Here is a 57,671-nt window from a genome sequence, read left to right as displayed (position 1 = left end):
GAAGCAAGGATCGTCGTTGCCGGTGGTCGTGGCGTGGACGGCGACTTCGGCCCGCTCGAAGAACTTGCCGACGCCCTGGGCGCGGCAGTTGGTGCGTCCCGCGCCGCTACCGATGCCGGGTGGATCGGCCACGACGCACAAGTTGGCCAGACCGGCGTCACGGTGTCACCGCAGCTGTACATTTCTGCCGGCATCTCAGGAGCCATTCAGCAAAAGGCCGGGATGCAGACTTCCAAGGTCATTGTGGCCATCAATAAGGACGCAGAGTCGCCGGTGTTCGAGATTGCCGACTACGGCATCATCGGTGACCTCTTCAAGGTTCTCCCGCAGGCAACTGCGGAGATCAAGAAGCGGAAAGGCTGATCCCTTTGTCCACTGACGACACGTCAGCAAAGAGCCCGTTCGATGCCTCCACGGAGCGCGTTGAGCGGGTGCTTTGTTTTACTGCCCATCCTGACGACATCGACTTTGGCGCTGCCGGGACCATCGCTGCCTGGACTGCGGCCGGCGTCGAGGTCAGCTATTGCATCATGACCGACGGCGACGCCGGCGGTTTTGATCCGGTGGATAGGGAACGGATCACCGAACTCCGAGCAGAGGAGCAACAGCGGGCAGCGGCCCTGGTGGGAGTCACCGACATCCACTATCTGCACGAGCGTGATGGCTACCTGGAGCCGACACATGGCGTCATCAAGCAGGTAGTGAAGCTGATTCGCGAAATCCGCCCCGACATCGTGCTCACTATGCACCCGGAAAGGAACTGGGACCGGCTCCAGAAGAGCCATCCCGACCACCTCGCGGCAGGCGAAGCCGTGACCCGGGCGGTCTACCCCGCCGTGGAAAATCCCTTTGCCTACCCGGAGCTGGCTGCGGAAGGACTTACTGCCTACAAGCTCCCGTGGTTGTGGTTTATCTCCAGCCCGGACGCCCGGGAGAACCACTTTGTGGACGTTTCGGACCAAGTGGACGCAAAGCTTGACGCCATCCGCGTTCATGCAAGCCAGCACCCGGACATTGAAGGTATGGAGCGGGTAGTCCGGAGCATGATGTTGTCCAACGGGGAGCGTGCCGGCCTGCCTGCCGGGACCAGCGCGGAAGCCTTCCATGTGGTGTCCATCAACGGATCAAGCACCATCGCCGGCTTCTGACGTTGCTGAGGTGTAACCCGTGTCATATGCTTGATCTCGGTTAAATCATATTTATTCGAGGAAGGCAGACTTTGATGGCGAAGACTGCGCAGCAACCTGTACTGGTGATTATGGGAGTCTCCGGTTCGGGCAAATCGACCGTAGCCGGCGTATTGGCAGGGAAACTCGGGTGGGATCTTGCCGAAGGCGATGATCTCCATCCTGAAGCTAACGTGGCAAAGATGCACTCGGGACAGGCCCTCAGCGATGAGGACCGCTGGCCTTGGCTGGGCATCATCTCGGATTGGATCCGGGAGCACGTGGATGCCGGAACCCCGGCGATCATCACCTGTTCGGCACTGAAAAAGAAATATCGCGATGTCCTCCGGGGTGAAGGGGTTGTCTTCGTCTTCCTGCAGGGGAGCAAGGACAAGATCTCGGATCGCCTTGCCTCCAGGCATGGTCACTTCATGCCGCCGTCGCTCCTGGAGTCACAGTTCGACGCCCTTGAGGAACCCACGGAAGACGAAGACCACATCTCATTGTGCGTTTCCGCGTCGCCGGCCGAAGAAGCCGACGAAGTCATTGAACGGCTGGGTCTGCGGCCCTTGGGCGCCGGTACAGAAGTGACCGCCTCGTGAGGGTCCTGGAAACAGCGACCCAGGTGCAGGAATGGACAGCGCACGACACCCAACTTCTTGTGGTGGCAGCACTTGGCATTGCCCTGATTGTGGTGCTGATTGCCAAACTCAAACTGCATCCGTTCTTGGCGCTGGTCTTGGGCTCGGCCTTCGTGGGACTGGCGTCAGGCGTGGAACTGGGCAAGGTCATCACCAACTTCGAGGACGGCGTTGGGGGTGTCCTGAAGGAAGTCGGCCTGCTCATTGCCCTTGGAGCCATGCTCGGGAAGCTGCTGGCTGATTCCGGCGGAGCCAACCGTGTGGTGGACACCCTGTTGGCCAAAGCCAGCGGCAACAAGCTCGTGTGGATGATCACGCTCGTGGCAGTGATCATCGGCTTGCCAATGTTCTTCGAAATCGGACTCGTTCTGTTGCTTCCGGTGATTGTCCTGGTAACTCAGCGGTCCAAGATGAAGCTGATGCGCATCGCGATCCCGGCGTTGGCTGGCCTGTCCGTGCTTCACGGACTGGTGCCGCCGCACCCGGGCCCGTTGATTGCGATCAGCGCAGTCAAAGCGGAGCTGGGAACAACGCTCGGCCTGGGTATCCTCGTTGCTATTCCTACGGTAATTATTTGTGGCCCGCTCTTCTCGCGGTTGGCTGCCCGATGGGTACCTGTTGACGCGCCGGCGGTAGCCGGAGGCATCGACACCCAGCACGCAGCCGATCTGAGCGAAGTGAAGCGCCAGCCGTCGTTCCTTGTGACACTGCTGACCATCATCTTCCCCGTGGTCCTCATGCTGTTGAAAGCCCTGGGCGGCATCATCTGGCCAAACCCTGAAACGGCACCGGGCATCAGGATCTTCTTTGACTTCGTGGGCCAGCCTCTGGTGGCCATGACGCTGGCGGTTCTCCTGGCTATCGTGACGTTCGGATACGCCGTAGGTTTCACGGGCAGCAGGATCACAGCCAAAGTGGGTGAAAGCCTGGGACCCATCGCGGCCATCCTCCTCATTGTGGGCGCCGGCGGTGGTTTCAAGCAGACGTTGATCGGCGCGGGCGTGGGCGATGCCGTCAAGAAATGGGCAGAAGGCGCCAACATGTCGGTCCTGGTGCTCGGTTTCATCGTGGCGGTGGCCCTCCGCCTGGCTACGGGCTCGGCCACAGTGGCGACAGTGACGGCGGCGGGCATTGTGGCGCCCCTCGCCAGCAGCCTTAGTCCGACGCATGCGGCTTTGCTGGCTTTGGCTATCGGCGCAGGTTCCCTCTTCCTGTCACACGTCAACGACGCCGGATTCTGGCTTGTGAAGGAGTTGTTCGGTCTTACCGTTGGGCAGACATTCAAAACCTGGTCGGTGATGGAGACGCTGATCTCCGTGGTGGGCTTCGGCTTCGTGATGCTTCTGTCGCTGGTGTTGTAGCTTCGACAACAGTGGTCCAGCTGCGATGGCAGCCGACAAAAACTGACGACGGCGGCCGTCCCACCCAAGGGGCGGCCGCCGTCGTGCGCTACATCGCCAGGGGTCAGGCGCTGAGTCCGACCACCAGGACCGGGTCCGTGGTGGGGGCGCTTGATCCGCCCGTGGGTTCCACGGTGATGGCTACGGACGAAGCTGAGGACAGGCCCTTGACAACAGCAGGTTTGGAGAGTGTCTCCGCATCCATGGTTCCCTGCGGTACAGGGGCGGAGCCATCCTTGGGCAGGGTCCACAACTGGTAGACCTTGCCCTCCGGGGCCGGTGCGACACCATCCATCAGAACGACGAATGAATCTTTGGCCGTTGATGCAGAGATGGTGGCCGTACCGCCGCCGGGGACAGGCGCGGATTTCTTCTGGACATCCTGTGCCTGCAGCACCTGGTTGACCGGGTCATTCTGCGCAGAAACGTAAGCGCCCACTCCGATGCCGCCCAGTGCAATCACTGCTGCTGCGGCGGCTCCCACGATCCATCTGCGGGGGCCACCGGCGCGTGTGCGTTCTTCGCGCTTGGCCCTGGCCGCTGCGAGGTCGTCGACGGCGGGATTCGCCACAGGCGAAGCCGCCGGCTCAGCAGTGGGTCGGCTAGCGGCATCCGTGGTGATGCGTTCCATGATGTTGTCGAAGAGTCTGGCCGGGGGTGTCTCTTCCGGCGCGAAACTGACTGACAGTGCCTCGCGGGCTTCGCGGACCCGATCCAGGAATTCAGGACGTTCCGGAGCGTCCTTGAGATAGTCGTCGATCATTACCCGTTCGTCGTCACTCAGGGCGTCCAGGGCATAGATTTCGGCCAGTTCGAGAACGCGCCCCTCAGCGAGGTCGGTGGCGATGTCGTTGGCAAACATTCTGCGGATAAAGCCTCCACTGGTGTTTTCACTCATATCAACCCACCCCCAGGCAGGTCTTCAGGCGTAGTAGTCCATCGCGGATGCGGGATTTGATGGTCGGGACAGCGGCACCGAGATGTTCGGCGACTTCCCGATAGGTCAGTCCGCCGTAATATGCGAGCCGGACTGATTCGCGCTGCGTGTCCGTGAGCGTACCGAGGCAGCGGCTGACAGCTTCGGCCTCCAGGTTGGTGTCGGCTTCCTCCGCCACCAGGTCGCGGTCCGGGTCCTGGCTGGCTGCGCCGTATCTGGCCTCCCGGTCAGTTGCTGCCTGCACGGCGCGGACACGGTCTATGGCCCTCCGGTGGGCAATCGTCATGAGCCAAGCCAGCGGGCTGCCTGCGGCACGGTCGAATTTGGCAGCACCCTGCCAGACCTGGATGTAGACCTCTTGGGTGGCGTCCTCGCTGAGGTCGGGGTCTATCAGGACGCGCCTGGCCATACCGAACACACGCCGCGAGGTGAGGCTATAGAACTCGGCGAAAGCCTGCTGGTCGCCTGCTGCCACGAGTTCGAGCAGGCCAGCCAGCTGCGCGTTCAGATCAGTCGAAGAGCCGGTGGCTTCGGAGACCGGGGGGCTGGGATTGTTGGGGATGTCCATCACCGTCCAGCATATGTCGTCCCGTTTGAAACCGGCAGCATAACGGGATTGCGTCGAAGGCGCGGCGGTGCAGCGGTTTGCCGTCATCACCCTGGTCTGCAGCGCGCTCACGTAGGCTCCCTCAACGAATGTCCAAAGCAGGAAAAGTCCTGCATAAGGTATTCGGTGCTGTAGCCCCGTTGGATGGGCTAGACCTTGGCGCCGGCGAATCCGTTCTGCCGCCACGCTTCAAACACGGCGATCGAAGCGGCATTGGCCAGGTTGAGCGATCGAAGCGAAGGCTTCATGGGAAGGCGAACACGCGCCGTAACGTGCGGATCCTGTTTGAGCCAATCCGGCAGGCCCACGGATTCCGGACCGAACATCAGGACGTCGCCCTCGCGGTAGCTGATGTCCGTATAGGACGTCTCACCGTCCGAGGTGTAGGCGAAAACCCGTTCCGGTTTGAGCGCGGACCAGGCGGCTTCGATGTCCTTGTGGACCGTAACTACGGCGAGGTCGTGGTAATCAAGGCCGGCGCGACGCAGCTTGGCATCGGAAAAATCGAAGCCGAGGGGCTCCACCAAGTGGAGCTCGGCCCCCGTGATGGCGGCCAAGCGGATGGCGTTGCCCGTATTGCCCGGGATTTCTGGAGTATGGAAGAGGATGCGGAACACTGTCCCATCTTAGTCAGCCGCGTAGAAGTCGGCTGGGCCTAGTGCATCCCGCGAAGCAACCGTGCCAGCACAGGTATCACCACGGTGTTCGGCGCTGGCCCTGAACTGAGGAATTGCTTGAGCCCCCTTACCAACCCTGCGGCATTGACCACTTCCACTGGGTTGTGGCTCGATATGCCCTTGCCGTATTGGTCGATCACCGGTTCGTGGAGGTTGCCGTCAGGACTGTGCAGAACCACCCAGCCTGTGACATTGAGTTCGGGAAAAAGGTCCTGCATGTGGCGGACGATGTGCGCGAGCTGAGGAGGAGCTACCGAACGCCCGCCGTGCCGCAGGGAATGGCCGTCCCACGCGTAGGCACCTTTGGGCAGCAGCATGGAACCAATCAATGCCAGGCGGTAGCCGGATAGAACGGCGTGGTCGATGTGATTGTTGTCCGACGGCGAGCGCAGGCCGTTGATCAGCCGGGCCGCGGGTATGGCAGTCAGGACCTGTCGGCTGATGAGCTGCACAGTGCGCATCTCGCGTTGAATGCGGGCCTCGGCTCCAAAAATGCCCCGTTTGCGGGGGAGTCCGTGGACCTGCTGAGCCGCTTCCGCCGCTGAAATGAGCGGAACTTCGGTGGGATCGTCAAACGCAGGGACATAGACAGGGGGGTCGCCCGCAGTATTGCGCTGGGCCTGGGGTCGCTTGACATTGGTAGTGGCGGAGGAATCCGGCGCTGCAGGGCCGGTGTAGTCCCCGGGACGGGGCTGACTGACGTTTGAGGCTCCTCGGGCGTACCTTCGGTCGTACTCGGCCCGCCGTTTGGGATCAATGAGGGTCTCGTACGCGAGTGTCACGCGCCGGAACATCTCTGCTTCTCCACCGTGGTCAGGGTGGGCCTTCCGGGCAGCCTTGCGGTAGGCCACTTTGATCTCCTTGTCCGTAGCTGTGACGGAAACGCGGAGAACCTGATAGTGCGAGCTGTTGCCCTCGGCCAAGCACGGGCCCTTCTCTATGATGACGGTGCGCTTCTGAAGAGGCGCGGTACTGGCAAGTTTATCCAGCCACTATGTGAACGTCGGTAACGGCGCCCGTGGTTCCCGCTGGCATAATTCACGCTGTGAACCCTTCGGCAACCCATAACCCCTGAGCATGCCGAACAAAGTCGCTGTCGCCATTAACCCTGCCGCCTCATTTGGCCGAGGACGCAATGCCGGGCACCAAGCCGTGGGTCTCCTCCGCGCCGCCGGCCTCGACGTCGTCGTACTTGAAGCCGACAAGTACGACACCCTGCGGAGGGCGGTGGATGTGTCCTTGGCGGCCGGCGTGGAGGCCTTGGTAGTGGTGGGTGGCGACGGCATGGTCCATTTGGGTGTCAATGCGCTCGCCGGGCTGGACATTCCCCTTGGAATTGTTCCCGCCGGAACAGGCAACGATGTGGCGAGGCTGTTGGCTTTGCCGCTGAACGACACTGGTGCCGCGTGCCGCAGGCTGCTGGCTGCGCTGGAGGCGGGCGGACGCAGGATCGACGTCGGGCGGGTCGCCGCCGGTGGTGGGATCACATACTTCGCGGGCGTCCTGTCCGCCGGCTTTGACGCGGCCGTCAATGAACGGGCCAATTCCTGGCGGTGGCCCCGCGGGAAGAGCCGGTACAACCTTGCGATGCTCAGGGAACTGCTTTCCTTCCGGCGCATTACCTACACCGTGACCGCCGACAACGTGACCTGGCGTCAACCTGCCTTGCTCATTTCAGTGGCCAACGGGCGGTTCATAGGTGGGGGTATGAACATTACTCCCGACGCATTGCCAGACGACGGGTGGCTGGACATGTTTCTGGTGAAGCCGTTGTCGCGGCTCAGCTTCCTTGCCGTGTTCCCCAAAGTTTTCGCCGGGAAGCACACCAGCCATCCGGCTGTGGAGATCAAGCGCGTCCGGAAAGTGGAGTTGGACGCCGTGGGGGTGGTTGCCTACGCCGACGGCGAGCGCATCGCCGAGTTGCCCGTCGTCGTTGACCTTGTTCCCGCAGGCCTATGGGTGCTTGCCTAGTGCGTGCGCGGTGCTGGCGGAGGCTCGTTGCCGCAGGCGGCTAGACTCGATCGCGGCGACGAGGCGCGGTAGCCGGAAATCGGGCGGCATAGCTCAGACAGCAGACAGGGAGAAGTAGTGGCGAACAACGTTCGACGACGACTGGCTGGCTTGGTTGCCGCCGGAGCCGCAGGTGTCATGCTGGCCGGCTGCACCGTCAACGTTCCTGATCCGGCAGCTCCGAAGCCTTCGCCATCGGTATCCACGCTGGCGACTCCCACTATCACACCTGGGCACGACGCGGCCGCGGTGGCCGCGAAGGATTTGCCTTTGGCAGCAGGGGAAACCCTGGCACCCGGGGAGCCGGTGACCGTCTCCACCCGGTTGGAGGAAGTGCCTGGCTGGTCGGTGGTTCACTCGGCCTTGCAGGGTGAGACCAGATACAAGAAGACGGACGGATGCATTCTAGCGGTCCGGGTTAGTGTGAATCAGGGGCCGTTGGTGGTGGCTGGCGACGACGTTGCTTCAACCAAGGAATTGTTCAATTACGTGAATTCCGGTGTTGCGGTGGACGGCTTGAAACCGGCGTCGTTGCGTTGGGGGGAAGACTCGGACAAACCGCAACACAACGTTGAGTTCCTCAGTTTGGAATCCTCTTCGGCATCAGGCGGCCAGTCAGCCGTTGTCTTGGCCAGGTTGTTCAGCGCTCCTGCATCCTCGGTGTATGTCTCACTGGCATGCCCGGATGACAAGACGTTGGCCTCGGCGCGCGCTGAGATCATGGCCCGGCTCGTCGTGGTGCCGCCGTCCTGATCCTGGGCCTTGGCGCGGTCAGCCAATAAAGCAGTGGTTCTTGTTTTTAGAGTTAACGTTGATGCATGGGCACTTTCGACCTCCCGTGGATCCGGAAAATCACAGCCGTCGCGTCCTTGGGCGATGAGAACCGCCGCAAGCTGTATGAATACGTTCTGAATGCCGGTGGCGCGGTGGGGCGAAATGAGGCGGCTTCGACTCTGGACTTGCCCCGCAGTTCGGTGTCTTTCCATTTGGACCGACTGGTCCGTGAGGGACTCCTGCAAGTCGAGTTCAGGAAGTCGCCCGACAGGACGGGTCCAGGGTCCGGGCGGCCGTCAAAGCTCTACAGGCCCATGGTGGATGAGATTGGCGTCTCCATCCCTGAGCGGCACTACGACCTCGCCGGCCACCTCCTGGCAGCAGCCATCCAGCGAGCTGAGGCCAGTGGCGCTCCCGTTGCGGCTGCCCTGCGTGAGGTCGCTTCAGCCAGGGGAAGCGAGTTCGGAAGGCCGGGCGATTTCATCGGAGCGATCTCCGAGCTTGGGTACGGACCCACCCCCGATGCATTCGGGGGATACCGCCTGCTCAACTGTCCGTTCCATCGCCTGTCGCGGGACCATAGGGACGTGGTGTGCCCCATGAACGGCGCCTTCCTCAACGGCGCCGCGACGGCCTCCGGGCTCACTACCCACGTCGTCGTACCGGATCCGGACCATGGCCCGGGACACTGCTGTGCGCGTATCACCGCCCTTGAGGGGGAATCCTGAGCGGTCAGCTCCCAAGCGCTCGCCGTCGGTAGAATTACAGGGTGCCTGTATACCTTGACCATGCCGCAACCACGCCCCTGTCGGCCCCAGCGCTGGCTGTCATGACGCGCGAGCTCGCGCGGACGGGGAATCCTTCGTCGCTGCACGGCGCGGGGCGCCGCGCGAGGCGGGCGGTAGAGGATGCACGGGAGGCGCTCGCCGCGGCTGCCGGGGCGCATCCATCGGAGGTTATTTTCACCTCAGGCGGGACGGAAGCTGACAACCTGGCAGTCAAGGGGCTGTATTGGGCCAGGCGGGACGAAAACCCGGCCCGCACACGGATCCTTTGCTCCGCCGTCGAGCATCATGCGGTCATGGACACCGTGGAATGGCTTGAAAAGCACGAAGGCGCGCACGTTGTATGGCTTCCCGTGGACGCTGACGGGAAGGTCCGGATGGACGTCATCAAGCACGAAATCGAGCGGGAGCCCGAATCGGTAGCCCTGATAACCGTGATGTGGGCCAACAATGAAGTAGGCACCATCCAGCCGGTTACGGAGGTCGTCGAGCTGGCGAAGCCGCATGGCATCCCGGTCCACTCCGACGCTGTCCAGGCTTTTGGTTCTGTCCCCGTGGATTTTCGTGGTTCAGGGCTCTCCGCAATGTCCGTCTCAGGGCACAAGCTTGGTGGTCCCGTGGGGGTCGGCGCCCTTTTTCTGGGGAGGGCTGTGAAGCTGACGCCGGTGCAGCACGGTGGAGGCCAGGAGCGCGATGTGCGGTCCGGGACGTTGGACACTCCCGCAATTGCTGCCTTTGCCGCAGCCGCCGAGGCTGTGACGGCAAACCTGGACAGTGAACGTGAACGCCTCAGCTCGTTGCGCGACCGCCTCATCGGCGGGGTACTCGAGTCGGTTCCGGACGCGGTGCTGAGGGGCGCTCCCGGGGACGGTCGGTTGCCGGGAAACGCCCACTTCACCTTCCCCGGTTGTGAAGGCGACTCACTGCTGTTTCTCCTGGACCTGGCAGGCGTTGAATCCTCAACGGGTTCGGCATGTACCGCTGGGGTGCCCCGGCCGTCTCACGTCCTCCTGGCCATGGGCTTGGATGAGGATACCGCCCGCGGAGCCCAGCGATTTACCCTGGGCCACAGTTCATCCGAAGCGGATGTGGCAGCGCTCCTGAAGGCACTTCCCGAGGCGTGCCTCAGGGCCCGGCAGGCGGGAATGGCTGGTCATGAATCCAGCATTCAAACAGCTGCGACGGAAGCGCGGCACGCCTCGGCGGAAACTTTGTAGCAACTTCTGCTATCCGGGCACCAGCTCGTTCAGTGGTACTCCGGGATCCGTGAGTTTTGCTACGTCTACCGGGGTGCGGTTCGAAATCAAGGCCTTGATGGGTTTCTGAACCCGGCTCTGGTTGACGCTCATTCCGGCCACCACGTTGCCGTCCCTCAACCAGAAAGCTATGAAGCTGCCCTCTTCCAGCGTCCCGCGAATCAGCGGTGGGACTCCGGAAGTCAGCGAAGGAAAGCCCGAGTACTCCATGCTCAGGCTGAACTGGTCCGTATAGAAGTAGGGCACCACATCCAGGCGGGCCTCCAAGTCCAGCATGGACTTTGCCGCCACCTTGCCGCCGTTGAGCGCGTTGGCCCAATGCTCGCTGCGATGGTGCTCGCCGGTAAAGGGGTGCAGCGCGTTGGCGACGTCCCCTGCGGCCAGCACATCCGGTGCGCTGGACCTCAACCCGGCATCCACCAATATTCCATTGCGTATTTCAAGCCCCGCCGCTTCGGCGAGTCCTGTATCCGGTATGACGCCAACGGCAACAACTACGACGTCGGCAGGCAGCGTTTCTCCCATATCGGTGTGGACTGCCGTCGCCTTGCCCTTCTGTCCATCAATCCCGACGGCGCTGGCCGGGAGACGGAAACTGACACCTTGGTCTTCATGGAGACGCTGGAAGTATGTGCCGAGTTCAGGGCCGATGGCTGCACTCAAAGGTATGTCTTCCAGCCCCAGCAGTGTGACGTCATTGCCGTACGTCCGGGCCGCCGCGGCCAGTTCCATGCCGATCCATCCGGACCCGATCATGACCACCCTCTGTCCTCCGCCTTTAAGGAGGGACTGAAGTCGCAGGCTGTCATCGAGTGTGCGGAACGTCATGACTCCGTCAAGGTCTGCGCCCGGGAGCGGGATGGTACGAGGCCGGGCACCTGTAGCCAGAAGCAGTTTGGAGTAGCCAAGGCGTCTGCCGTCGGCCAGGGTTACCTGATGTCCAGCCGGTTCGATGCGGCTGACGGGGCTGCCAAGGAGAAGCTCGACGTCATTCTCCCCGTACCAGTCCTCGGGTACCACCAGGGCAGAATCTGCGTCAGCTTTACCCAAGAGGAATTCCTTGGACAGGGGCGGGCGTATATAGGGTGTCCGCTGCTCGGCCGCCACCAGGGTGACGATGCCTCCGTAGCCCTCCGCCCGGAGGGTTTTGGCCGCAGTAGCGCCAGCCAGCCCGCCGCCCGCAATAACGATATGTTCGTTTGCCATGTCAGCTCGATTCTAAAACCAATAGTCTTGACTTTAGAAGGGTGGGCTGGGCCAGTCAAGAGGTTTTAGGGCGGGCGTGGCACCACGGGCTAGAATGGATGGGCACGCCGACTCTTCCCAGCCGGATCAGTTGCTCCACATCCACAGACACAGAAAGCCAGCATGCGAGTACTTGCAGCAATGAGCGGCGGAGTAGACTCCGCCGTGGCCGCAGCCCGGGCCGTGGAGGCCGGACACGACGTCGTCGGAGTCCACCTTGCGTTGTCGCGCATGCCCGGTACCCTGCGCACAGGAAGCCGGGGCTGCTGCACCATCGAAGACTCGCGCGATGCTTGGCGTGCCTGCGACGTCCTGGGCATTCCCTACTACGTGTGGGACTTCTCGGAGCGTTTCAAGGAAGATGTGGTCCAGGACTTCATCGATGAGTACGCTGCGGGCAGGACGCCCAACCCCTGCATGCGGTGCAACGAGCGGATCAAGTTCGCCGCTCTTTTGGAAAAAGCCATTGCGCTGGGCTTCGACGCCGTGTGCACCGGTCACTACGCCAAAGTCATCGAAGACGCCGACGGTAACCGGGAACTCCACCGCGCCGCCGATTGGGCCAAGGACCAGAGTTACGTCCTCGGTGTACTGACCCACGAGCAACTCAAGCACTCCATGTTCCCGCTGGCGGACACCCCTTCCAAGGCTGAGGTGCGTGCCGAGGCCGAGCGCCGCGGACTGTCCGTGGCCAACAAGCCGGACAGCCACGACATTTGCTTTATTTCCGACGGCGACACCCGCGGATGGTTGGCCGAGAAGATTGACATGACCACCGGTGACATCGTTGACGAAACCGGCGTCAAGGTTGGCGAACATCCCGGTGCCAACGCGTTCACGGTGGGGCAGCGGCGGGGCCTGAAGCTGGGCACCCCCGCGGCCGACGGTAAGCCCCGGTTCGTCCTGGAAATCCGTCCCAAGGAAAACAAGGTGGTTGTGGGGCCGGAAGCCCTGCTGGCGATCGATGAGATTCGCGGTATCAAGGTTTCGTGGGCTGGCTTGCCCATATCCGAAGTTGCCACCGGTGCTGAGTTCGACTGCCACGCGCAGGTCCGGGCGCACGGCGATCCTGTTCCGGCAATTGCCCGTGTGGAATCCGTTTCCGACGAATCCGGCGTGGAGCGTGCCCAACTCGTTGTCACGTTGACGGATCCCCTCAGGGGCGTGGCCCCGGGCCAGACCGTCGTTCTCTATCAGGGCAGCCGCGTCCTGGGGCAGGCCACCATCGACGCCGCCCGCTCACTTCAGCGGGAAGTCCTCTAGGAGGCGGCACCTTCCCGGCGAAACCTACTGGAAAGTAAATTTTGTGTCTCGAATCACAAAATGAAGGGTTCGTGGCCTTCGAAGTCTGATTGAATCGTGGAATCAAGAGTGTGCGCCGTCACAAATATCCCACGGCGGCGCGCCGAATCCATCGAACAGAAGGTTCACCAGATGGCACTGAACAAGAAGGCCCTGCACGGCGTTATCGCGCTGGCGGGCATTTCCGCGCTCGCCCTGACGGCATGCACGGGTCCCTCCGGCGGCGGTTCATCATCCGCCCCGGCTGCCGCAGGCCCCATCGCCTACGGCACTACTGACAAAGTCACGTCGCTGGATCCCGCAGGCTCCTATGACAACGGTTCGTTTATGGTGATGAACCAGGTCTACTCATTTCTGTTGAATTCCAAGCCCGGCGGTGCGGAGCCCGTTCCCGACCTCGCCGAATCGTCGTCGTTCACGGCGCCGTCGGAATACACCGTCAAGCTCAAGTCGGGGCTCAAGTGGGCCAACGGGCACACCTTGGACTCCAAGGACGTCAAACACTCCTTCGATCGGCAGGTGGCAATCAACGATCCCGCCGGACCAGCCTCGCTGCTGACCAACATCGAAAGCGTGAGTACGCCCGATGCCACCACGGTGGTATTCACATTGAAGAATGCGAACGACCAAACTTTCAGCCAGATCCTCAGCAGCCCTGCCGCGCCGATCGTGGACGATGAAGTCTTCCCGGCCGACAAGATTCTTTCGGACGACGAGATCATCAAGGCGAACGCGTTCTACGGCCAGTACACGATTGACAGCTACAAAAAGAATGAGCTGGTCAGCTTCAAGGCCTTCGCAGACTACGCCGGCGCTCTTGGCAAGCCCGCCAACGATGCTGCCACCATCAAGTATTACGCCAGCCCCACCAACCTGAAACTCGAAATCCAGCAAGGCGCCATTGACGTTGCCTTCCGCAGCCTGAGCGCCACGGATATCGACGACCTCCGCAAGGACTCCAAGGTCAAGGTCCTCACCGGACCGGGTGGCGAGATCCGCTACATCACCTTCAACTTCGACACCATGCCGTACGGAACAAAGGCAACCGGCGCAGACCCTGCAAAGGCGCTCGCAGTTCGCCAGGCCGTGGCCAACCTCGTTGACCGCCAGGCCATCGCTGACCAGGTATACAAGGGCACCTACCTGCCCCTGTACTCCAACGTTCCGAGCGGATTCCTCGGCGCCAACGAGTCGTTCAAGGACGCCTATGGCGACGCCGGAAAGCCAAGCCTGGACAAGGCAAAGAAGGTCCTGACCGATGCCGGCATCACGGAACCCGTCGCACTGAACCTGCAGTACAACCCGGATCACTACGGCGGATCTTCCGGCGATGAATACGCAATGGTCAAGGAGCAACTGGAAAAGTCCGGTCTCTTCACCGTCAACCTGCAGTCCACGGAATGGGTCACTTACAGCAAGGCCAGCCGTGCCGACGAATACCCGTTGTTCCAGTTTGGCTGGTTCCCGGACTTCAGCGATTCCGATAACTACCTGACGCCGTTCTTCCCGGAAGGCGGCTTCCTGAAGAACCACTACAACAATCCCGAGGTCAATGAGCTCATCGCCAAGCAGCTCACGGACGCGGACAAGACCAGCCGCGAGGCTGCCATCAAGGATGTCCAGAATGCCCTGGCCAAGGACATCTCCACCCTGCCCCTGCTCCAGGGCGCCCAAGTGGCGGTAGTGGGAAGCGGAGTGAACGGCGTCGAGAAGACGCTGGACCCCTCCTTCAAGTTCCGCCTCGGAGTAATTTCCAAGTAACCGCACCTTTGTGAAGAAGGGGAGGCGGGACACTGATCCGGTGTCCCGCCTCCTTTGCTGACCACCCACGTGGCCGGCTCGCATGAGACAACCCCGCGCAATCCACGGGCAGGAAATGCAGGTAACAATGACAACACTTATTGAGGTTCCCGAGGCTGAGCCCGGCATCGTTGCTCCCAAGAGCAAGTCCAAAGCCGGGGGAGGGCTGGGCAGATACATCGTGGTCAGGTTTTTCCTGATCATCCCCACCGTCTTCATATTGGTAACTCTTGTCTTCTTCCTGATGCGGGTCATTGGAGACCCCATCACGGCATCGCAAGGCGGACGACTTCCCCCGGACGTCCTGGCCCAGCGAATACAAGAGGCCGGCTACGATCGGCCCGTCCTGGTCCAGTACTTCGAATACTTGGGCCAGCTCATCACCGGCAATTTTGGCAGCACCATCACCGACCGGCGGCCAGTGGTGGAGGTACTTGCCACCTTCGGTGCAGCCACACTCGAGCTGTCGATCAACGCACTGATCGTCGCGCTCGCAGTCGGCATCCCGTTCGGGCTCATCGCCGCGCAGCACCGGGACAAAACTCCTGACGCGTTTCTGAGGTTCTTCGCCATCCTCTGCTACGCCACGCCCGTATTCTTCTCCGGGCTCCTCCTCAAACTCACGTTTTCCGTGTGGCTTGGGTGGTTCCCCGTGGCCGGTCGGGCCTCTACCCGGACGGAACTGACCATGAGCGGCCTGGCTGCACCGTCAGGAATTTACTGGCTGGACGCAATACGCAGCGGCAACTTCGCAGCTCTGGGAGACATCGTTGCCCACGCGGTGCTCCCCGCAGTAGCCCTCGGATTGTTGACCGCCGGCGTCTTCCTGCGACTGGTGCGCACCAACGTCATCGGCACGCTGGGAAAGGATTACGTCGAGGCCGGGCGTTCCCGCGGTGTCAGTGAATTCCGCCTGGTGACCAAGCACGCCTACAAGCCGGCACTGATTCCCATCATTACAGTCATGGGCCTGCAAATTGCCCTGATGCTGGGCGGCGCCATTCTCACCGAAACAACGTTCGAGTGGAAGGGCCTGGGGTATCAGCTGGTGCAGTACCTGAACGCGCGCGACTTTGTGGCCGTCCAAGGAATCGTTGTGTTGCTGGCCATCATTGTGGCCGTCACGAACTTCGTGGTGGATATCATTGCCGCGCTCATCGACCCTCGAGTGAGGTACTGAACATGAGCACTTCCCAAGTGACCCGGCCCAAGCAGCCCTTGTTCTCAAGGCTGCCCGTGATAAGCCACCTGAAGAAAAGCGTAGGACTTCAGCGAGGCATGCTTATTGTGGGCGTTGTCCTCAGTGGACTCTTCATCCTTACGAGCATCTTCGCGCCTCTCCTTGCCCCCTATGGCTACTCCCAACTCAGCGATGCATACGGTTCGTTCCCAACCCAGGAAGCTCCGAACTCCAAGCACCTGCTGGGAACGACTGTCGGCGGCTACGATGTCCTTTCACGGGTGATCTGGGGTTCCCAAACAGCGGTGACGGTCATCGTAGTGTCTGTGGCGATGTCCCTGTTCCTCGGCGTCGCCCTTGGTCTGCTCAGTGGTTATTTCGGAGGGTGGCTGGACAGGATTCTGGTGGTAATAGCGGATGCCATCTATGCGTTTCCCACCCTGCTCCTGGCAATCGTCATTTCCATCGTGATCAGCCGGGGACAATCCAGTTTCTGGGGCGGCATCTTCTCTTGTGCTTTCTCCATAACGGTGGTCTTTGTCCCGCAGTACTTCCGGGTCATCCGGGCAGAGACCATTCGTCTCAAGGCCGAGCCGTTCGTAGAGTCGGCCAAGGTACTGGGGGCTTCCAGCATGCGCATCATTGGGAGGCACATCTTCAAGAACGCCACCAGGACCCTGCCGCTCATGTTTACCTTGAACGCTTCCGAGGCGATCCTGACGCTCGCTGGCCTGGGCTTCCTTGGCTTCGGCATCGAGCCCACATCAGCTGCTGAATGGGGGTTTGACCTCAACAAGGCACTGGCGGACACCTCCTCCGGTATTTGGTGGACGGGCGTCTTCCCCGGGATCGCGATAGTCCTCACCGTCCTGGGACTGACCCTCGTGGGCGAAAGCATCAACGACCTCAATGACCCCCGGATCCGTGGGCGCAAACGCGCGGGCAGGACGCCGGCACCAACAGCAGGAACGCCTTCAAACCCGGCAGAGGCAGGCAAGCCATGACCACCAACCTTGGAAATATGTCAGATCACGCCAGCACCGAGCAGCCTGTACTAACCATCGATCGACTCCAAGTCACCTTCGCCACTGATGGCGGGGACGTCCACGCTGTCAAGGACGTCAGCCTGGAAGTTGGAGCCGGTGAAGTAGTGGCCATCGTGGGGGAATCCGGCTCCGGCAAAACCGTGACAGCCAAAACCATCCTGGGCTTGCTTCCGGAAACTGCTATCAGCTCCGGTGCCGTGGTAATCAACGGCAACAACGTCATCAGCGTCAGCAAATCCACGCTTCGCAAAATCCGTGGCAGGGATGTCGCAATGGTGTTCCAAGAGCCTTCCACAGCCCTGAACCCGGTCTTCACCGTGGGCTGGCAGATTGCCGAAGGTATCCGGGCACACGCTGCGGACGGCCGTCGCATCTCCGCCAAGGAAGCCAAGCACCGGGCAACCGAGGCGCTCCGCAAAGTAGGAATCCCGGATCCTGAGACGCGGGTCAACTACTACCCGCACCAGTTCTCAGGTGGTCAGAAGCAACGCGTGGTCATAGCTGCGGCCTTGGCGCTCAACCCGGGACTGATCGTTGCGGATGAGCCCACCACCGCGCTGGATGTCACGGTCCAGGCAGAAATCCTGCAGCTCCTGCGCGACCTGAGGGACAACTATGGAACCTCAATCGTGCTCATCACGCACAACATGGGAGTAGTCGCAGATTTGGCCGACCGGGTTGTGGTCATGTACCAGGGCGACGTCGTGGAGGAGGCTCCTTCCCGGGTCCTGTTTGCTGAACCCCGGCAGGAGTACACCAGGAAACTGCTGGCCGCAGTGCCGCACCTCGGACGGAACTCGGCATCAGAGGGTGCCCGTGGCCGGCTCCACCAGGGGGGCAAAATCCTGGTTGAAGCAAAGAACCTCACCATTGAATACCCCGGGCGTTTCGGCAGACACGGGTTCAAGGCCGTGGACAACGTCAGCTTCACGGTGTCGGAGAATGAGGTTTTCGGACTGGTAGGGGAGTCCGGCTCCGGAAAGTCCACCATCGGACGGGCCATTGCGGGCCTGACCCGAACCACCGGCGGCAGCCTGAAGGTTCTTGGGTACGAGATGCTGGACTTCAAGGAACGTACTTTCCGTCCGCTCCGCAAGGAGATCGGCTTCGTTTTCCAGGATCCGGCGGCGTCCTTCAATCCGCACCTCACCATCGGCGAGTGCGTCGCAGAGCCGCTGCTTATCCACACCAAGCCGGGTGCCGCTGAGACGAGGAAAAAGGTAGGTAAGCTGCTCGAATCAGTCCAACTGCCGGCGTCGTACGCGGAGCGCTACCCTCACGAGCTGTCCGGTGGGCAGCGGCAGCGCGCATCCTTGGCGAGGTCGCTGGCACTCAACCCCCGCCTCCTGATCGCCGACGAACCCACCTCCGCCCTGGATGTCTCGGTGCAGGCCAAAGTGCTGGACCTGTTCAAGGACATACAGGAGCAGTACGGCTTCGCGGCTCTATTCATCAGCCACGACCTCGCAGTAGTGGACATGTTGTCCCATTGGGTTGGCGTGCTGTACAAAGGCCAGCTGGTGGAGCAGGGGATCGGAAACCAGGTGATGGGCTCACCGCAGCATGATTACACCAAGAGGCTCATAGCCTCGCTGCCGGTGCCGGACCCGGACGAACAAGCACGACGGCGGGAAGCGCACCGCACTCTGCTTGGCGGCTAGATAGCTGCTTGGCGGCTGTCATCCGCGGGAATCCGCACAACGTGGAGAAGGTACGCCCCTCACTGTGACGGGCGTACCTTCTCCACGTTAAGGGATGCGGCAATCGGCGTGGTCATGGTTGATGTGCCCGTGCCCGTGCCCGTCCTGGCCGACAGGTAACACCCACGGCGGAACCGCCCCACACCATAGACTGGTGTGCATGACCGAGCAGAACAACGCCCTTCCCGATGACGTCGATTCCTTCAACCCGGCAGCGAGCTCCCTGGCCGGCCAAGTGGACCGTGCAGTCATGGATGAGCTGTTGTCCATTCGGTCCAGCATCGACAACATTGACGCAACACTGGTCTTCCTGCTCGCGGAACGCTTCAAGGCCACCCAGAAGGTAGGCATCCTGAAGGCCACCCACAAGCTTCCTGCCGGAGATCCGGGCCGCGAATCGGCCCAGATAGCCCGCTTGCGACGGCTCGCCGAGGATGCGCACCTTGATCCAGCCTTCGCAGAAAAATTCCTCAACTTCATCATCAGCGAAGTGATCCGCCATCACGAGGCAATCGCCGAGGATCACCAGATTTCCAGCCAGCAGGCTTGATCAGTGGCGGAAACGGTTAATTTGCGCGCCAGCGCCACCGCACTGGGGCCGTGGCCTGGAAACGACCCCGCGGAAGCAATCCGGGTAATTCGGGGTGAACTAGGGGATCCGCATCTTCCTTTCCTGCCCGAACTGCCTGATCGAGGGGTGGGCTCGGATGCTGTCGGTAGGACCGGCTCCTTGTTGATCGACCTGGCAATCGACGTCCAACCGCACGGCTGGCGCTTGGTGGACAAGCCCGGGAAGGATGCCCAGCGGGCCCGCTCGGCTCTCTCTACTGACATCAATATTCTGGCCGACATCGCTGGTGCCGAGGATGTCGCTGCAACTGAGTTGAAAATTCAGCTGTTGGGCCCCATGAGTCTTGCTGCCAATCTTTACCTGCACAATGGCGAGCGGGCACTTCTCGATTATGGCGCTCGAAGGGATATAGCGGAATCCTTGGCCGCCGGCGTCGCGGGACACCTCAACCGCATCGCCACGGCTGTCCCGGGTGCCCGTTTGGTGGTTCAGATTGACGAGCCGGACATTGCCTCGATCATGGCCGGCACGATCCCGACGGCGAGTGGCTACCGAACGTTGCGGTCCATCTCCGGGGACGAAGTGACGGGCGCGTGGCGAGTGGTGATCGAAGCCCTCAAGACCGCGGGCGTCGTCGAGACCGTGGTCTCAGTACCGGAAATCGAAGCTCCCATCGAGCGAATCCTCGCAGCGGGAGCCGACGGCGTCGCGGTGCCCCTGAAAGCCCTGACGACACGCCAATGGGAGCAGCTGGCTGTAGTGGTCGAGGACGGAAAACGCGTGTGGGCCGGTGCACTGTCCACCAGCGAGCCACAGGCGCAACTGCCGCGCACCGCCGAGGTTGTCGAAAGCATCTGGAAGCCCTGGCGGCAGCTCGGGCTTCCCGCCTCAGGCCTGTCGGGACTCCGTGTCACTCCCTCTACGGGGCTGGCGGCCTTCAAGCCTTCAACGGCCAAGGACGTGCTCACCAGACTGACCCAAGTGGCTGACGGACTGGACCAGCTGGCTCAGGGCTGACCGCGAAAGCGTCAGATTCTCTCTTCCCAGCGGTCTGGTTCCGCGTAGCGGGGGAGGGAGGTGCCGGGGGCAGCTCCTGGCAGATAAGGTGCCAAGCGATAGTCGAAGCGTCCTGCATATACAAGGACCAAGCCGATCTGGGGCTGGATGACTTTGACTTGGATGCGGTGCTTGCGCTCCGCGCTGTCCCACCACTGCTCCGCGTAGGCACGCGCATCAAGTGCGTTCGGCAACGGTATTCGCAAAGGGCCGAGGAACAGCCTGCTTGCGTTGGACACGCCACGGAGGCGGCCCTCCGAGGTAACGCTGACATCCAGGTCGGTGACCAATCGGCGGTAACGCCCCACGTGGTCCACCAAATGGGCATTTCGATGGTCGGAGCCATTCATGACGGCGCTCGTCGTATCGTGGAACAGCCTGGTACCCGAGGGGAAATAGATCTCCCTGCGGGCCGTCAGGGCCGGTCGTCCGAAAGGATCCAGGTGGGCGTGGTTTTCGATCCGGAACGGAATGCCCTCACCGTATTCAGGAAAGAAAGCCTCCTCGCTCCCTGTCAGTGCGAGTAGTGGCCGCAACCACTTTTGCCGGCACCCCACAACGTCAAAAACTCCTTCGCCGATTCCATACGATCCGGAGCCGGCAGCCAACGAAAAATACTCCTGGAGCTCCGGGGTGAGCCGGCCGAACTCGTCACCGAGTGCCAGCTGGTAGATGGGGGTATTCATTGCGGTCCTTCCTTGTACCTGACATTGACCCTGGACCTAAAGCCTTCCGGCTGCTTTGAGCCGGATGTAGGCGTCAGCGAGCAGGGGAGGAACATCGTGGGGTTCGGCATCCACCACTTCGGCTCCAAGTTGCCGTAGTTGGGCGGTCACCGCGGAACGCTCCAGCAGTGCACGTTCGGCGGCGGCTGCTCGGAAAACCTGGCTGGCCGTGGTTCTTTCTTCTTTCATGGCAGAGAGCAGGGGATCCCGAACCGAGGCCACCACCACAACGTGTTGGCGCGACAATTGCGCCACGGTGGGGAGGAGTCCTTCTTCGGGGGCACCGCCGTCGAGCGCCGTGAGGAGAACCACCATGGAACGGTGCGCCGACACGGCCCGTACCTGCGCCGGAACCTGCTGCCAATCGAGTTCGATCAGTTCAGCTTCCAAGGGGGCCATGGCTTGGACGAGTTGACCCAGCAGATTGCCTTTTGTGGCCGATTCAACGCGTGCGCGAAGTCGCCGATCATAGGCGAGGAAGTCCACGCGATCGCCTCCGCGCTCGGCCAGCACTGCGAGCAGCAGCGCCGCCTCAATTCCCGTATCGAGCCGGGGTTCATCCTCGATCCGGGCGGCGGCTGTGCGTGAAGTATCAAGCACGATGACCACACGCCGGTCGCGTTCCGGGCGCCACGTCCGTACCACCACCGAAGTCCGTCGCGCGGTGGCTCGCCAGTCGATGGACCGGACATCGTCGCCGCGGACGTAGTCGCGCAGTGAGTCGAATTCGGTGCCGGCCCCACGGATCTGTACGGCGGCCCGGCCATCCAGCTCCCTGAGCTTCCGAAGTTTGGAAGGAAGATGACGCTTTGAATGGAACGGGGGGAGGACCCGCAGCTGGCCAGGTAGGCCGCGGGTCCGCTGCCTTGCGGCCAAACCCATGGGGCCGAACGAGCGGATGGTCACGTGGGGGCTCTTGAGGTCGCCGCGACGCCGGGGAATCAAGGTCACAGTCAGGCGGCGACGCTCGCCGGACGGAACTACCAAGGACTGTGAAGGGTTCACTGCGCCGGCGGACGGCTGCCACGAGTCTTTTACCTCGGCACGCAGTTTGCGCTGCGTGCCATTGGTGACAATGACAACGGAGTCCACCTTGCCCTCGAGCGTCACGTTTCCAGGTTGCATGCGTTCCAAGGCAAGCTTCGCGGGCGAGGCTGCCAAGACAAGATCCATAACCAGCAAGAGCAGCAGTCCCAAGGCCACGAACAGGACGGTGCTCCACGCGGGAAAAAGCACCAAGGGCGCCAAACCCAGAAGGGCCAGCAACACGAAACGACCAGTAATCGCCACTCAAACCCCTTCGGCCGACGGTGGTCGGGAGATCACCGCGGCACCGGGACGGACGCCAGGATACTGCCCAGGACATCGTCCACTTGGATGCCGTCCATTTGAGCCTCCGGACGCAGACCCACCCTGTGCCTCAGGCACGGCAACGACAAAGCCTTGACATCGTCCGGAGTCACGAAGGACCTTCCGGACAACCATGCCCATGCTTTGGAAGTGTTGAGCAGTGCGGTGGCTCCACGGGGAGAAACGCCGAGTTGGAAAGAAGGAGCAGACCGCGTGGCGCGCACCACGTCAACAATGTACGCGAGGATTTCCGGAGCTACGGCCACTTGCGCGACAGCAGCTTGGGCATTGGAAAGCTCGACGGCGCCCGCTACAGGCCGTACGCCGGCTGCAGACAGGTTCCGGGGATCAAAGCCGCTGGCGTGGCGGCGGATGACTTCGATCTCCTCTGCCCGTCCAGGTAGTGGCATGGTCAGCTTGAGGAGGAACCGGTCCAGTTGTGCCTCCGGCAAGGGATAGGTGCCTTCGTACTCCACCGGGTTCTGGGTTGCCGCCACAATGAACGGGCTCGGAAGGGGACGGGACACCCCATCCACCGAAACCTGGCGTTCCTCCATCGCTTCCAGGAGCGAGGCCTGGGTTTTGGGCGGAGTCCGGTTGATCTCATCGGCCAGCATGATGTTGGTGAAAACCGGGCCCTCGCGGAAAGTGAACTCAGACGTATGGGAGTCATAAACCAGTGACCCCGTGACGTCGCCGGGCATGAGGTCAGGGGTGAACTGGACGCGTTTTGTGTCCAGGCTCAGCGCGGTGGATAACGCCCTGACCAAGAGGGTCTTGGCTACGCCGGGTACACCTTCCAGCAGAACATGCCCGCCGCAAAGCAGGGCGATCAGCATACCCGTTACGGTAGGGTCCTGACCGACCACGGCCTTGCCCACCTCTGCCCTGACATTCAGCAGTGACTGCCGCGCCGGATCCTCACCGGACCGGCGCTGTCCGTTGTCTGCGTGCCCGGTATCCTGGGGCGCACCCTGGTGGGTAACGTCCCGCGGGCTACCGTGTTGCAGGCTAACGTCCTGTTGCGATGTATCGGGCTGCAGTCCATCCGGGCGAGGCGTCGTACCTCCTGCGAAGTGGTTGTTGCTGTCCGTATAGCTGTTTGGCTGGCTGCTCATCGGGCGGTCGCCTCCTGTTCGATTCGTTCGATCTGTTGTGCCCACTGCACCAGTTGTCCTTCGCTTTCCGGCATGAAGTCGATCAAGACGAATCGGACTTCCTGGGCCGATTGCGCCGCATGGCGGGCTGTTGCGTCGACTATTGCCTCGGGGGTGGTGTCGGCGCCGAGGTTGAAGTGCCGCGCCAAACGTGACAGGGAGCCTGCCCTCAAGTTGTCGGCTGCCCGCCCCACAGCCCGCGAATCCTGGTAAAGGCGTGCCCGGCCTTCCGCTGTTTCAACGGCCTTGACCACCACGGGCAGCGGCTCGAATACGAGAGGGGCCATGCGCCTGCCCCGCCAAGCGATGGCCAACAAGGCTACCAAGCCCAGCCACGGGCCAGCGAAGGCCAGCCATCGCGGCGCAAGCTCATTCAGTGTGGGGTTTGAATTTGAGGCGGAGATATCGCCGACGCCCGGGATGTACCACACGAGGTCCGCGTTGTTCCCCAAGGTACGCAGGGCGAGGGCAGCATTGCCCTCCAAGGCGAGGTGTTGATTGTCCAGAAGTTCCCTGCTGCCCAGGACGATGACCCGCCCATCGGCTGATGCCGCATACAAGCCGGGTCCGTCCTCGCGGGTGGGATAGCAAACCACCGGCCCTGAAAAGATGGAACCGTGTGCGGACACCCTGCCCGCTACCCTTGCGTCTTCCTGTTCACAGGCGGGTTCGATGACCTGCGTTGCTTCTGGAACCACACCGCCGGGCCGGATCCCCTGATCCAGGCCGTTGAGTGTCCTCAGCCGTGGAGTAACCACCACAACCCGATCGGCTGCTGCAGTGATTTCTTCCAAGTGGGACCGGTCAAGAAAGCCCTGTGCGTCAAAGAGGAGGACCGTTGCTTCATCCTTGGCTGACAGCGCATCCAAAGTGTCCTCGAACGTATCTGTCGGGGTGACGGCCACGCCGTGGCGTGCGAGGATTTCGGCTGCGGCCATGGCCCCGTCCGGTGCTGGATTCCGTGCCGAGAGCCGTCGGGAATCCGTTGCGCCGGAGACGCTGTCGATGGCCAGGAAAGTGACCAAGCCGGCAAGCAGGCCGCCGAGGGCAATCCATATCAGGTGTTTCCGGAACCATGCCCTGAAACGTTGACCCACGGAACGTCCGTCGGAAGCGGCATTGCCGGTATTCAGGGTGGTACCTTCCAAGGTAGTGGTCATCGTGGTACCGCAAATCCGGGGTGGGCTTGTCCTGTGAAGTCGGGCTTAAGCTCAAGAAGATCAGCATCCAGTTGGCGGACGGACTCATAGTCCGTGCGTGTTGCGGCCTGTTCGCCGTACCGCACGGCGTCGAAAACACCGGCAGCGGCGAGCAGCCTGACTTGGGTCGAAGCGAAAACCTGGCCCAGTTGACTGGCTGCTTCGTCTGCCGTCCTGCCCGCTCGAGCATCAATGATGTCCCGTTCTTCGGCCGATCGGACAAGCGCGCGAAACTGATCGACGACGGCGGCTGGCCAGTTGCCGCCGTCGGCTGCAGTCGCCGCCCTCCTCCGGTAGCCCTCGGCGTCGACGCTCTGGTCTTCTCCATAGAGATCGCCGGGTTCTTTTGTTCTCCGGGCGTTGAGCCTGGGCTTGATGACCACGATGGCGCCAATGATGAGGGCTAAAGCCAAAACCACAATCAACGGGACAGCAAGATTGGGTCCGGTCCCCGGTCCGTCACCTTCCAACGACGCCAACCAGTCAAGGAAATCGCGCCATAACTGGTCCAGCCAGCCGGGCCTTGCATCCGGATATCGGGGATTCGATAGCTCCTCGACAGCCCAACGCCGTGCTTCGTCACGGTCTGGTTCCACCGGCGGTTCCATGAAAGCCAACGGTGCAATATCTATCGCGGGGACCCTCATGCGGGAGGCCGCTGCCCATGGGGAGCAGACGGAAACTGCCCGCCATCAGGTGGCCAAGTGGTGTTTCGGGTCAAGGTGGATGGACCGCCGGGAATCCCGTCAGGATCGGCACCTGTTTCCATGATCCGCATCAGTTCAACATCCAGGCCATCGCGACGCATCCGAAGATCCATATAGATCAAGCTGGAAACGGACGCTTGAAAGGCAAAAGTCACGGACCCCACCAACGCCCCAATCGCTGTGGAGATCACAGTGGTCAAAATCAACGTGGAGGTCATCGAGTCGGGATCAGGGTGGGGAGCAACTACTCCACCAATGGCCGCGGAGGCCAAGGACACGGGAATTTGCACAATCTGGGCGATGATTCCCACCATGATGGCCACCACCAGGGTGATGCCGAAGATTCGCCACCAATTGTTCTTGGTCAATCGCCAGGATCGGAGCAATCCTTGGAAAACGCCGGTCTGCTCCACCACGATCGCTGCAGGAGCCAGCATCAACTTCAGGCCGATCCAAACGAAGGCCACAAAGAAACCCAGCCCCAGTGGCAGGACAATGAGCAGGGCACCAGGTCCCAAAGCAGTGAACAACAAGATCGCGACCCCGATTACTGCGGCAGCTGCGAGCAGGCCGCCCAGCGTCAGCAGCGCGGCAACGCCGAGGAGCGGCAGGATTCTCGGGCCCGCAAGCTTCCACATTTGCTTGAAGCCTGTCCGGCGGTTGAGAACCGAGCGGGAGACCGGGACAACCAGGACTCCTTGGAGGACAGAACCCAGGAAACCGACCAGCACGGAAACGCCCAGGGTGCCGGCCATAAAAGCGAGGAACGGGCCCATCGCATCGGCCAGCTCTGCTTCTGAACTGACAGATTCCAGGGAAGTCGACAGTTGGAGCATCCCAACGGTGACGAGGCCGATGAAGACTGCTCCGATGGCTTGAACGATCAGCGCGGAGCCAAACATCGAGGCAGCATTGCGGCGGATCGTCTGAAAGGAGCCATCAAGTATCTCGCCGAACTGCAACGGACGCAGGGGAATGACTCCTGGCTTTGGGGGAGCGACATAGAGGGGCTGCCCATACGGTGGCCCCGGAGGCCATCCCGGAGCAGCCTGGCTTGGATGGTTCTGCCCGCTGCTCTGCGGTGGCGCCCATCCTGGAGGGCCTCCCCACTGCGGCTGGTTTCCCCACTGTGGTTGGTTTCCCCACTGTGGTTGGTTTCCCCACTGTGGTTGGTTTCCCCACTGTGGTTGGTTTCCCCCAGCGGGTTGACCGCCCGGCGGCGGATTCTGGCCGTGCTCTGGTTGTGACACGATTCCCTCCCCATAAGATCCGGCCCGCCGACTCCCGACGTCCCCCACACGGACCTTCGCACCCAGCCTATAGTCCCGCCGTCGTCCCTCATAGCCTGCAGCCCATGCTGCCACCGGGGGCGCGGTAACAGCAGGTGCAGTACGGTGGAAGTGCCTTGGGGGCGCCATGCCGTGCGCCGTGCCCAACGGGACAAAGACTTGGTGATAAGGGAATATATAAGTATGAAGGCACGCATTCTGGTAGTTGACGACGACGAAGCACTCGCAGAGATGATTGGAATCGTCCTGCGCAACGATGGCTTCGAGCCGGTGTTCTGCGCAGACGGCGGCCAAGCTTTGGAGGTCTTCCGGTCCTCAAAGCCGGACCTGGTGCTGCTGGACCTGATGTTGCCCGGCTCCGATGGCATCGAGGTCTGCCGGCAGATCCGTGGCGAGTCGGACGTCCCCATCGTCATGCTGACCGCCAAGTCCGATACTTCAGATGTCGTTCGCGGCCTTGAGTCCGGCGCCGATGATTATGTGCCCAAGCCCTTCAAGCCCGCTGAACTTGTAGCGCGCGTCCGGGCCCGGTTGCGGCCGGGCGATCAGAAGGCCCCCGAAACCCTGCGTATCGCAGACGTGACCATCGACGTCGCAGGTCACTTGGTGACCCGTGGCGGAGAGCGGATCTCCCTGACGCCCCTGGAGTTCGATCTCCTGGTTGCGCTGGCGCGCAAGCCGTGGCAGGTATTCACCCGCGAATTGCTCCTCGAGCAGGTGTGGGGATATCGCCATGCCGCTGACACGCGACTGGTCAATGTCCACGTCCAGCGCCTGCGCTCAAAGATCGAACGTGATCCGGAAGCGCCCGAGGTCGTTTTGACGGTGCGTGGTGTCGGATATAAAGCAGGTTCCTGAGTCCCCGGTCGGCAAGACCGGCGAGGGACTGGCTCCTCAAGCTCCCGATCCGGCCGGTGTCCAACAGGTGGCCCCGGCACAGTCGGTGTCCCCTGAACATCCTGACGCGTCCCCTGAGCAACCCGATGCGTCCCCTGAGCAACCCGCCCGGGAGGCCAGGGACCTTTCGTGGCTTCTGTCCCGGGCGCGGATCTGGACACGGCGCGGATTGATCCTGGTCCTTCGAGTTTCGCGACTCGTCGCCATTGGCGTGCGGCAAATAAGACCAGGGCTGCGTTTCGTTTGGCGTTCCTTGTTGAGGCGCTGGCGGCGGTCGTTGGAGTTCCGCACAGTCCTGACCACATTGCTGCTCGCTGTGACGTCGTTCGCGATTGTGGGCGCATACTTGTCCAACCAAATCGCCAACAACCTCTTCCAGGAGAGGCTGGCACAAGCGGAATCCGAGTCGCGCTTTAACGTCAAGCAAGTCCAGGACACGTTCGACGGCGCCCAAGTCACCGACCAGTCAAGCGTCATCACCTTGGTCTATGACACCTTGACAGCCGTGGAAGGCCGGGGCTCTGTCATCCAGCGCAGATATGTCTTCGAAGCTGCACCGGAGCAAACCAAACCACGTAACCGCTGGGTCGAATCGCGCGCTTCGGACCAGCTGACGGTTCGGGTCATTCCCCCGGAGCTGCGTAAGGCTGTTCAAAGTGGCGGCAAGCAGCAGTTTTGGGCCTCCACGCAGTTCCCGGTTGGGAACGAGGACAGGCCCGGTATCGCCGTGGGAAACATGGTCACCTTCAACGGAACTGCTTACGAGCTATACCTGATCTACGACCTCAATACTGCCCAACAAACGCTGGACGAGATCCAGAACGTCCTGTGGGCAGGCGGTGCGGCTCTCGTCCTTATGATTGGTGCCATTGCCTGGTACGTGACCCGTAACGTCGTCAGTCCGGTCAGCCATGCCGCCGTCGTATCGGAAAAGCTTGCTGCCGGCCAACTACAAGAACGAATGGTTGTTAAGGGAGAAGACGAAGTCGCCAGACTGGGCGCTTCCTTCAACCACATGGCTGCAAGCCTGCAGGAACAGATCACCCAATTGGCCACGTTGTCTCAGATGCAACAACGCTTTGTCTCTGATGTGTCCCACGAACTGCGTACCCCGCTCACCACGGTGCGCATGGCGGCCGAAGTCCTGTTCGACGCGCGGGACGATTTCGATCCCATGAACAAGAGATCGGCGGAGTTGCTGTACCACCAGGTTGAGCGCTTTCAGTCGCTGCTTTCGGACCTGCTGGAAATTTCACGATTCGACGCTGGCGCCGCCGTGCTGGATGCAGAACCACAAGACATTTTCCAGGTGATCTCGCACGTTATGGAAGGTGCGGCACCGGTGGCCGCGGAGTATGGTTCGGAGGTCCGGCTGAACGCCCGGCAGAAGAGCATCATCGTGGAGATGGACTCCCGCAGGATCGACCGCATTCTCCGCAACTTGCTGCTCAATGCACTCGAACACGGCGAGGGCAAGCCTGTCCATATCTCTGTCGCGGCTAACCATGAAGCTGTTGCGGTGTCAGTAAGGGACCACGGCATCGGAATGACCCAAGCTGAGGCTGCCAGAGTCTTCGACCGCTTCTGGCGGGCAGATCCTGCACGCGCCAGGACCACCGGAGGAAGTGGCTTGGGCCTTTCCATCGCAGCCGAGGACACCAAGCTTCATAACGGCTGGCTTCAGGCTTGGGGCCGAAAGGGTGCCGGTTCCAACTTCCGATTGACGCTTCCGCTGCGGCAAGGAGGCACCATTGTGAAGTCTCCGCTTCAGCTGGAGCCTGCGGACATAGGATTCCCCGGGGCGGCAAGCGAAGGGCAAATGCTGGTACTGGGCCAGGATTCCGGAGACACTCCGCAGCCGACTCCATCTGCCGGCGTGAAGCCTGCGCCTGACGACGGTGGAACAGGGGAGGAACCGTGAGAATGTTGCGTCCCGGGCGTACGAGGGCAGTCGTCGCGCTGTTGGTTGTGCTGATGGTCATGCTGGCTTCCTGCGCGCAGATTCCCCGCTCCGGCCCAGTCGGTAAAAGCAAGGACGAAGGCGCCGGCAACCCCAACGCGCCGGTATTTTTCCCCGCTGCACCGCGGGCCGGTTCCAGTCCTGAGACTGTGATCGAGGATTTCTATATGGCTGGCAGCGGCTACGAGGATGATTATCCTGTGGCTCGTCAGTACCTGACGCAAGCGCAGTCTGTCACGTGGAAGCCGGACAAACGTGCCATCGTTTTTCGCGAGGCACAGGTAGTCAAAGCAGCGGGTGAAAACGAATACCTCTACGAACTCGATCTCGCGTATTCGGTGGATGCGGACGGCGTTGCGACCCAGTTCCCTCCGGGTACCAAAGAGACCATTCCGCTAACGCTGGAGCAAGTGGAAGGAGAATGGCGGATTTCGAAGGTGCCCGATGGCACCGCCATCCCCGAGGAGACATTCAAGGTTATCTACGGGGCAAACCCCATCTACTTCTATGACCCGACGTTCACCTACGCAGTACCGGACTACCGTTGGTTCATTAAGAAGAACACAGTCAAGTCAATGACCAGCGCCCTGCTGGCCGGCCCCGCCCCCTACCTGCGAGGGGCAGTGGTCAGTGCTTTCCCATCGGGAATGAAGCTCGCCCGCGAATCTGTTCCGGTTGTCTCCGGCGCAGCGCAGGTAGACCTCTCCGCCAAGGAGCTTTTCGACGCCTCTGCAGAGGACCGTCAAAGGATGCAAAACCAGCTGGCACTGACCTTCCGTAGCCAGCCCGATGTCATCAATGTTCAACTTCGCGCCGATCAGGATCTGGTACGCGTGGAGGACAACGGTACTGTTTTGCCTCCGGTGCTGGATAAGAGCGTTCCTGCCCGCCAGATCGCAGTGAACAACGGCGACCTGGTGCGGTACGAGAACAACAGGATTACTCCATTGCCGGATATTCAATCGGTGGCCGGTCTGGGACCCCACTCGCCTGCTGAGTCGCCGGTGTCCCAGACAGCCGCTTTCCTCAACGGCGATAAAACCACGCTTTATTCCATCGAACCGGGGCAACCTGCGCGACAACTAACTACCAGAAGTACCCTCACTGGTCCTTCCTTCAGCCCGAACGATTGGGTGTGGACAGCAGGCCCTGGTGCCAACGGGGCAGCCGAAGTTGTGGCTTACAAGCCCACAGGCACAGCTCCCGGTACCGGCGTTCCCAGCGTCACCATGACGCCGGCCTGGCTAACGGGACGAACAGTCAAGGATTTCAGGGTCTCCCGGGAAGGGACCCGGGCGCTGGTCATTTCCGAGGCAAACGGTAAGTCCGCTGTGCAGATTACGGGCATTGTCCGGAACCCCGACGGCGTTCCAAAGGACCTCACGCTTCCCATCACGCTGCTGAGCAATACAGCCGCCGATCAAGGTGCCTGGGTCAATGGCTCCACGGTGGCCGTGATGTCCGGTTCGGCCACTTCGACGGTGGTTCCGGAGTTGCTGTCACTGGCATCGGGTGAACCGCAGCAGTTGGCACCGTGGGACGGTTTGACCAGCCTCAGCGTAGGAAACGGAGCAGAGCAGATTTACGGTCAGTCTGCTGCCGGCATCTTCCAACGCGTCGGAAACGGCTGGGAGCTTCAGCTAAAAGGACCCACAGAACCGGCATTTCCAGGCTGACCTCTGTGTGCCGGAGGTTCCGGTCCATGGATTCACCCCGATTGTTTATGCACATAGCGAGCCGTGTGCCTTCCGCGGTGAAGACCAGACGGTAAAGCTGAAGAGTGACCTTTTCAGTCTTCAGCGCATGGTTCCGTCCACGGCAAACCCGGCAAAATGTCGACCCTGACCTTAATCCGCTTGAACCTGACAGGGCTCGACGCCGGGCCCCTAACCAACGAAGAACCGTCCGGGTCGTCGTCGCATTGCAAGCAGCCTGGGTTGACCTTCTGACTGTGCTGATTCCCGTCGACTGTGTCTGCTGTGAATCGGAAGACGCGGTACTTTGCAGCAGTTGTGCAAGGAAGGTCCGTCAGCTGTGCAAGCAGCCGTTCCGGGCCGAGCAGGAGTCGCCGGCTTTGGTTGATGTGGACGGCACGGCAAAGATCGAAGTGGTAGCAGCGGGGGCATACCGGGATGAGCTGGCGCGGTGCCTACTCTCTTTCAAGCACCATGGTCAGTGGCGGCTTGCGGCCGTTCTGGCTCCTTGCCTTGGCAAAGCCGTGGAGACTGCCATCGGTGGCCGGTCAGGTTATTGGCTTGTCCCCGTTCCCAGCAGCGGGAAGGCATACCGCAGGCGCGGATTCAGTCCGGTACATCTTCTGCTCTTCTTCATACGCGTGCGCCGGATGCTGCCGTTTTGCCCAATCCTTGACGTGCTGGAGAGGCGGGGAGAGCCGTCAGTGCTGATGAGAGCGGGCCCCCAAGCCGTCCTGAAAGTGGCAGCCCGGCTTTTTGGAGAGGTGTCAGGACGTGCCCCTGTGGAACGTGGGGGCGGTGGCCAAAAGGGGCTGGGAAGAGGCGAACGTGCTCGCCGGGTCCGAGGATCCATGAGGGTGCGCAGAGGAAGAGGCAAAGAATTGAGGGGCAGGAGATGCATTCTCGTTGACGATGTTCTCACCACCGGGGCGACCCTGGCTGAGGCAGCGCGGGTGGTCACTCTTGCCGGCGGCGAAGTCTCCGGCGCTGTCGTGCTCGCGGCCACGAGGCCACCAGCCTACGCCTCCGTCGCCGCACACGACCACCCCATGCAGTCATCAAGACTCAATCAAAAAATAAGTGGCTAAAGGATGAATAACGGGTGCCAATGAACTAACGTCGGTTGTGGGTACCAAGAACAGATGTACCTGTCGATAGCGGCTCGGAAAGGGGCTCGACTGTCCGTCAGACAAGCCCCCAACAGCGTCGTTGTCGTGTCACCTGAGTTATTGGAGGGCACCATGGAGTTCATGATCAGCGGACGAAATCTGACAGTTTCTGACCGCTTTCGCGAATATGCCGGCGAAAAAATCTCAAAGATTGAATCGCTGGGGGATAAGGTCCAGCGGGTTGACGCCAAGGTTTCCAAGGAAACCAATCCCAGGCAGACGCCTGGCGAACTCACCGTTGAAGTGACTGTCTTGGGCCGAGGCCCCGTTATCCGTGCCGAGGCCACAGCCGCTGACAAGTTTGCTGCCTTCGATCTCGCGTACAACAAGCTGCTTGAGAGGCTTCGTCGTGCGAAGGACCGCAAGAAGGTGCACCACGGCCGCCACACGCCTAAGGCTGTGCGGGAAGCCACGGCAACACTTGAGCCAGCCAGTGCGAGTGAGCCGCTTTATGTAGAAGCAAGCAACCACCAGGAGTCCGCGCCGCAGGCAGACGAGCGGTCACCCTATGACATTGAGAACGATATTCCGGCCGGTGACTCTCCCGTCCTGATCCGCCGGAAAGTTTTCCCCGCAGCATCGCTGACCCTTGATGATGCTGTGGACAACATGGAGCTCGTCGGACACAACTTCTACCTGTTCCTGGACAAGGAAACCAACGCGCCGTCGGTTGTTTATCGGCGCAGTGGCTGGACCTACGGTGTCATCACCCTTGACTCCACATGCGAGCCCGGCGAGGAAGCCGTGGAAGAAAAGATCCATGCCTACCGCTCCGATGATCAGGCCGCCACGGCCAAGTAAATCCGCAACCTAAGCACGAAGGGACTTCAGTGACCGCTTCGCTGAGCCTGTCACAGGCACGGCGGATCGCATTGGCAGCTCAAGGATTGGCAAAGGTCCGGCCCACCGGCCCCGTGACTTCACGGGCGGTGGGCCGGACCTTTGCCCAACTGCAGCTTGTCCAGATCGATTCAGTTAATGTGGTGGCACGAAGCCACTACCTTCCGTTCTTCTCCCGACTAGGTAACTACGATCGCCTCATCCTGCAATCGATGGCAGGCCGCAATCCACGCAAAATGATGGAGTACTGGGCGCACGAGGCAAGCTTTATCCGCCCGGAGCACTTTCATGACTTGCTCGTGTGGCAGAAGCGGGCCTGGGTAGGAGCCCATGGCCTGGATCCGGCCGTACGTCAGGATATGGAGGATCGAATCCTGGACGCCCTCACTGTGGGACGCCCGATGACAGCATCCGAACTGACTGCAAAGCTCGGGCACGATGAAGGCCTGGAACGCGATAATTGGGGCTGGAACTGGAACATCGTCAAGCGCGTGCTGGAGCACCTTTTCGAAGAAGGCCGAATATCCGCTGCTTCGCGAACATCGCAATTTGAACGCAAATACACCCTGACCTCAAGGGTAATTCCGCCACACGTCACGCCGTCCGGGGTCGACGCCGAAGCGTCCCTGGATCGTCTGATGGAAGCAGCCGCCCAAGCCCACGGCATTGGCACGGTGAGGTGCTTCTCCGACTACTTCCGTACACCCCTGAAAGCAGGTGCAGGCTCCGTTCAACGATTGGTCCAGGCCGGCCGCCTTGAGCCTGTTGTGGTTCGTGGATGGGACAGGGAAACATACAAGCATGTTGACGCCAAGCTGCCACGAAAGGCCGCGGGCCGCGCGCTGCTGAGTCCTTTCGATTCCTTGGTCTTCGAAAGACGGCGACTCGAGGAGCTGTTCGGATTCCACTACCGGATTGAGATTTACACCCCCGCCGCCAAGCGACGGTTTGGCTACTATGTTCTTCCATTCCTGCTCAGGGACGCCATCGTCGCCCGAGTGGACCTTAAAGCGGACCGCGCATCCGGTCAGCTCCTGGTGCGTTCCGCTTTTCGTGAGATGAACGCGCCGGTGGACACCGCCGTCGAACTTGCCCAAGAACTTAGGCTCATGGCTACATGGCTCGGCCTTCAGGGAGTGGTGGTGTGGCCAGTAGGGGACCTTGCCGGAGCGCTTTCCGAAGCGGTGGCAGAAGATCATGTTGCGTCGGATCAAGGCGTCCAACCGGCCAGTCCGCTCAGAGGGGAACGCGGCAACGTGGCGCTGGTCTCTCCCGTAGACTGAAACAGCCAGAATTCGGCAGCATGAGACTGGGAGCAATTTCACGTGGCATCACTAATCGAAAAACTTCTCCGCACGGGTGACAAAAAGACACTCAAGACACTGCGGAACTATGCCGATTCCATCAATGCCCTGGAAGACACCTTCAAGTCCTTCTCGGACGCTGAAATCCGCGAGGAAACGGACCGGCTAAGGTCCCGCCACCAAGATGGCGAATCCTTGGAAGCCCTCCTCCCGGAAGCCTTCGCCGCTGTGCGCGAAGCCTCGTCCAGGACCTTGGGGATGCGGCACTTCGACGTGCAGCTCATGGGTGGCGCTGCGCTGCACCTGGGCAACATCGCGGAAATGAAAACCGGTGAAGGCAAGACCCTTGTTGCTACTGCGCCTGCGTACCTTAACGCTCTTTCCGGCAAGGGTGTCCACGTTGTCACGGTGAACGACTACCTTGCCGAGTACCAGTCCGAACTCATGGGCCGCGTCTACAGGTTCCTTGGTCTTTCCAGCGGTTGCATCTTGTCCAACCAGGACCCCACCGTACGCCGGGAACAGTACGCCGCTGACATTACGTACGGCACCAACAACGAATTTGGCTTCGATTACCTGCGCGACAACATGGCTTGGGACGCGAGTGAGCTCGTCCAGCGCGGCCACAACTTCGCGATCGTGGATGAGGTCGACTCCATTCTGATCGACGAAGCGCGTACTCCGCTGATCATTTCCGGTCCCGCGCAAGGCGACACCAACCGGTGGTACAGCGAATTTGCCAAAGTCGTCCTTCGTTTGCAGCCTGACGTCGACTATGAAGTCGATGAGAAGAAGCGGACCGTGGGCGTGCTTGAAGCCGGTATTGAAAAGGTAGAGGACTACCTTGGAATACAAAACCTCTACGAATCTGCCAACACCCCGCTGATTGGCTTCCTCAACAATGCCATCAAGGCCAAAGAACTTTTCAAGCGGGATAAGGACTACGTCATCCTCGACGGCGAGGTCTTGATCGTTGACGAGCACACCGGACGCATCCTTGCCGGACGGCGCTACAACGAAGGCATGCACCAGGCTATTGAGGCCAAAGAAAACGTCGAGATCAAGGCGGAGAACCAGACTCTCGCCACGGTGACGCTGCAGAACTACTTCCGCATGTATTCGAAGCTGGCCGGCATGACGGGTACGGCCGAGACTGAAGCCGCTGAGTTCATGAGCACCTACAAGCTCGGTGTCGTTCCCATTCCCACAAACCGCGATATGCAGCGTATCGACCAGCCGGACCTCGTCTACAAGAACGAGGTGGTTAAGTTCGATGCTGTTGTTCAGGACATCGCGGAACGTCACGAGAACGGCCAGCCTGTGCTGGTGGGTACCACTAGTGTCGAAAAGAGTGAGTACCTCTCCAAGCTCTTGGCCAAAGAAGGCATCCGGCACGAAGTACTGAACGCCAAGAACCACGCAAGGGAGGCGTCCATCGTGGCGCAGGCCGGGCGAAAGGGCGCGGTTACAGTGGCAACCAACATGGCGGGCCGCGGTACTGACATCATGCTCGGCGGCAATGCCGAATTTACTGCCATTGCCGAACTTGCCAAGCGCGGCCTTGATCCTGAGGAAAACTCCGAAGAGTACGAGGCCGCATGGCCTGCGGCGCTCGCCGCAGCCAAACAGGCAGTCAAGGACGAGCATGAAGAAGTTCTGGACCTTGGCGGACTTTACGTACTTGGAACCGAGCGCCACGAATCCCGCCGTATTGACAACCAGTTGCGTGGACGTTCCGGACGGCAAGGCGACCCCGGCGAATCCCGGTTCTACCTTTCTCTGACAGATGACCTCATGAGGTTGTTCAACTCAGGTGCGGCCGAACGTCTGATGAACAGTTCGGTGCCTGACGACGTTGCGCTTGAGTCGAAGCTGGTTTCCCGGGCAATCGCCTCCGCGCAAGGCCAAGTAGAGGGCCGCAACGCCGAGCAGCGTAAGAACGTCCTCAAGTACGATGACGTCCTCAATCGTCAGCGTGAAGCCATTTATGGCGACCGTCGTCGGATCCTTGAAGGCGATGACCTGCACGAAAAAGTCCAGTACTTCCTGGAAGACACCATCAACGCACTCATTGACGCCGCCACCTCTGAGGGATCGGGCGACGACTGGGACTACAACCAGCTGTGGGCGAACCTCAAGACCTTGTACCCGGCAACAGTGACTGCCCAGGAAATCATTGACGAAGCCGGCGGTAAGTCCAGGGTCACGGCGGAATTCCTGAAGGAGGAAATCCTCTCTGATGCCCGGCTCGTTTACCAGGCACGCGAAGAGGCAATCGGCTCCGAGAGCATGCGTGAGCTTGAGCGCAGGGTTGTGCTCTCCGTCCTCGGACGCAAGTGGCAGGAACACCTCTACGAGATGGACTATCTCAAGGAGGGCATTGGTCTTCGTGCAATGGCCCAACGCGATCCTTTGGTGGAATACCAGCGCGAAGGGTTCGTGATGTTCCAAAGCATGATGGAAGCCATCCGTGAGGAGAGCATCGGTTTCCTCTACAACCTCGAAGTTGAGGTAACGCCCGCCGAAGACGTGGTGGTGGCGGACGATTCTGCCGCTGGCGCACACACCGAGCATCACGACCCGAAAATCCGTGCGGCAGGCCTCCAAGCGCCGGAAAAGCCGGCGCAGCTGCAGTACACCGCTCCAGGTGAAGATGGAGCAACCCAGACACGCATTGAGGGCCGGACTTCAGGACGCTCCGGCAATCCTGCGAAAGCGGCAAGCCAGGACCAGCGCAAGCAGGCCAAAAAGAAGCGTCGCTGACCGGTCTCGTGAGGCGGTCAAGAAAAGGGTGAACCCAGGCTGATTGTCCAGGGTTCACCCTTTTTGTCTGCCTCGAGGCAATTTCTTCCGCTGAATTTATCCAATTTCCAGCGCGGTAACCTGCCAAACTCCGTCCAACCGCTCCAGCCTCATGGCTACGGCACGGCACCGTTGCTCTTCCGCCACTACGATGCTTGCCTCGCAAATGGATTCGGATATTGAACAGACCCGAACAGAGCGGACCATGGGGCTCAGGTGGGGCTGCGGATTACCCCTTGTTCTGGCTGCGTGTTTTCGCGTGAGGGCTGCTCGATGCTGGAGGGACAGGTAGCACTCCGAATCCAGGGAGCGGGAGAGTTGTTGCAGTGGACGGGTGCCGGCCAGAACCTCCAAAGCTGCCTGCGCGATGCTCCGTGCCACAAGCCGGACATCGACGTCCGGGCCTCCCGGGCCGTATGTGGGGGTTGTGCGCTTTGTGCTCCGGCGGCTTGCTGGTCGGTTCGCAGTTGCAACGGTCATGGTCATACCTCAGGCATTCACTACATGAGCTTCAGCGTGGGGACGCATTGCTCGGTGGCTTCTGCTGGGATGACGCCAGGAATCGGCTTTGATAGGTGGAGGCTGGCCCCTGAGCGGGCGGGTTTGTGGAAATGGCGGGCTCGAGCCCTTGACTGCTAGCCCGATGAGGGCGGCTGCAGAACCTGTCCTGGAAGCAGCACGGCCGGGTTACTTCCGATGGTTTCGCGGTTGGCGGCGTACCACTTGGGCCAGATCAGAGCGACGTCCACGTCAGTTGCGAAGGGTCCCAGCCTGGACGCCGCAATTGACCACAACGAGTCACCATCCTTGACGATTACGATGGCGTCGCCCGATTGGGTCGATGAACGTGAGGACTGGCGGCTCAGAAGTCCTGGATCAACCACCGGAGGCTGAGGCTGCCATCGTGGACTAATGGCTCGACTGCTGGCCTTGTCGTTGTCGCCTACAGATTCCAGAGTGGAGAAGGCATGCTCCGCGGAAGCGGGGTTCCACGCTGGCTGCGCGTGGGCCGTGTTACCTGGGGAAGCACTGTGCCAACCCGGTACAGGCGGGCTGGTATCTGCTTGAGCGACCCCTGCGCCCAGAAGGTTCAGGCTCGCGACCGCCACGGCGATTCGCAACATAAAGCCAGGGCTGAACTTCGAAAGCGAGTCGGCACGGTTCCTGTGCCCTGCCTGGAGCAGTAGCGACGCCAGGAAGGCGATGAACAACGAGAGCGCCCACCAAATCACTATCGCAATCCCGGCAGCACAGGCAACAAAACCGAGAAAATGTTCAAAAGTGGATCTTTGGTTAAGTCGCTCAGCGGCTCCCCACTGTGCAAGGAGCAGGTTTCCGACAAGAATCAGGAGCAGTCCCAGACCAAGAACAGACGCTGCGATGCTGGAGTCACTGCGCAATGTTCGTGCCATTCAAAGCCCCCAAGCTTTATTTGGTGTAATTTGATGTACTTTGACTTTCTTGACCCCATTTTGAGCACACCTGCTTCATCTTGTCCAATCGCGAAATTTCTTTCCGCGGCGGATTAGCCTTGCTTCTCCCTGCAGCCTAGTCTGACTACATGAGATGGGACTCTCTTTTCGGCGATCTGGAAGCACAATTTTCTGCGCGGCGTGCCCTGGAGGAGGAATCTGAGATTACAGATCGGGCCAGGGCTGAGCTTGCAGGAATCGAACTAGGTGATCGCCTGCGCGGGGCCGCTGGTGCCGAAGTCAAGATCGTCCTGGTTGACGGCAACGTTATCCGAGGAGTGCTGGGTCGCGCGGGTAACGGGTGGCTGGTCCTGACCGACGGGGCGCGACAATGGCTGGTGCCTTACAACTCGGTGCTCTCATACCAAGGATTGGGGAGAGTGGCATTGAAGCCTTCGTCACGGATGCAGCAAACAATGGGGATGGCCTCAGCACTGAGGGCGCTGTCAAGGGACCGCTCTGAACTGATAGTTCATCTGAAGGTGCGGACGGGTGACGGGTACAAGCTGCATGGAGTCATAGACAGGGTGGGGCGTGACCACTTTGACCTCGCAGTGGTTCCGCATGGTGAAGTACGCCGAGCCGGCAATATAGCCGCGGTCCTGACGATCCCTATCAGTTCAATGGCAGCGCTTTGCTCCGGGGGGAGTCAAGACTTCAGGGGTAGCGGCAGCTAAGGCTGGTTAACTTTGTTCTTCGCCTCTTCGATCATGCGGCTGGCCTCTGCGTAGCGATCCTCGATGTACTGCTCAAGCATCTTTTCCTCGATGCGCCATTGTCCCCGCCCTCCTACCTGTATGGCCTTCAGTTCGCCGCTTCTCACGAGGGCATAGGCCTGAGGCGAATTGATTTGGAGTTGTTCGGCAACATCGGCAAGGGTCAGAAATCGGGGCATGGCTTCATTTTGCCACCGTTGTTCCCTTTTGGTGTAGTTATCCACAGTTTCGGCCTGTTTGAGGCCAATGGCTTTGAACCTGTGGAAGGCGCCGGTAAGAATGAGGAGGCAGGTGCCGTCGGCCATGCCGTAACTCAAAGCGGGGGATGAGGAAAATGGGTCAGAGTGTGGGCATTGCGGCTCCGAGGCTGCAGAAGCCATCGTGGAGGGATCCCCGGCTGCTCATTGGCGTATTGCTGGTTCTGGGATCTGTAGCCGGCGTCATTGCGTTGCTTGGTTCCGCTGACAGGACTACGCAGGTGTACTCGGCCCGGGAAGACATAGCGGTGGGTCAGGTGGTCGCGGAGGCGGACTTATCCATTGTCAAAGTCCGCTTGGATGAGGTCGAGCAAAGCTATGTCACAGTCGAACACGGCTTCGCTGAGGGCAAGGTTGCGCTGCAGAGGGTGGCAAAGAATCAGCTGGTCCCGCAGGCAAGCCTGGGGGACGCCGATGCCGTAGACCGTAAACCGGTGGCCATTGCCATGGAGGAAGAGCTGCCCTCTCAAGCCGTTCCAGGCGCCAGGGTTGATGTGTGGATTGCAATGCCCGGTTCAAACGGTGCGTTTGAGGAACCGCGGCTGCTCCTGCCAAGTGCGGAAATCGCCGAAGTGACCAGCGGCTCTTCTACGTTGGGTACTGCGAAAACAACCGTGGTGATGGTGCTGGTCACTGATGAGCAAATGCCAAAATTGCTGGGTGCCCAAGCAAACAAGGCCAAGGTGTCTGTTGTTTGGAATCCTGCGGGCGTGGTCCGGTGAGCATTCCTGTCGTTACCGTTGGTTCCGCACAGGAAGCTGTAGTCGGCGGGTTGGAACGCCTGCACGGTCCGGTAACAGTGGTGCGCCGTTGTTCAGAGCTTGCTGAACTGATTGCTGCTTGCCAAAGCGGTCTTGCAGTTGCGGCTGTGGTTGCGGAAGGTTGCGAGGAACTCACCACCACGCTGGTTGATCGCCTCGGAGCAGTCGGCGTCTCCATCGTTGCCCTGACGGATGATCCCGCCGAGGCCAAACGCCTGCACTCCATCGGAGCCGTTCCAGCCTCGACCGGCATTGATGCCGCAGACCTCGCAGCCAAAATTTCGGAGGCTGTGGGTCGCGAAGGTCCACGGAGCCAGCCTTTGCCTGGCAGGGACGCAGGTTTCGCAGATCCTGGAGCGGGTGCGCTTTTGGAGCCTGCAGCGGAATACGTCGACGACATGCCGGAGGGGGCAGGTCAGATAACTGCCGTATGGGGACCGGTTGGCGCACCTGGCAGGACTCTTCTTGCGGTCAACATCGCGGCGGAGCTGGCCGCGGCCGGCGAGTCAGTCATCCTCGTGGATGCTGATAGTTATGGGGCCAGTGTGTCGGCGGTTCTTGGGCTGCTGGACGAGTCTGCGGGTCTGGCCCAGGCCTGCAGGCTGGCGGACCAGGGCTTGCTCGATATTGAGGCACTCAAGTCGGCGGCCATATCTGTTTACACGAAAGCCGGGACTTTTCGGGTTCTCACGGGAACTACCAGGGCGGACCGGTGGACGGAATTGAGGGCGGGAGCGATCTCGATGGTCCTCGAAAGGGCCAGGCAAGTGGCGGACCATGTGGTGGTGGATACGGGTTTTTGCCTTGAAGCCGATGAAGAGCTCAGTTTTGACACCATGGCTCCGCGGCGGAACGCCGCCACGCTTCGCAGTTTGGAAATGGCTGATGTTGTGTTCGCGGTAGGGGCAGCGGATGCCATTGGAGTGCCGCGACTGGTTAGGGGACTGGCGGAGCTTGAGTCCGTGGTTCCGGAAGTATCTCCCCGTGTCGTATTGAACAAGGTGAAGCGTTCGGCGGTGGGCCATTCGCCCAGACAGCAACTGGGTGACGCCTGGGACCGCTATGGTCCGGGAGTGGGTGTGGACGCCTACCTTCCGGCAGACTCCGTGGCGTGTGATGCAGCTTTGCTGGCAGGTGCAGTCCTCCTGGAAGTAGCGCCTGACTCGCCGCTGCGGATGGCCATTGCCGGGTTGGTCTGTGCACCCGTCCAGCGAAATCGTAATTCGTTTGGTCGATCTATCAGAGCTTTGCACCTCCATAAGCGCTAGGCTCGCCATGTGGGCTGCAGAGTCGCAGCAATGAACATGTGATGGAGGCGTTTGTAGATGTCGTCAGGATCCAGCGTGGAGGATCGGTCCGATGCAGCAGTTGTCCGTGAAGGTTTCTTCGGTGACTACTATGAACACCTCGCAGAGGAAGATTCACGTGCGTATTCACCCGAACTGTTGATTGCGCGGGCAACAAAGCACAGGAACGTTGCCCAGTCCAGACGGCCCGGAAATGCCGTCGTCCAGATCGCCGTCGAACCTGAGCGAAACGTTGTGTATATCGTCACGGACGATATGCCCTTCCTTGTCGACTCTGTCAATGCAGAACTCGTTCGCCAAAACTGCGCGATCCGTTTGGTGATGCACCCATTGTTCGTGGTCACCCGTGACCGGGTGTCCGGTGAGCTGAGCAGAATTTCCAGGGTCCCATCCAACGTTGGCATTTCCAGCGGCGACACCGCCGCGCTCCCCAGCGTGGCCCACCTTTTGGGCGATGGCGATAACGCCTCGCATATGGAGTCATGGATCGCTGTTGAAATTGACCGTGTAAGTGATGATGCGCGGGAAGAGTTGATCGCCGGGCTGCAACGCGTTCTTGGCGACGTTAGGGCGGCTGTGGAGGACTGGCCCAAGATGCGCAGCAAAGCTCTCGAGCTGGCCGAGGCGTTGGGCGGCATCACGCATCCGGAGCAAGTCGCTGAACTCCGCCAGGCACAAGACCTTTTACGATGGCTGGACAACGGAAACTTCACTTTCCTGGGTTACCGCGAATACGACCTCGTTGACGAGAACGGCGAGGACGTTCTTCAACTCCGTGAAGACAGTGGCCTCGGTCTCCTGCGCGCCGGCGACACCACGCGTCAAGTCCAGCACCTCACGGATGCCGGCCGTAAGCGCGCCAGGGAGAAGCGTGCCTTGGTGATTACCAAGGCGAACTCGCGCTCCACTGTGCATCGGCCCGCCTACCTTGATTACATCGGCGTCAAGAGTTTCGATGCGTTGGGAAATGTTAACGGTGAGCGGCGGTTCATTGGCCTGTTCGCTACTAGTGCTTACACCGGATCGGTTCGCAACATCCCGATTGTTCGGGACAAGGTGGATGCTGTCCTCCGTAACGCCGGGTTCCCCATTGACTCCCACTCGGGGAAGGATCTTTTGGGAATCCTTGAAACGTATCCGCGCGACGAACTGTTCCAGATCGAGATACCTGATCTTGCCGCCACTGCCACCGGCATCCAGCGACTCCAGGAGCGACGCCGGACCAAGCTGTTCCTGCGCCCGGACATCTACGGACGGTTCATGTCCGCCGTGGTCTACCTGCCGCGTGACCGGTACACCACCAGTGTCAGACTCCGGATCGAGCAGGAACTCCGCGAAACGTTCCACGCGGAAAGCATTGACTACGAGGCCCGGATCACTGAATCCGCATTGGCTCGTGTTTTCTTCAGGATCAGGTTGCCCCGCACGGCTGAGCTGGCGGAAGTTGACGTGAAAGAACTGGAACAACGGCTGATGCGTGCGTCCCGGTCTTGGAGCGAAGGTATCGCAGAGGTGCTCCGTGAGCACCGGTCTGCCGAGGACGCCGATGTTCTGTCCGCGCTGTGGGCTGAGGCATTTCCCGCGGGGTACCGGGTGGACTACGAAGTGGAAGACGCTCTTGAGGATATTGAGCGCTTCGAGAAATACGGTGCGGAGGCAGAGCGGGCAGGACGGGTTACCAAGCAAATCAAGCCAGGTGTCCATGTGTACCTTCCCGAAGGTGCCGGTGAGGCGTTGGAGGAGGATGCCCGAGTCAAGCTCTACCTGATGGAGCCCAAGAGCCTTAGCCAAATCCTTCCCTACTTCCACAACCTCGGCCTTGAGGTCTTGGATGAACGCCCCTTCGAGATCGAAACCTCGGATCATCGCGATTTTTTCCTTTACGACCTCGGACTCAAGTACCCGGCAGGCGTCGACCCCCTGGCTACGGGCGACTTGCTGGGCGCCTCCTTCGGCGCAGCCATCACGGGCGCTGTCGAATCAGACAACTTTGACCGGCTGGTTCTCCGTGAAGGCATCCATTGGCGTCAAGTGGTGGTACTCCGTGCCTACGCCAAGTACATGCGGCAAATGGGCAACACCAACTCCTTCGGATTCATTGCTGATACCCTCCTGGGTAATCCCGATGTTGCACGTGGACTCAATGAGCTCTTCTCTGCGCGCTTCGACCCCACCGTTCCGGAAGGACAGCGGCCCGAACGCCAAGCCGCAGCGCGGGCAGCGCTCGCTGAGTCGATCGAGCAGGTGGCTACGTTGGATGCCGATCGCGTTCTGCGAACCTTCGTGAACCTTATTGAGTCGACTCTGCGGACTAATTACTACCAGAACAAGGAATACGTCAGCTTCAAGCTGGACCCCACGTCCATTGAGGGTCTTCCTTTCCCACGCCCAATGTTCGAGATCTGGGTTTACTCGCCGAGCGTTGAAGGCGTGCACTTGCGCTTCGGGAAGGTAGCCCGCGGTGGCCTTCGCTGGTCTGACCGCCGGGAGGACTTCCGGACTGAAATTCTGGGCTTGGTAAAAGCACAGACCGTCAAGAATGCGGTCATTGTCCCAACGGGCGCCAAGGGAGGTTTCTTTGCCAAGAAGCTCCCCAACCCGGCCGTAGACCGGGCTGCTTGGATGGCTGAAGGAATCGAGAGCTACAAGACTTTCATCCGAGGCCTTCTGGACATCACGGACAACCTCGTTACTTCAGCAGACGGCGAAAGGCTGGTGCCGCCGTCGGACGTTGTTCGGCACGACGATGACGACTCCTACCTTGTAGTGGCAGCGGACAAGGGCACCGCTACGTTCTCCGACACCGCCAACGGGCTTGCGGCCGAATACGGCTTCTGGCTCGGTGACGCGTTTGCCTCGGGCGGGTCGGTCGGTTATGACCACAAAGCCATGGGCATCACTGCCCGCGGAGCCTGGGAATCAGTCAAGCGGCACTTCAGTGAGCTCGACCTTGACACCCAGACTGAGGAATTTACGGTGGTTGGCGTTGGCGACATGTCCGGTGACGTCTTCGGCAACGGTATGCTTCTTTCCCGGCATATCCGGCTACTGGCCGCGTTCGACCACCGCCACATCTTCCTTGATCCCTCGCCTGATGCTGCTGCATCGTTTGCCGAGCGGCAGAGGCTGTTCGAACTCCCCCGATCCTCGTGGGACGACTATGACCGGACCCTTATCAGCGAAGGTGGCGGTGTCTATCCACGCCAGGCAAAGACCATCCCGGTCTCGGACCAAGTACGCAAGGCGTTGGGCCTGCCGGATGGGACAACGCAGCTAAGCCCGCCGGAACTTCTTCGCGCGATTTTGCTGGCCCCGGCAGATCTTCTCTACAACGGCGGTATTGGCACGTACGTCAAGGCTAGTACTGAAACGCATGCTGCCGTGGGGGACAAAGCCAACGACGCCATCCGTGTGGACGGTAGGGATCTGCGGGTCAAGGTAGTGGGCGAAGGTGGAAACCTGGGATTGACGCAGCGGGGACGTATCGAGGCCGCCTTGCAGGGCGTCATTCTGAATACGGACGCAATCGATAACTCCGCCGGTGTTGACTGCTCCGACCATGAGGTCAACATCAAGATCTTTGTGGATCGGATGGTAGCGGCCGGCAAGCTTGACTCCGCCGAACGAGCCAGCTTCCTCGCCGACATGACCGATGAAGTGGGACGGCTTGTCCTCCAGGACAATATCGACCAGAATATTCTGCTCCTCAACGACCGGACCCGCGTCGCGGACTGGAGCCCAAGTTACGAGCGCCTCATGGACTGGCTGGAGAAGTCTGCGGACCTCAAGCGCGATCTTGAAGCACTCCCGACCACAGAGACCCTGCGGTCGAGGTTGGAACAGGGCCAAGGACTCACGTCTCCCGAGTTGGCGGTCCTGGCTGCATACGCAAAGATCGAGCTGGCTGGGGCGTTGCGGGACAGCAACCTCGCCGACGATCCGTGGTTTGCGGACACGATCCGTGAATACTTCCCGAAGCAACTGCGGGAGAAGTTCGACGCGGAGTTGGACACCCACCCGCTGCGGCGCGAGATTATCGCCACCGTGGTTGCCAATGACATCATCAATCTTGGGGGCATTACCTTCGCCTTCCGGGCCATTGAAGAAACGTCGGCCAATGAGGTGGCCGTTGCCAAGGCATTTGTGGCGTTGCGTGAAATCTACGACCTCGATCCCATGGTTGCCGAGCTGAATGCGCTTCCGGCATCCTTCCCGACCGAACACTGGAGCGAAGTCCATTTGGACATCCGCCGGTTGCTCGACCGGGCAGTGCGCTGGGTGCTGGGCCAGGGGATGGGGTCACAGCCCATATCGGAGGTTGTTGAATCCTTTAAGCCTATGTTGGCCCCGCTGAGGGCCAAGCTTCTGGACTACCTTCGGGGTGAGGACAAGATCCGCATTTCCGCCTGGTTGGACAAGGCCCGTACTTGGGGACTGCCGGAGCATCTTGCGCACAGGTGGGCTGAGCTGTTCGAGAGCTATGCTCTCTTGGACATCGCGCGGATTGCCCAAACCGGAAAAGAGGGTGTCGAGGACGTTGCACGCGTCTACTACACCGTATTCAACCGCTTCCACGTGGATTCGCTGCTGGAACGAATCAGTTCCTTGCCCCGCGATGACCGCTGGCAGGCTTTGGCTCGCGCAGCTCTCCGTGATGACTTGTACTCCACGGTGGCAGATATGACGACGTCGGTCCTTGAGTCCACGGAGTCCGGAGCCTTGGCTGAAGATCGCCTGAAGGCATGGGAAGGGCAGAATGCCGAACAGTTGGGACGTGCCAAGACGATGTTTGATGAGGTCAACGCGCTCGAAGCCGACGACATGGCTTCACTGTCTGTAGCATTAAGGCTCTTGAGGTCAATCGTTCGACGCTAGGGCCTGTCCCGGCGTCGTAAATGGAGGTGCAGTGGCAATCTTTACAGACCCCATCAGGGAACACGCTGATTTCGGGCCTGGAGATGCCGAATGGCTGCACCTCCTCGTCGGTGACTGGCAGATGGTGGCTGACTTGGCTTTCGCGGACCTTGCTTTGTGGTTCCCGCATCCGGAGTTCGGCTACATTGCCCTCGCCCACGTCCGTCCGTCGACATCGCACACGGTGTTCCACGCGGACTTCGTGGGGGAGGGCATCCGCTCGGACCTGCGCCCGATTGTGGATAAGGCGTGGAACAGCCGCTCGATCGAGCGATCAAGTGAAACAAGCTGGAGCAGCGAGATGGCACTCCGTGTTGAGGCTGTCCCCATGGTGCGTAACGGCAGAACACTCGCTGTCGTTACCTCTCACATGGACTTGTCCAGTTCGCGTATGCCATCCAGGCTGGAACTCACGTATCGGCAGTGTGCCTACGATCTCTTGCGGATGGGAACCCTGGGCCTGTGGCCCGACTTCGCATCTCCGACGGGCTCCCGTCGGGGAGCCCCGCGCGTCGGCGACGGGCTCATCAGACTCGACGCGGAGGGCATTGTGCAGTATGCAAGTCCCAATGGTGTGTCTGCCTTTCGTCGACTGGGGGAGGTGGAGTCACTGGAGGGGCGTTCGTTGGCGGAGGTGACTGCCGGCCTTCTGAAGGACCGGCGGATGGTGGACGAGACATTGCCTTTGGTTGTGACTGGGCGGATGCCGTGGCGCAGCGAGATTGAGTCCAGGGGTGTCAGTCTTTCACTTCGCGCCATTCCACTGCGCGATGAGCAGCAGCGTTTCGGTGCCCTTGTCCTCTGCCGTGACGTTTCGGAACTGCGCCGCCGGGAAATGGAACTTGTTACCAAGGACGCCACCATCCGGGAGATCCATCACCGGGTAAAGAACAATCTTCAAACTGTCGCAGCTCTTCTGCGAATGCAATCGCGGCGCATGGTCAGCGACGAAGCCAAGCAGGGTCTGGAACAGGCGATGCGGCGCGTGGCCACGATTGCGCTCGTCCACGAGACCCTTTCCCAGGGCCTGACTCAGAGTGTCGACTTTGATGAACTGATTGGACGGCAATTCAGGTTGTCAGCTGAAGTGGCCTCACCGTCCCAGCAAGTGCGAACAGAACGCTCAGGTATGTTCGGCGAGTTGCCAAGCGATTTTGCCACGCCACTGGCCTTGGTGATCAACGAACTTGTCACCAACGCTGTTGAGCATGGACTCGAGGGACGCACTGGTACGGTGTGGTTGCTGGCCGATCGGGCAGATGGCGACGGCAACGACGAATTCCTGACGGTGACCATAGCCGACGATGGCGTGGGCCTGCCTGATGGCCAATACACAGAGGGATTGGGCCTGCAAATTGTTCGTACACTCGTGACCAGCGAGCTCGGCGGCTCCATTCAGTGGAGCCCACGCGAAGGCGGCGGGACCGCTGTCGAGATCGTCCTCAACCTCGCCCGGGCGTAGCTCCCAAAGCCAGGAGCCCTGAATCTCAAGAGCAGCACTTAACGAAGAAGGCCGCGGACCAAGGGTCCGCGGCCTTCGCTGTCCTTGGGCTAGGAAGCGCGGCGTGCGCGTGCAGCGCGACGCTTAAGTGCCCGTCGTTCGTCTTCACTCATGCCGCCCCAAACACCTGCGTCTTGTCCGGACTCCAACGCCCACTGAAGGCAGGTGTCGACAACGGGGCAGCGGCGGCAGACGCTTTTGGCTTCCTCGATTTGAAGAAGTGCTGGTCCCGTGTTGCCTACTGGGAAGAAGAGCTCCGGGTCCTTTTCGAGGCAGGCTGCGCGATTACGCCAATCCATGCTGATCAGTCACTCCATTCGTGAGAACTAGAAGGGCCTTTTGTGAAAACATTCACGAGAGGCTCCAAAGGAAAGGGGCCCGCATGGGCCCCCTTGGTCGTCTGAGTCAAGCGTTTCATGTTAACGCCTTGTAAACAAGGGGTGTTAGTGGTCGAAATGCCCGGAATCCGTGAGCGATGCATCACATCAGCCGCCAGTGCCCTCACTGCTAGATGACTATGTCCGGTAGTGTGCCAGTGTGTCAAGACCTCCCGTAAACCCTGCCCAACCCGCGTCCGGCCCGGACGGAAGCGATGATCATGATGCGTCGGCGGGCCTCGCAGCAAACAGACCTGGGGCTGGTCGCCGTCCTCTGGGAATCGTCATCATCTCAGTGGTTGTAGCGCTTGAAGCCCTCGCCCTCCTCGGCGCAGCTGCATGGTATGCATTCGAACTGTTGACCGGTGCTCCAGTGCTGACCTTTTGGGGGGCAATCTTCACTCTTGGGCTGCTGCTTGCCTTCTCTGCCTGGCTATTTGCCGTAGGCCACTTCTTGTTCCGCGGCTATAGGTGGACGCGTGCCGCAGCCCTGGTGGCCCAATTGTTTGTTCTCACCATCGGTTTTCCCACCTTGTCCGGGGGACTGGTGTTGCAGGGATTGGCGATGCTGATTCCGGCGTTCGCTGCGATTGTTTTCCTTTTCCAGAAGGACGTCGTGGCTTTTGCTTCACGTACCGGGGGAGCAGCCGGGGCCCTCTAAGTTACCGGGCTCCAGACGCACAGCAGTGTTAACAGAGACTGGCACCCGCTCAGTGCCCATTGGCATGCGGTGGAAAGCTCGTGGTGAGTACGCCCTGAAAGGGCGTCACATCCGCACCACTGATGAGAAAGCCGCGTCCCGGGCGCCCGGTTCGATCGGAATCCAGCCTCACGCCGAGCAGTTCGCCGTCGTGGGGTGTTCCGGGCGCTAGTACCAAACCCATGCAGGACGCCTGTGCTTCTTTTGCCAGCGGCAGATGATGCAGCAACGCTGGTCTCGTTGTCGCTGTCAGGATGACGCCCCGGACTTTACCCACCAAGCCTTCCAAGGCGCGGCGTCCCGGGGGATCAAGCAAATCGGCGTCGTCCACCAGCAGAATGCTGTTGGAGGCAAGGGTCTTCGCAGCGGCCTGGGATGCCATTAGAGCCCAGAACGGGCTTGCAGTTGCTGTATCCGGCGGGTACACCCACGAGACCAAAGGATTCAGGGCGCAAAGCGATGCCAGAAGTGAGGTCTTTCCGGAGCGAGGACTACCGAGGATAACGCTGACCCCATGTTCCCGCAGCGGCATGGCTACCGGGAGCGCTTCGTCCCCTCCGACGCCGATCCACAGTGGACCCAGTGAGCCGCTTCCCGCGGTGCAGGCTCCCGTTCCATTGCCGGGCGCCGGCCCTGAACCTGATCCCGATGGCTGTCCGAGTCCCGGGGACGCTTCTACGAGGTCGCGGAATTCCTCACCTCCAAGGAGCTCTGGGAGGGGCCGCACCCGGAACGGCGGTTCAGATGGAAGGAGATCACCGAATGGCCAGCGTCCATTCTCCGGAGCCGCACGAAACTGAGCCACGGTTGCGTGTTCGCCGGCAAGGTTTCCCATGACGGCGGCGCGCCCGGGGAGGGATTCCATCTCCGGGAGGCGTGGCCAGTGGAACCGCGACTCTTCAGTAGATCCCGAAGGAAAGTAAGCGCGATTCTGTATCGAGGCAAAAAACCGTGAGCTGACGAGCTCCCGCTCGCCTGAGATCAAAACGGTCACGCCTACGGAGCAACCGTCCCTGACGATGTCCTGCAGAATTGCTTCTGCATAACCAAATGGTCCACTCCGGAGCGCGGTGGCCCACGAGCACCACCCGGCCACGATTAAGGCCAGAGGTGAATTGGCCGTCCCGATTTCGCCGGCACTTCGTCGACACTCCATTTCCGCAGCGAGGAGCTTGAGGATCCGCACTGCGAGGTCCAGCTGGTGGAGGCCCACTTGGGCGCCGATTCGACCTCCCTCGATGACATGGCCAAGGACGCCCCTTGCGTCCAGGATATAAAGGTGCGGTTGGGGCTCCTGGGTGGCGAGCATCGCGGACGCAGCCCTGAAGCAGTCCCGTATACCACTTGATTCGCTGCCGATCATTGCCAGATGGCCGTCTTTGGATGGTGACCACAGTAGCGGTTCCACAACTTGATGCGTCGGCCTGTCGACCATCGCCAAAGGTCCCACCGCCCACTGTCCTTCCGTCGCGGACACGGAGCCATCCACTCCAAGAAGCTCATCACGCCAAAGGATCGTTGAGGGCAGCGGTGGGGCTACCGGACGTCGGGGGAGGGGTTTGCAGAGGTGCTGCCATGCCTCGCGGGCTGTTGAAACCACCCATTCAGCGCCTGCATCCGAGGGGGAATTCTGTTCGGTGGATGTATCGGCTGCGCCAGAGGGGAGCTCCAATGCCTGCAAAGCTGACTGTACGGCCGGCAAGGAATTGTCACGCCAGACGCCAGCCACCGTCATGGTCGGGGAAACCGATAGGGACGCTGTCTGGAATTCTTCGGGGCTGCATGAAGCTTTGGCGAGATACGCCCGTCCCGGAGCTTCCACGCTTATGGAGGCAGCAGCCTTCGAATTGATGATGTCCATGGACTCCGCCTCAGACTGCACGCGCAGGGCAATGCTCGATGTGACGTTCGCCCGGATGTCGGCGGACAAGGCTCCTTGGGGCCGCTGGGTAGCCATAATCAAATGAATACCCAGGGAACGCCCGATGGTGGCGACACGCATGAGCTCGCGGAGAGCGCCCGGGGCTTCGTCAACCAGCATGCGAAACTCATCAATCACCAACACCAGATACGGGATGTTCGGATCACTTGCCAACGCCAGTCGCCGATATTCGGCGAGATCTGACACGCTGGCCGCCGCGAACAGCTCTTCGCGGTGCCGTATCTCCCCGCGCAGGGAAACGAGAGCACGGTCCAAATGATGCTTGCTGAGGTCCGTCAGCAGGCCGACGCAGTGAGGTAGGCCCGCTAGCGGACGCAAGCCGGATCCGCCCTTGAAATCGAAAAACAAGAATGTCGTGCGATCGGGTGAGTCAGTCAGCGCAAGGGAAGCCACAAGGGTCCGAAGAAGTTCGGACTTGCCGGAACCAGTGGTTCCGGCCACCAGCAGATGCGGACCGTCGAGCTTGAAGTCGAAGGTCAACTGCCCGCGGTGGCCATTTCCCAAGACGGCGGTGAGGCCGTCTTGCTTGGATGCCTCTGCCCAGCGACGGAGCACTCGGCGCTGCCCGTAAGGAAGCAAGGAAGCGAGCGAACATTCCTCCGGAATCGGGTTGCTCATTCCAGGTCCTTCACCGAAGGCTGTACCCCGGACCCTCCGGCAGAACCTATCGAAAACTTCGGCTGGCACTAGATCCGGGATAAAGTGCCGGCGCTCGCCGCCTGTCTCCAGATAGCCTGTTGTTCCGGATGGCGATATTTCGATGACGACCCCGGGGAGTTCGGACTGTACGGAGCACCTGATGACCCGCCACGCGGCGGTTTGAGCAGTCTTCAAGAGGCGGGACACGAATTCTTGATCGTTGGCTGGATCATCGAGCATGATGACCATCCCAGTCAGCTTGCCGTTCGCGCGCTGAAGCGCTGCGAGGACGGTGGCCAAGGTGCTGGTGAGGGTGACCCGGGGTAGGAACCTGGCGCTCAAGGGCAATCTTCCCTGCCGGCCAAAAATAATGACGGGCGTTTCCGCCGAGCAGGAAAAACTGGCTAGTTGCATCAACACGAAGCGAAGCAACGCCTCCGTGTGATCCGGATGCCCGCGGAGTGTCACCACGGCATGTTTGGGATCCAAAGTCAGTGCCGCGCGGCCTATGGACGGCGGCCGGAACTGGGGATCGTCGGGAACAAGGCGCATGTTTGCTGACGCCTGCGTGGTGCCGAGCCGGAGCCACACATCGTAGCCCTGACTGCTGATCCCGGTCGTCCCGTTGATCCCTGCCGGCGACATCGCAGCTGTGGCGACAACGGCGTGGTCCGCGGCGGGCTCCGTGGTCAGCTGTCCTCCCTTGGAAGCGCGGTCAGCTGCCACAATCAGCTCTGCAGCTGAAGGCGAGCACTGTCGGCGTCGTTCAATGTCTTGTTGCACCGCGCGCGCAACGGCCAGCTTGCGTTCCCGGCGGCCCTTTTGCCCAGCGATCAGGGGGACAAGAAGGCTGATGGCCGAGATGGCTGTAAATCCCAAGTACATCCAGATTCCTGTGGCCACAGCCAGACCGATACCGGCAATTAATGGCAGCCCGGCAGCCAAGGCCATTGTCAGCCGGTTTCCGGCGCGGCTGGCATGAGGTACTTCCAGTGGTACCTCGACCGAACGACCCGCATCAACTGAAATCTCCGGACGGGGAGCACTGTCCGTGACGACGGTGAAGGTGGAGTTCCCACATTGCACCATTGATGACGACGTGATGAATTTTCGACGAACGGGCTGACCATCCACGAAAACCTGATTCGATCCCTCGACGGCCCTCAACATCAGCGCCGTGCTGGAAACCTCCAAGAAAGCCTGTTCCCTCGACATCCCAGGATCCGGCAATGAAATATCGACCGAACCCCTGCCGACGCAGTACTTGCCCCGTTGAATCCGGAAGGCGGAGCCTGCACCGGGTCCTGAATGGGCCAGCAACATGAGGGGCATGGACGTGTTCTTCGTGTCCCGATGCGGCGGAGCGCCGTCCACTATGACTGCGCCTGAAACGAGCGGCGGTATTCCCACCGTGAGAGTAGCCAAGAACCGTCCAGCCACCGAGAGGACGCCAGTTCCCCGCGTTTCACTGAGAAGTTGCTGTACGTCGGCGCCGGACGTGCCTTCCGGGACGGCGATGGTGAGTTCTTCCGGGCCCATTGTCGCAGCGGATCCGGGGGCGCAGACCAATGTGCACTCCAGGGCCATGGCTCTTCCTCTGCATTCCGGCGGGTACTGAACTTCGGGCTGACACGAATCACGCTACGGCCCTCCGAATTGAATCGCTGCGACCGTGTTGCCATATGTGGATAACTCTTCCCAAGGCTCACGCAGACACCGCCTTGACACCGGGGCATGGTGTCTCAGCTAAGATGAATCTCGTTGTCGCGTGTGCTCAATGAGGAAGGACCTTCACCGGTGATAGTGGTTGCGGAGAGCGCCGATGTTTCAGACAAGGCGATTATTGGTGATGGATCAAAGATTTGGCATCTGGCCCAAGTCCGCGAGCAGGCCGAATTGGGTGTCAATTGCATCGTAGGACGCGGAGCCTATATTGGCACCGGGGTCAAGATGGGGGACAACTGCAAAGTTCAGAATTATGCTCTTGTCTACGAGCCCGCGGTACTGGAGGCCGGAGTGTTTATCGGCCCGGCCGTAGTACTCACGAACGACACTTACCCCCGGGCGGTTAGCCCGGACGGCGGTCTAAAGAGCGCTCACGACTGGGTGCCGGTTGGCGTCACCATTCGGGAGGGCGCATCAATCGGTGCCCGAGCCGTCTGCGTCGCCCCAGTGACCATCGGACGATGGGCCACAGTGGCTGCAGGCGCTGTGGTGGCTAAAGACGTCCCTGATTTCGCCCTGATGGTCGGAGTGCCGGCCAAACGCCATGGTTGGGTCGGTAAAGCTGGTTTCCCGCTGCAGCGCAGCGGCGAGAACTGGGTATGCCCGGAGACCGGCGCCACATATGTTGAACAGAACGAGACCCTTCGAGAGGTAGAGGCATGAGCCCCGAATTCATCCCCCCCGCAAAGCCCATCATCGGTGATGATGAGCGCAAGGCAGTAGAGGCCGTCTTGGCCTCCGGCCAACTCGCACAGGGTTCGGAGGTCGCGTCCTTTGAGCAGGAGTTCTCTCAGGTGCTCCTCGACGGCCGGGCCGCCGTAGCGGTCAACTCCGGTACTTCCGGCCTGCACCTTGGTCTGTTGGCTGCTGGTATTGGTCCTGGTGACGAGGTCATCGTTCCGTCGTTTACGTTCGCCGCCACGGCCAACTCCGTGGCTCTGACGGGCGCGACGCCCATCTTCGCTGACGTGGACCTGGACCACTACACGCTTGATCCGGCCTCCGTCGAATCAAAAATCACGGACCGTACGGCCGCCATCATGCCGGTGCACCTCTATGGCCACCCCTTCGACGTGGACGGCATCGGCGCAGTCGCAACGAAGCACGGCGTGAAGGTTTTCGAAGATGCAGCCCAAGCACACGGTGCGGCTGTCAACGGTCGGAAGGTGGGTACATTCGGTGACTTCGCAATGTTCAGCCTCTACCCCACCAAGAACATGACGTCCGGCGAAGGCGGCATGGTCAGCACCGGTTTGGCCGACGTCGAGCGACGGCTCCGGTTGCTTCGTAACCAAGGCATGGAGCGCCAGTACGAAAATGAGCTTGTCGGTTTCAATGCCCGCATGACCAACATCCATGCTGCCATTGGCCGCGTGCAGCTGACCAAAATCAATGCCTGGACCAAGACCCGGCAGGAGAACGCGGCCTTCTTCGACGCAAACATCGAAGGCGTCGTCACTCCCAAGGTCTCCGAAGGCTACGAGCACGTGTACCACCAGTACACCATTCGCATTGCTGAGGACCGTGACGGTTTCGCCAAGGCTCTGCGTGAGGAATACAACGTGGGCTGTGGCGTGTACTACCCCATCCCGAACCACCGTTTGGCTCCTTTCCAGACTTCTGATGACCTCCCCGTCACAGAGGAAGCTGCGGCCAGCGTATTGTCGCTGCCTGTTCACCCGTCGCTGAGCCAGGACGACCTGGACCGCATCGTGGCTGCGGTCAACGCCGTTGCGAAGGCAGGAAGCTAGTGGCAAATCTGCGTGCAGGCCTCATCGGACTGGGGATGATGGGCCGCCACCACGCCCGTGTTATTCGTGAGCTGGAAGGCGTGGACCTCGTTGCCGTCGCTGACTCCTTCGGTGACCCTCACAACGTAGCCAGCGGCCTCGAGGTGTGCAGTTCGGTTGAACAGCTCATCGAGCAGGGCATCGACATGGCCGTAGCTGCTGTGCCAACCGTGCTTCATGAGGAAGTGGCTCTGCGGTTGGCTGAAGCCGGCGTGCACTGCCTGGTGGAAAAGCCCATTGCCAACGACTCCGTTTCGGGCCGCAGGATCGCCGAAGCGTTCGACTCGCGGGGATTGATCGGGGCGGTAGGCCACATCGAGCGCTTCAACCCGTCATTGCAAAGCCTCCGCGAACGGCTCGGCAACGGCGACCTCGGAGAGGTTTACCAGATCTCGACCCGCCGCCAGGGGCCATTCCCTTCCCGCATTGCGGATGTTGGCGTGGTCAAAGACCTCGCAACTCACGACATCGACCTCACTGCATGGCTCGCACAGAGCAATTTCGTGAATGTAGTTGCGCACACCACCTCCCGGAGCGGGCGCGAGCACGAGGACATGGTCACGGCAATCGGCCACCTCAAGAGCGGCGTAGTCACCAACCACATCGTCAACTGGTTGTCCCCCATGAAGGAGCGCACCACCGTTGTTCTGGGTGAACGCGGAGCATACATCGCGGACACTATCTCGGCTGATCTGACGTTCATTGAAAATGGCACTTTCCAGACGGACTGGGATTCCATTGCGGCATTCCGTGGCGTGTCGGAGGGGTCATCCACGCGCTTTGCCCTGGCAAAGCGCGAACCGCTGAAGATGGAACACGAGGCCTTCCGTGATGCTGTACTCGGAAAGTCCATGAACATTGTCACAATGGCGGAGGGGCTTGAGACCCTCCGCGTTGCCGAAGCAGTGCTCGAGTCCGCAGGGACAGGCTCCGTGATCTCGCTCTAGGCATTGTTCTTTTTGCAGTATTGAACGGGAGGCTGGCTGTGGGCCAGGCCTCCCGTTCGTTTTTCCGGAACAAATACTGCCCCGCTGCCATGCGGCGCCGAATCGGGGAACGATCGCAACGTCGGGTAGCCTTGACCAGTAGACGTGGGCATCTCTGTGCCCGCACGCCAATACACAGGAGAGTTTGTGAACGCTGATCTCGTCGTCGTCGGCTCGGGTTTCTTTGGCCTGACCATTGCAGAACGCGCCGCTACCGAGTTGGGGCTGAAGGTTGCGGTGCTTGATCGCCGCCACCATATTGGTGGAAACGCCTACAGCGAGAATGAGGCGCAGACCGGAATTGAGGTGCACCGCTACGGCGCCCACCTCTTCCACACCTCGAATGAGCGAGTGTGGGAATACGTGAACCGGTTTACCAAGTTCACGAGCTACCAGCACAAGGTTTACACCAGCCATAAGGGCGAGGTGTACCCAATGCCCATCAACCTGGGTACCATCAACCAATTCTTCCGCTCGGCCATGAGCCCCACCGAAGCCAAGGCACTCATTGCCGAGCAGGCGGGGGAACTGGCGGGTACAGATCCCCAGAACCTCAATGACAAGGGCATCCAGCTCATCGGCCGCCCCCTTTACGAAGCCTTCATCAAGCACTACACGGGAAAGCAGTGGCAGACGGACCCGAAGGACCTGCCGGCCGAAATCATCTCGCGCCTTCCCGTGCGCTACAACTATGACAACCGTTACTTCAACGACACCTACGAAGGCCTCCCGGTAGACGGTTACACGGCTTGGATTGAACGCATGGCGGATCACCCGAACATTGAGGTCGTCTTGAACTCGGACTTCTTCGACGACGGTGAGTACGGCCGGTCTTCTGTCCTCGGACAGGTACCCGTCATCTACACGGGTCCGGTTGACCGCTACTTCGACTACGCAGAAGGCGATCTCTCCTGGCGCACGATCGATCTCGAAGAAGAGGTCCTGCCCATTGAGGACTTCCAGGGCTGTTCAGTGATGAATTACCCGGATGCCGACGCCGCCTTCACGCGCATCCATGAGTTCCGTCACTTCCACCCCGAACGGGATTACACCAAGGACGCCACCGTCATCATGCGCGAGTTCTCGCGTTTTGCTGAAAAGGGGGACGAGCCTTATTACCCCGTCAACACTTCTGATGACCGTCAAAAACTGCTGGCTTACCGCGATCTTGCCAAGGGCGAGAAATCGGTCCTGTTTGGTGGGCGCCTTGGAACTTACAAGTACCTCGACATGCACATGGCCATTGGTTCCGCCTTGTCCATGTTCGACAACAAGATCAAGCCGCATTTCACCGGTGGCGCCAAGCTTGAAAGTGGGGGAGTAGACGCATGACCGCTA

49 protein-coding genes (2 of these 49 cut by a window edge) are annotated in these 57,671 nt (G+C 60.8%); 33 read left to right on the top strand and 16 right to left on the bottom strand.

Annotated features, from left to right (window positions below; genetic code table 11):
- The 4 genes from A477_RS0108360 to A477_RS0108345 form a co-directional block, all read left to right on the top strand.
- Positions 1-363, top strand: the 3' portion of a protein-coding gene (locus A477_RS0108360) for an electron transfer flavoprotein subunit alpha/FixB family protein (RefSeq protein ID WP_017198561.1). The gene continues 591 nt to the left of window position 1, outside the view; the window shows 363 of its 954 coding nt (coding positions 592-954); its start codon lies beyond the left edge, outside the window; the stop codon is at positions 361-363.
- Between the two features lie 5 nt (positions 364-368).
- Positions 369-1,148, top strand: a complete 780-nt coding sequence (locus A477_RS0108355) for a PIG-L deacetylase family protein (protein WP_017198560.1) — start codon at positions 369-371, stop codon at positions 1,146-1,148.
- Positions 1,149-1,222: 74 nt separating this feature from the next.
- Entirely contained in the window at positions 1,223-1,768 is a 546-nt protein-coding gene (locus A477_RS0108350; RefSeq protein WP_017198559.1) for a gluconokinase, read from the top strand.
- Entirely contained in the window at positions 1,765-3,168 is a 1,404-nt protein-coding gene (locus tag A477_RS0108345) for a GntT/GntP/DsdX family permease (RefSeq protein ID WP_017198558.1), read from the top strand. Before A477_RS0108350 ends, A477_RS0108345 begins: the two co-directional genes overlap by 4 nt.
- 103 nt (positions 3,169-3,271) lie before the next feature.
- Here the strand turns inward: A477_RS0108345 and A477_RS0108340 are convergent, their stop codons facing one another.
- The 4 genes from A477_RS0108340 to A477_RS0108325 form a co-directional block, all read right to left on the bottom strand.
- Entirely contained in the window at positions 3,272-4,105 is an 834-nt protein-coding gene (locus tag A477_RS0108340; protein ID WP_017198557.1) for an anti-sigma factor, read from the bottom strand.
- A gap of 1 nt (position 4,106) precedes the next feature.
- Positions 4,107-4,712 carry an ECF RNA polymerase sigma factor SigK gene (gene sigK, locus A477_RS0108335; protein WP_026005459.1) on the bottom strand — a complete coding sequence of 202 codons (606 nt, stop codon included), beginning with the start codon at positions 4,710-4,712 and terminating at the stop codon, positions 4,107-4,109.
- Positions 4,713-4,900: 188 nt separating this feature from the next.
- Complete coding sequence (locus tag A477_RS0108330; protein WP_017198555.1) at positions 4,901-5,368, bottom strand: tRNA (cytidine(34)-2'-O)-methyltransferase; 468 nt, start codon at positions 5,366-5,368, stop codon at positions 4,901-4,903.
- Between the two features lie 38 nt (positions 5,369-5,406).
- Positions 5,407-6,351: a J domain-containing protein gene (locus A477_RS0108325; RefSeq protein ID WP_017198554.1), complete on the bottom strand. Its 945-nt coding sequence runs from the start codon at positions 6,349-6,351 to the stop codon at positions 5,407-5,409.
- 154 nt (positions 6,352-6,505) lie between these two features.
- Between A477_RS0108325 and A477_RS0108320 the strand changes: the two genes are divergently transcribed.
- From A477_RS0108320 to A477_RS0108305, 4 genes are all read left to right on the top strand, one after another.
- The gene (locus A477_RS0108320; protein ID WP_026005458.1) at positions 6,506-7,399 is read left to right on the top strand and encodes a diacylglycerol/lipid kinase family protein; all 894 of its coding nucleotides are present in this window, start codon (positions 6,506-6,508) and stop codon (positions 7,397-7,399) included.
- Between the two features lie 117 nt (positions 7,400-7,516).
- Complete coding sequence (locus A477_RS0108315; RefSeq protein ID WP_017198553.1) at positions 7,517-8,191, top strand: hypothetical protein; 675 nt, start codon at positions 7,517-7,519, stop codon at positions 8,189-8,191.
- A gap of 65 nt (positions 8,192-8,256) precedes the next feature.
- The gene (locus A477_RS0108310) at positions 8,257-8,940 is read left to right on the top strand and encodes a helix-turn-helix transcriptional regulator (protein WP_017198552.1); all 684 of its coding nucleotides are present in this window, start codon (positions 8,257-8,259) and stop codon (positions 8,938-8,940) included.
- Positions 8,941-8,981: 41 nt separating this feature from the next.
- Positions 8,982-10,214 carry a cysteine desulfurase family protein gene (locus A477_RS0108305; RefSeq protein ID WP_017198551.1) on the top strand — a complete coding sequence of 411 codons (1,233 nt, stop codon included), beginning with the start codon at positions 8,982-8,984 and terminating at the stop codon, positions 10,212-10,214.
- 9 nt (positions 10,215-10,223) lie between these two features.
- Here A477_RS0108305 and A477_RS0108300 read toward each other — a convergent pair whose 3' ends face one another.
- Complete coding sequence (locus A477_RS0108300; RefSeq protein WP_017198550.1) at positions 10,224-11,459, bottom strand: NAD(P)/FAD-dependent oxidoreductase; 1,236 nt, start codon at positions 11,457-11,459, stop codon at positions 10,224-10,226.
- A 162-nt stretch (positions 11,460-11,621) separates the two neighbouring features.
- Here A477_RS0108300 and mnmA point away from each other — a divergent pair, with 162 nt between their 5' ends.
- The 7 genes from mnmA to A477_RS0108265 all read left to right on the top strand — a co-directional run bounded on the left by mnmA (position 11,622) and on the right by A477_RS0108265 (position 20,114).
- Entirely contained in the window at positions 11,622-12,761 is a 1,140-nt protein-coding gene (gene mnmA, locus A477_RS0108295; protein WP_026005457.1) for a tRNA 2-thiouridine(34) synthase MnmA, read from the top strand.
- A gap of 171 nt (positions 12,762-12,932) precedes the next feature.
- A complete protein-coding gene (locus tag A477_RS0108290) occupies positions 12,933-14,561 on the top strand; it encodes an ABC transporter substrate-binding protein (protein WP_026005456.1) in 1,629 nt (542 codons plus the stop codon).
- A gap of 127 nt (positions 14,562-14,688) precedes the next feature.
- On the top strand, positions 14,689-15,780 hold the full coding sequence (locus tag A477_RS0108285; RefSeq protein ID WP_017198548.1) for an ABC transporter permease: 1,092 nt from the start codon (positions 14,689-14,691) through the stop codon (positions 15,778-15,780).
- Positions 15,781-15,782: 2 nt separating this feature from the next.
- On the top strand, positions 15,783-16,784 hold the full coding sequence (locus tag A477_RS0108280) for an ABC transporter permease (protein ID WP_044568559.1): 1,002 nt from the start codon (positions 15,783-15,785) through the stop codon (positions 16,782-16,784).
- A complete protein-coding gene (locus tag A477_RS0108275; protein WP_017198546.1) occupies positions 16,781-18,487 on the top strand; it encodes an ABC transporter ATP-binding protein in 1,707 nt (568 codons plus the stop codon). Before A477_RS0108280 ends, A477_RS0108275 begins: the two co-directional genes overlap by 4 nt.
- A 199-nt stretch (positions 18,488-18,686) precedes the next feature.
- Positions 18,687-19,076 (top strand): chorismate mutase, encoded by a 390-nt coding sequence (locus tag A477_RS0108270; RefSeq protein ID WP_017198545.1) that lies wholly within the window; start codon positions 18,687-18,689, stop codon positions 19,074-19,076.
- Between the two features lie 3 nt (positions 19,077-19,079).
- The gene (locus A477_RS0108265; protein ID WP_017198544.1) at positions 19,080-20,114 is read left to right on the top strand and encodes a uroporphyrinogen decarboxylase/cobalamine-independent methonine synthase family protein; all 1,035 of its coding nucleotides are present in this window, start codon (positions 19,080-19,082) and stop codon (positions 20,112-20,114) included.
- An 11-nt stretch (positions 20,115-20,125) separates the two neighbouring features.
- Here A477_RS0108265 and A477_RS0108260 read toward each other — a convergent pair whose 3' ends face one another.
- Genes A477_RS0108260 through A477_RS22205 form a run of 6 tightly spaced genes read right to left on the bottom strand, consistent with a single transcriptional unit; the run spans position 20,126 to position 26,193 of the window.
- Positions 20,126-20,839 carry a DUF4166 domain-containing protein gene (locus tag A477_RS0108260; RefSeq protein ID WP_017198543.1) on the bottom strand — a complete coding sequence of 238 codons (714 nt, stop codon included), beginning with the start codon at positions 20,837-20,839 and terminating at the stop codon, positions 20,126-20,128.
- 36 nt (positions 20,840-20,875) lie between these two features.
- Positions 20,876-22,168, bottom strand: coding sequence for a DUF58 domain-containing protein (locus A477_RS0108255; protein ID WP_017198542.1), 1,293 nt, complete (start codon positions 22,166-22,168; stop codon positions 20,876-20,878).
- 32 nt (positions 22,169-22,200) lie between these two features.
- Positions 22,201-23,346 carry an AAA family ATPase gene (locus A477_RS0108250; RefSeq protein ID WP_017198541.1) on the bottom strand — a complete coding sequence of 382 codons (1,146 nt, stop codon included), beginning with the start codon at positions 23,344-23,346 and terminating at the stop codon, positions 22,201-22,203.
- Positions 23,343-24,545, bottom strand: a complete 1,203-nt coding sequence (locus A477_RS0108245) for a DUF4350 domain-containing protein (protein WP_017198540.1) — start codon at positions 24,543-24,545, stop codon at positions 23,343-23,345. The genes A477_RS0108250 and A477_RS0108245 overlap by 4 nt, the downstream gene beginning before the upstream one ends.
- A complete protein-coding gene (locus A477_RS0108240) occupies positions 24,542-25,180 on the bottom strand; it encodes a DUF4129 domain-containing protein (protein WP_017198539.1) in 639 nt (212 codons plus the stop codon). Before A477_RS0108240 ends, A477_RS0108245 begins: the two co-directional genes overlap by 4 nt.
- Positions 25,181-25,227: 47 nt before the next feature.
- Positions 25,228-26,193, bottom strand: coding sequence for a DUF7847 domain-containing protein (locus A477_RS22205; RefSeq protein ID WP_237715756.1), 966 nt, complete (start codon positions 26,191-26,193; stop codon positions 25,228-25,230).
- Between the two features lie 570 nt (positions 26,194-26,763).
- On the opposite strand from A477_RS22205, the gene mtrA reads away from it, so the two are divergent.
- The 7 genes from mtrA to secA all read left to right on the top strand — a co-directional run bounded on the left by mtrA (position 26,764) and on the right by secA (position 37,207).
- Positions 26,764-27,438 (top strand): MtrAB system response regulator MtrA, encoded by a 675-nt coding sequence (mtrA, locus tag A477_RS0108230; protein ID WP_014922244.1) that lies wholly within the window; start codon positions 26,764-26,766, stop codon positions 27,436-27,438.
- Positions 27,410-29,398 (top strand): MtrAB system histidine kinase MtrB, encoded by a 1,989-nt coding sequence (gene mtrB, locus A477_RS0108225; RefSeq protein WP_017198537.1) that lies wholly within the window; start codon positions 27,410-27,412, stop codon positions 29,396-29,398. The genes mtrA and mtrB overlap by 29 nt, the downstream gene beginning before the upstream one ends.
- A 2-nt stretch (positions 29,399-29,400) precedes the next feature.
- Entirely contained in the window at positions 29,401-31,113 is a 1,713-nt protein-coding gene (locus A477_RS0108220; protein WP_017198536.1) for an LpqB family beta-propeller domain-containing protein, read from the top strand.
- A 668-nt stretch (positions 31,114-31,781) separates the two neighbouring features.
- A complete protein-coding gene (locus tag A477_RS23995; RefSeq protein ID WP_353579768.1) occupies positions 31,782-32,219 on the top strand; it encodes a ComF family protein in 438 nt (145 codons plus the stop codon).
- 153 nt (positions 32,220-32,372) lie between these two features.
- A complete protein-coding gene (gene hpf, locus A477_RS0108210) occupies positions 32,373-33,101 on the top strand; it encodes a ribosome hibernation-promoting factor, HPF/YfiA family (RefSeq protein ID WP_026005453.1) in 729 nt (242 codons plus the stop codon).
- 29 nt (positions 33,102-33,130) lie between these two features.
- Positions 33,131-34,423 carry a winged helix-turn-helix domain-containing protein gene (locus A477_RS0108205; protein ID WP_017198533.1) on the top strand — a complete coding sequence of 431 codons (1,293 nt, stop codon included), beginning with the start codon at positions 33,131-33,133 and terminating at the stop codon, positions 34,421-34,423.
- A gap of 42 nt (positions 34,424-34,465) precedes the next feature.
- Positions 34,466-37,207: a preprotein translocase subunit SecA gene (secA, locus tag A477_RS0108200; protein WP_017198532.1), complete on the top strand. Its 2,742-nt coding sequence runs from the start codon at positions 34,466-34,468 to the stop codon at positions 37,205-37,207.
- Between the two features lie 96 nt (positions 37,208-37,303).
- On the opposite strand, the gene A477_RS23690 is transcribed toward secA, so the two are convergent.
- A complete protein-coding gene (locus A477_RS23690; RefSeq protein ID WP_237715755.1) occupies positions 37,304-37,726 on the bottom strand; it encodes an Rv3235 family protein in 423 nt (140 codons plus the stop codon).
- A 155-nt stretch (positions 37,727-37,881) separates the two neighbouring features.
- The gene (locus A477_RS0108190; protein WP_017198530.1) at positions 37,882-38,658 is read right to left on the bottom strand and encodes a LysM peptidoglycan-binding domain-containing protein; all 777 of its coding nucleotides are present in this window, start codon (positions 38,656-38,658) and stop codon (positions 37,882-37,884) included.
- Between the two features lie 149 nt (positions 38,659-38,807).
- Between A477_RS0108190 and A477_RS0108185 the strand changes: the two genes are divergently transcribed.
- Complete coding sequence (locus A477_RS0108185) at positions 38,808-39,395, top strand: hypothetical protein (protein WP_017198529.1); 588 nt, start codon at positions 38,808-38,810, stop codon at positions 39,393-39,395.
- Here A477_RS0108185 and A477_RS0108180 read toward each other — a convergent pair.
- A complete protein-coding gene (locus A477_RS0108180; RefSeq protein WP_026005452.1) occupies positions 39,392-39,613 on the bottom strand; it encodes a helix-turn-helix domain-containing protein in 222 nt (73 codons plus the stop codon). The genes A477_RS0108185 and A477_RS0108180 overlap by 4 nt on opposite strands.
- Before the next feature lie 155 nt (positions 39,614-39,768).
- On the opposite strand from A477_RS0108180, the gene A477_RS0108175 reads away from it, so the two are divergent.
- The 4 genes from A477_RS0108175 to A477_RS0108160 are packed head-to-tail and all read left to right on the top strand — an operon-like array spanning position 39,769 to position 48,135.
- Positions 39,769-40,413 carry a flagella basal body P-ring formation protein FlgA gene (locus tag A477_RS0108175; protein WP_017198527.1) on the top strand — a complete coding sequence of 215 codons (645 nt, stop codon included), beginning with the start codon at positions 39,769-39,771 and terminating at the stop codon, positions 40,411-40,413.
- Complete coding sequence (locus A477_RS0108170) at positions 40,410-41,720, top strand: CpaE/TadZ family protein (protein ID WP_017198526.1); 1,311 nt, start codon at positions 40,410-40,412, stop codon at positions 41,718-41,720. The genes A477_RS0108175 and A477_RS0108170 overlap by 4 nt, the downstream gene beginning before the upstream one ends.
- A gap of 57 nt (positions 41,721-41,777) precedes the next feature.
- Positions 41,778-46,634, top strand: coding sequence for an NAD-glutamate dehydrogenase (locus tag A477_RS0108165; RefSeq protein WP_017198525.1), 4,857 nt, complete (start codon positions 41,778-41,780; stop codon positions 46,632-46,634).
- A 31-nt stretch (positions 46,635-46,665) separates the two neighbouring features.
- On the top strand, positions 46,666-48,135 hold the full coding sequence (locus A477_RS0108160; RefSeq protein WP_017198524.1) for a sensor histidine kinase: 1,470 nt from the start codon (positions 46,666-46,668) through the stop codon (positions 48,133-48,135).
- A gap of 89 nt (positions 48,136-48,224) precedes the next feature.
- Here the strand turns inward: A477_RS0108160 and A477_RS22960 are convergent, their stop codons facing one another.
- On the bottom strand, positions 48,225-48,473 hold the full coding sequence (locus A477_RS22960) for a WhiB family transcriptional regulator (RefSeq protein ID WP_015937605.1): 249 nt from the start codon (positions 48,471-48,473) through the stop codon (positions 48,225-48,227).
- 238 nt (positions 48,474-48,711) lie between these two features.
- Between A477_RS22960 and A477_RS0108150 the strand changes: the two genes are divergently transcribed.
- The gene (locus tag A477_RS0108150) at positions 48,712-49,212 is read left to right on the top strand and encodes a hypothetical protein (RefSeq protein ID WP_017198523.1); all 501 of its coding nucleotides are present in this window, start codon (positions 48,712-48,714) and stop codon (positions 49,210-49,212) included.
- A gap of 49 nt (positions 49,213-49,261) precedes the next feature.
- Here the strand turns inward: A477_RS0108150 and A477_RS0108145 are convergent, their stop codons facing one another.
- Positions 49,262-53,371 (bottom strand): type VII secretion EssC family protein, encoded by a 4,110-nt coding sequence (locus A477_RS0108145; protein ID WP_237715754.1) that lies wholly within the window; start codon positions 53,369-53,371, stop codon positions 49,262-49,264.
- 231 nt (positions 53,372-53,602) lie between these two features.
- On the opposite strand from A477_RS0108145, the gene A477_RS0108140 reads away from it, so the two are divergent.
- The 5 genes from A477_RS0108140 to A477_RS0108120 all read left to right on the top strand — a co-directional run.
- Positions 53,603-54,220, top strand: a complete 618-nt coding sequence (locus A477_RS0108140; protein WP_017198521.1) for an acyltransferase — start codon at positions 53,603-53,605, stop codon at positions 54,218-54,220.
- Entirely contained in the window at positions 54,217-55,308 is a 1,092-nt protein-coding gene (locus tag A477_RS0108135) for a DegT/DnrJ/EryC1/StrS family aminotransferase (protein WP_017198520.1), read from the top strand. The genes A477_RS0108140 and A477_RS0108135 overlap by 4 nt, the downstream gene beginning before the upstream one ends.
- Positions 55,308-56,294 carry a Gfo/Idh/MocA family protein gene (locus A477_RS0108130; protein ID WP_017198519.1) on the top strand — a complete coding sequence of 329 codons (987 nt, stop codon included), beginning with the start codon at positions 55,308-55,310 and terminating at the stop codon, positions 56,292-56,294. The genes A477_RS0108135 and A477_RS0108130 overlap by 1 nt, the downstream gene beginning before the upstream one ends.
- 186 nt (positions 56,295-56,480) lie before the next feature.
- Complete coding sequence (gene glf, locus A477_RS0108125) at positions 56,481-57,665, top strand: UDP-galactopyranose mutase (protein ID WP_026005450.1); 1,185 nt, start codon at positions 56,481-56,483, stop codon at positions 57,663-57,665.
- A protein-coding gene (locus tag A477_RS0108120; protein WP_017198518.1) for a glycosyltransferase crosses the window boundary here: on the top strand, positions 57,662-57,671 show its start. 1,997 nt of this gene lie beyond the right edge of the window; only the first 10 of its 2,007 coding nucleotides appear in the window; it begins with the start codon at positions 57,662-57,664; its stop codon lies beyond the right edge, outside the window. Before glf ends, A477_RS0108120 begins: the two co-directional genes overlap by 4 nt.

Source organism: Arthrobacter sp. M2012083 (genome assembly GCF_000281065.1).
Lineage (GTDB): Bacteria > Actinomycetota > Actinomycetes > Actinomycetales > Micrococcaceae > Arthrobacter.
Note: the sequence above shows the minus strand (reverse complement) of the source record. Positions and strands in the feature narration are given on the sequence as shown.

Excerpts from the sequence above, each read along its gene's own strand:
- A477_RS0108175 (WP_017198527.1), top strand. The coding sequence starts at position 39,769 with ATGGGTCAGAGTGTGGGCATTGCGGCTCCGAGGCTGCAGAAGCCATCG.
- A477_RS0108135 (WP_017198520.1), top strand. The coding sequence starts at position 54,217 with ATGAGCCCCGAATTCATCCCCCCCGCAAAGCCCATCATCGGTGATGAT.
- A477_RS0108320 (WP_026005458.1), top strand. The coding sequence starts at position 6,506 with ATGCCGAACAAAGTCGCTGTCGCCATTAACCCTGCCGCCTCATTTGGC.
- A477_RS0108310 (WP_017198552.1), top strand. The coding sequence starts at position 8,257 with ATGGGCACTTTCGACCTCCCGTGGATCCGGAAAATCACAGCCGTCGCG.
- A477_RS0108250 (WP_017198541.1), bottom strand. The coding sequence starts at position 23,346 with ATGAGCAGCCAGCCAAACAGCTATACGGACAGCAACAACCACTTCGCA.
- A477_RS22960 (WP_015937605.1), bottom strand. The coding sequence starts at position 48,473 with ATGGATTGGCGTAATCGCGCAGCCTGCCTCGAAAAGGACCCGGAGCTC.
- A477_RS0108260 (WP_017198543.1), bottom strand. The coding sequence starts at position 20,839 with ATGAATACCCCCATCTACCAGCTGGCACTCGGTGACGAGTTCGGCCGG.
- A477_RS0108350 (WP_017198559.1), top strand. The coding sequence starts at position 1,223 with ATGGCGAAGACTGCGCAGCAACCTGTACTGGTGATTATGGGAGTCTCC.
- A477_RS0108300 (WP_017198550.1), bottom strand. The coding sequence starts at position 11,459 with ATGGCAAACGAACATATCGTTATTGCGGGCGGCGGGCTGGCTGGCGCT.
- A477_RS0108285 (WP_017198548.1), top strand. The coding sequence starts at position 14,689 with ATGACAACACTTATTGAGGTTCCCGAGGCTGAGCCCGGCATCGTTGCT.
- A477_RS0108270 (WP_017198545.1), top strand. The coding sequence starts at position 18,687 with ATGACCGAGCAGAACAACGCCCTTCCCGATGACGTCGATTCCTTCAAC.
- hpf (WP_026005453.1), top strand. The coding sequence starts at position 32,373 with ATGGAGTTCATGATCAGCGGACGAAATCTGACAGTTTCTGACCGCTTT.
- A477_RS0108220 (WP_017198536.1), top strand. The coding sequence starts at position 29,401 with ATGTTGCGTCCCGGGCGTACGAGGGCAGTCGTCGCGCTGTTGGTTGTG.
- A477_RS0108165 (WP_017198525.1), top strand. The coding sequence starts at position 41,778 with ATGTCGTCAGGATCCAGCGTGGAGGATCGGTCCGATGCAGCAGTTGTC.
- A477_RS0108145 (WP_237715754.1), bottom strand. The coding sequence starts at position 53,371 with ATGGGCCCGGAAGAACTCACCATCGCCGTCCCGGAAGGCACGTCCGGC.
- A477_RS0108290 (WP_026005456.1), top strand. The coding sequence starts at position 12,933 with ATGGCACTGAACAAGAAGGCCCTGCACGGCGTTATCGCGCTGGCGGGC.
- sigK (WP_026005459.1), bottom strand. The coding sequence starts at position 4,712 with ATGGACATCCCCAACAATCCCAGCCCCCCGGTCTCCGAAGCCACCGGC.
- A477_RS0108275 (WP_017198546.1), top strand. The coding sequence starts at position 16,781 with ATGACCACCAACCTTGGAAATATGTCAGATCACGCCAGCACCGAGCAG.
- A477_RS23995 (WP_353579768.1), top strand. The coding sequence starts at position 31,782 with ATGCTGCCGTTTTGCCCAATCCTTGACGTGCTGGAGAGGCGGGGAGAG.
- mnmA (WP_026005457.1), top strand. The coding sequence starts at position 11,622 with ATGCGAGTACTTGCAGCAATGAGCGGCGGAGTAGACTCCGCCGTGGCC.
- A477_RS0108280 (WP_044568559.1), top strand. The coding sequence starts at position 15,783 with ATGAGCACTTCCCAAGTGACCCGGCCCAAGCAGCCCTTGTTCTCAAGG.
- A477_RS0108340 (WP_017198557.1), bottom strand. The coding sequence starts at position 4,105 with ATGAGTGAAAACACCAGTGGAGGCTTTATCCGCAGAATGTTTGCCAAC.
- A477_RS22205 (WP_237715756.1), bottom strand. The coding sequence starts at position 26,193 with ATGTTTGGCTCCGCGCTGATCGTTCAAGCCATCGGAGCAGTCTTCATC.
- A477_RS0108245 (WP_017198540.1), bottom strand. The coding sequence starts at position 24,545 with ATGACCACTACCTTGGAAGGTACCACCCTGAATACCGGCAATGCCGCT.
- A477_RS0108185 (WP_017198529.1), top strand. The coding sequence starts at position 38,808 with ATGAGATGGGACTCTCTTTTCGGCGATCTGGAAGCACAATTTTCTGCG.
- A477_RS23690 (WP_237715755.1), bottom strand. The coding sequence starts at position 37,726 with ATGACCGTTGCAACTGCGAACCGACCAGCAAGCCGCCGGAGCACAAAG.
- mtrA (WP_014922244.1), top strand. The coding sequence starts at position 26,764 with ATGAAGGCACGCATTCTGGTAGTTGACGACGACGAAGCACTCGCAGAG.
- A477_RS0108190 (WP_017198530.1), bottom strand. The coding sequence starts at position 38,658 with ATGGCACGAACATTGCGCAGTGACTCCAGCATCGCAGCGTCTGTTCTT.
- A477_RS0108180 (WP_026005452.1), bottom strand. The coding sequence starts at position 39,613 with ATGCCCCGATTTCTGACCCTTGCCGATGTTGCCGAACAACTCCAAATC.